This window comes from Arthrobacter sp. CMU6, assembly GCF_059090205.1.
This window is the reverse complement of the sequence record NZ_JBNHFL010000008.1, coordinates 1-57,671: the sequence shown is the minus strand read 5'-3', so window position 1 is coordinate 57,671 and position 57,671 is coordinate 1. Positions and strand designations below refer to the sequence as shown.

Here is a 57,671-nt window from a genome sequence, read left to right as displayed (position 1 = left end):
AAACGCGCGCCCCCATCGAAGTTATCCCCACCGGCTCCATCGCACTGGACGTCGCACTGGGAATCGGAGGTCTTCCGCGGGGCCGCGTCGTCGAAATCTACGGCCCGGAATCGTCAGGTAAGACCACCGTTGCCCTGCACGCTGTGGCCAACGCCCAGCGCGCCGGCGGCATCGCCGCGTTCATCGACGCCGAACACGCCCTCGACCCCGAGTACGCCGCCAAGCTCGGCGTGGACACGGACGCCCTGCTGGTTTCCCAGCCGGACACCGGTGAGCAGGCCCTGGAGATCATGGACATGCTGGTGGGCTCCGGCTCGCTGGACATCGTGGTCATCGACTCCGTGGCGGCCCTGGTGCCGCGCGCGGAAATCGAAGGCGACATGGGCGACAGCCACGTCGGCCTGCAGGCACGCCTCATGAGCCAGGCCCTGCGAAAGATCACCGGCCGGCTGAGCCAGACCAAGACCACCGCCATCTTCATCAACCAGCTGCGTGAAAAGATCGGCGTGTTCTTCGGCTCTCCGGAAACCACCACCGGTGGTAAGGCGCTGAAGTTCTACGCGTCCGTGCGCATCGACGTCCGCCGCATCCAGACCCTGAAGGAAGGTGCCGATTCTGTCGGCAACCGGACCAAGGCCAAGATCGTCAAGAACAAGATGGCCCCGCCCTTCAAAATCGCCGAATTCGACATCATCTACGGCCAGGGCATCTCCCGTGAGGGCGGCATCATCGACATGGGCGTGGAGCACGGCATCATCAAGAAGTCCGGCTCCTGGTTCACGTACGACGGTGACCAGCTGGGCCAGGGCATGGAGAACTCGCGCCGCTTCCTGCGCGACAACCCGGAACTCGCCGCGGAACTGGAACGGCTCATCAAGGAAAAGCTCGGCGTAGGAGTGAAGCCTGCGGCCGACGCCCCAGCCTCACCGAAGCTGAAGGCCGTTGACGGCCTCTAGCAAGCGCCGGTCCCCTTCGGCCTTCGCCAAGGCCGGAGGGGACCGCACAGCAGGACCCGGCCAGGAACCCGGCGAGGACCGCGACGCAGATCCGGTGTCGGTGGCGCGCGCCATCGTATTGCGCCAGCTGACCGCATCGCCTAAAAGCAGGCTGCAGCTGGAACGCAAGCTGGCAGAGCGCAACGTGCCCGAGGACGTCGCCGCGGCCGTGCTGGACCGTTTCGAAGAGGTCCGGCTCGTTGACGACGCCGAATTTGCGGACATGTGGGTGCGGAGCCGGTCCCAGTCGCGCAGGCTGGCAAAGGGAGCCCTCCGCCGGGAGCTCGCGGACAAGGGCATTGACGCTGACACGGCGGCGGCCGCCCTGGAGCAGCTGAGCGATGAGGACGAAGAAGCCGCCGCACGCCATCTGGTGGAACGCAAGCTGCGGCCTGGGACTGACCTGTCAGACCGGGCGGAGCGTGACAAGACCACAAGGCGGCTCGCGTCCATGCTGGCCCGCAAGGGGTACCAGCCCTCGCAGGCCTTTCGGATCGTGGGGGAGGTCCTGGACGCTGCAGCCGGGGGCGCTCCGGCCGGCGGGGACTCCGTCGGGGCCACCGCCCACTGGGACTGAGCGCACCCGGTACCCGTAGCAGCCGGTACCCTTAATGGGTGAGTCTGACCTATCCTTCCCCCGCATCCGGCACCGAAAATGAACCAACCGGCCGCGCCGCTGTGCCCCGCACCTATCAGGTGCGCACTTTCGGCTGCCAGATGAACGTTCACGACTCCGAGCGCATGGCCGGGATGCTGGAGGCTGCCGGCTATGTGCCGGCGGACGGTGCCCAGGCGGATGTCGTGGTCTTTAACACCTGCGCGGTGCGGGAGAACGCCGACAACAAGCTCTACGGCAACCTCGGCCAGCTGGCGCCGGTCAAGGCAGCCAACCCGGGGATGCAGATCGCGGTCGGTGGCTGCCTCGCCCAGAAGGACCGCGAAACCATTCTGAAGAAGGCGCCCTGGGTCGACGCCGTCTTCGGCACCCACAATGTCGGCGCCCTGCCCGCCCTCCTGGACCGGGCGCGCCACAACAACGAGGCGCAGCTGGAGATCCTCGAGTCGCTGGACGTCTTCCCGTCCACGCTGCCCACCAAGCGCGACTCGGTCTATTCCGGCTGGGTGTCCATATCGGTCGGCTGCAACAACACCTGCACCTTCTGCATCGTCCCTGCCCTGCGCGGCAAGGAAAAGGACCGCCGGCCCGGCGAGATCCTCGCCGAGGTCCAGGCACTGGTGGACGACGGCGCCATCGAAGTGACGCTGCTCGGCCAGAACGTGAACTCGTACGGGGTGGAGTTCGGTGACCGCCAGGCCTTCTCCAAACTGCTCCGCGCCTGCGGCGAGATCCCGGGCCTGGAACGGGTACGGTTCACCAGCCCCCATCCGGCCGCGTTCACCGATGACGTCATCGACGCCATGGCCGAGACGCCCAACGTTATGCCGCAGCTCCACATGCCGCTCCAGTCGGGCTCGGACAAGGTCCTTCGTGACATGAAGCGTTCCTACCGGTCAGCGAAGTTCCTCGGCATCCTGGACAAGGTCCGCGCCAAAATGCCGCATGCCGCGATCTCCACCGACATCATCGTCGGTTTCCCCGGGGAGACGGAGGAGGATTTCCAGGCAACCCTGGACGTCGTCGAAAAGTCACGCTTCGCCACCGCCTTCACCTTTCAGTACTCCAAGCGGCCCGGCACGCCCGCCGCGGACCTCCCAGACCAGCTGCCCAAGGCTGTGGTGCAGGAACGCTTTGAGCGACTCACCGCGCTCCAAGACCGGATCGCTGCGGAAGAGAACGCCAAACAGCTGGGGCGCCGCGTCGAGGTCATGGTGACTGCCCAGTCCGGCCGCAAATCCGAGGAAACCCACCGCCTCTCGGGCCGCTCCCAGGACCAGCGCCTGGTCCACTTCACGGTGCCCGAAGGCGCCCCTGCCCCGCGGCCCGGAGACCTGGTGACCGTCACCATCACCGAAGCCGCCGCCTTCCACCTGATCGCCGATCCGGCAACAACGGACGACTACTCCCTGCGCCGGTCCCGCGCCGGTGATGCCTGGGACAGGTCGCAGGCCGACTCCTGCGGTGCGCCGGCGCCTGGTGCGACGGCGGCAGGCAAGACCGGCGTGTCGCTCGGCATGCCCTCGCTCCCGGTGCGGAGCCGCTGACCCGGTGGCGGGCCAACCCCCCGTCATAGCGGTCGTCGGACCCACCGGATCGGGAAAGTCCGACCTCGCCGTCGAACTGGCCCTGGCCCTGGATGGCGAGGTGATCAACGCCGACGCCATGCAGTTCTACCGCGGCATGGACATCGGCACCGCCAAGGTCACCGAAGCCGAACAGCGGGGCGTCCGGCACCACCTCCTGGACATCCTGGACGTGACGCAGGAGGCGTCGGTCTCGGACTTCCAGCAGCAGGCGCGCAACGCCATCGCCGACATCCACCGGCGCGGCAGGCGCGCCATCCTGGCCGGCGGGTCGGGCCTGTATGTCCGCGCCGCCCTCGACGTGTTGGACTTTCCGGGAACCGATCCGGAAATCCGCTCCCGGCTCGAACAGGAGAACGCCGAGGCAGGCACTGCGCTGCTGGTGGACCGCCTCCGCGCCGTGGATCCCGTCTCCGCCGGACGCCTCGGCGACGCCCGCCGCATCATCCGCGCGCTGGAGGTGTTCGAACTGACGGGACGCCCGTTCAGTTCCTTCATGCCGACACGCGAGTACCACCAGCCGGCCGTCCAGGTCGGCCTGGAGGTGGACCGTGAGCAGCTGCGCGACCGGCTCGCCGTCCGCGTGCACCGGATGGTAAAGCGGGGCCTGCTGGCGGAAGTCGAACGGCTGGACGCCCAGGGCCTGCGCCGCGGAAAGACCGCCCCGCGCGCACTGGGCTATGCCCAGTTCCTCAAAGTGCTCGACGGCGAAGCGGACGTAGCGCAGGCAGCGGAGGAAACCATCGTGGCCACCAGGCAGTTCGCGCGCCGGCAGCTGACGTGGTTCCGGGCCGACCCCCGCATCAGCTGGCTGGACTGGCAGGACCCTGAGCTGGCGGCCAAGGCAGCCGACCTCTGCCGCTGAGCCGGCCACCAACTCACTGGTAGAAAAGACCTTGATGAGCTTCGCCGCTGCCACCAAACCAAAGCACGCCTCGGGGCGGACCCTGACCGTTGCGGTCGCTTCGCTGCTGGGAGCGACGCTGTTCTGGGCCGGCAACTACATTGTTGGGGCCGGGGCGGTTGAAGAGATCGACCCTCTCAGCCTGGTCCTGCTGCGCTGGTCGCTCGCTCTGGTCCCGCTGCTCGCTATCGCACAGATTGCAGAGCGGCCGCAATGGCGTCAGGTGCTGGCCGCCTGGCCCTGGCTGATTGCCCTGAGCGTGTTCGGACTGCTGGGTTACAACCTGCTTCTTTACACAGCACTGCAGCACACAGATGCATTCAGCGCTTCCCTCATCAATGCGTTCAACCCGGCCCTCATCACGTTGGCCGCTGCCGTATTCCTGCGCGAACGCCTGACGCGCAGGGCAGTTGGCGGCGTACTGGTCGCGCTTGCCGGGGTGCTGCTTGTCCTGAGCAACGGCGATCCGGGCAGGCTGTTGCAGGCCGGCTTCGGGACGGGTGAGCTGTTCATGATCGGTGCCATTGCCGCGTGGTCCGCCTATACGATCACCGGGCGCCTGGCTCCGCCGCTGCCTCCGATTACCGCCACGGCCATCCAGGCCGCAATCACCATGGTGGTGCTCACGCCACTCAGCCTCGCCGCCGGCGGTCCCGCCCTGCCATCCTCACCTGGCGCGACTGCTTCCCTGGCCTTCATTGCACTCTTCCCGTCGGTGCTGTCCTACCTGCTCTGGAACCGTGCGCTGTCAGTCATCCCTGCCGGCAAGGCCGGAGTGTTCCTCAACCTCATCACCGTCTTCACAGCCCTGTTCACAATCCTCGCCGGGCATCCCTACACCTTTGCCCAGATAGCAGGCGGCGTGATTGTCGTCTCCGGCATCCTCCTAACCAGCACCGGCCCGCTGCGGGGAAGATCCAAGCCGCTTCTCTGGCTCCGCCGGCGGGCGGGTAACCTTGAATCATGAATGAAGCCCTTGCAGAAACTGTCCTGCCCGCCGCCACCACACTGAGCGGACTGCGGTTCTCAAAGGGCCATGGAACTGGCAACGACTTCGTCCTGGTTGCTGACCCCGAGGGCGTGCACGCCATCTCTGCGGAGCAGGTCGCCCAGCTGTGCGACCGCCATCGTGGCATCGGCGGTGACGGCCTCATCCGGGCCGTCCCGTCCCGGCTCCTTGACGAGGGCCGGCAGCTTCTTACCGAGAACCCCGACGCCGAGTGGTTCATGGATTACCGCAACGGTGACGGTTCCCTGTCGGAGATGTGCGGCAACGGTGTGCGCGTGTTCGTCCACTTCCTTCTCGCCGAAGGCCTGGCGGAGCTCCCTGCCGGCGGCTCACTGACCATCGGCACCCGCGGCGGCGTCAAGACCATTGTCCGCACTGGTGACGGCTACGCCGTCGATATGGGCCCCTGGGAGTTCATCTTCCCGGACGAGGCAGCGGCCCGGGCCATGGATTCGCTGGTCAGTGCCGACGGACTCGAGGTGCCGCGGCCGGCGCTGTCCGTCAGCATGGGCAACCCCCACACAGTCGTTGCCCTGGCAGAGCTGTCCGAACTCCGGGACACCCGGCTTTTCACCGCCCCGCATGTTGACCCGACACCGGCCAACGGCACCAACGTCGAGTTTGTTGTCCCGGCGGAGCCGCTGGTGCACGACGGCGTGGGCACCGTCACCATGCGGGTCCATGAACGCGGCGTCGGCGAAACCCAGTCCTGCGGCACCGGCGCCTGCGCCGCAGCCGTGGCCATCCGCCACTGGGCCGGGCAGGGAGCCCCGGACACCTGGCAGGTAAAGGTGCCCGGCGGCGTGGTGGGCGTGAAATTCTTCACCGTCGCCGGCGGCCGCGAGCACGTTGAACTCAGCGGACCGGCAACGATCGTTGCTACCGGGACGCTTTCCTGACCCGCAGGATCCTGAACGCCTTGGACGTGCTTTCGCGCGTCACGGTGAAGGAGTCGTCCAGAGCCTCCGCCAGCCAGCGCTGAAGCGAATCGGAGCCCAGGTTTTTCTGCACCACCAGCCACGCCGAGCCGCCCGGCGCCAGCCTCGGCAGCCAGAGCAGCAGGAGTGAGTGCAGTTCATCCTTGCCGATCCGGATCGGCGGGTTGGACCAGATGGTGTCGAAGCGGATTTCGGGGTCCACGGCTTCCGGCGTGCTGGCCGTGACGTTGTTCAGCCCCAGCAGTCCGGCGTTTTCGTTGGTGAGCGCGATGCAGCGTTCGTTGACGTCCACTGCGTACACCTGTGCGTGCGGTGCCCGCAGCGCCATGGTCAGGGCGATGGGTCCCCAGCCGCAGCCGATGTCGAGCAGGTTTCCCTGCGGCGCGGGGGCAGGCACATCGGCCAGCAGGATGGCCGTCCCCTTGTCGATTCCGTCCGGGCTGAAGATGCCTGACGAGGTCTGCAGCTTCCGCGTTTCACCAGCCAGTTCCACTGTGAGGGGCTTGCGGGTGAAGGGCCCCGCAGGTGAGGCGCTGAAATAGTGGGCAGACTCCATAACTGGCCAGATTAGTGGTCCGCCCGGCTGATGGGAAACCGGCCAGGTGCGAAAGCAAGTGGACGTGTTCTGCTATCCTTGGACGCATGTTCCTGATTTTTGAGTAGCCGGCTTTCTTTGCCCGCGGCCTTCAGCCGCCGGTACCGGCCCGGGGCTCCCCTCCGATGCGATGCAGGTTTACCGCCTTCCGCCGGAGCGCAGCCTAAAACGCGGCGCAGCTTCAAACGCAGCAGCCTAAAAGCAGCGCAGCCCAACCAGCACTCGATCAGTCCACTTCCCGCCGCCCAGCGTGTCCGCTGCCGGCATGTCAGGAGTACCTCCATGACCCCTCGCAGTCAGCCCAGCGCGAATACCGCTGCCAAGGGCGGCAATCAGCACTATTCTGAAGATGCAGAACCTTCAAAGGAGACCATGACCAATCAGCAAAATTCCGGATCCGAGCCAGCCGCCCAGGACATGAGTCCCGAGGAGATCCAGGCTGTCATCGACCGGATTCTCGCCAAGGATGTACCGGCCAGGAACGCAGCGGCAGCCGACGGCGGCCGCGCCGACAGCAAGGGTGTCCTGGGCAAGGCGCAGGCCATCTCGCAGCTCGCCGAAGAGCACAGCACGTTCGACGGCGACCAGCAGGACCTCGAGGAACGCCGTGCACTGCGGCGCACGGCCGGGCTGTCCACCGAACTCGAAGACGTCACTGAAGTTGAATACCGGCAGCTGCGCCTGGAGCGCGTTGTTCTCGCCGGCCTCTGGAGCGAAGGCACCCTCGCCGACGCCGAAAACTCGCTGCGCGAACTCGCCGCGCTGGCGGAAACAGCCGGCTCGGAAGTCCTCGACGGGCTGGTCCAGCGGCGGGCCAAGCCGGACCCAGGCACGTTCCTTGGGGCGGGCAAGGCTCTCGAGCTCAAGGACGTCGTGATGTCCACCGGCGCGGACACCGTTGTAGTGGATGCCGAACTCGCCCCGTCCCAGCGGCGTGGCCTTGAAGACATCGTCAAGGTGAAGGTCATCGACCGCACGGCCCTGATCCTCGATATCTTTGCCCAGCACGCCAAGAGCCGTGAAGGCAAGGCCCAGGTGGAGCTGGCGCAGCTCGAATACCTCCTCCCGCGCCTCCGCGGCTGGGGTGAATCCATGTCCCGCCAGGCCGGTGGCCAGGTGGGCGGCGCAGGCGCCGGCATGGGCTCGCGTGGTCCCGGTGAAACCAAGATCGAACTGGACCGGCGGAGGATCCGCACGCGGATGGCCAAGCTGCGGCGCGAAATCGCCGCGATGAAGCCGGCACGGGAAACCAAACGGGCCAACCGCCGTCGTAATGAAGTTCCGTCAGTAGCCATCGCCGGATACACCAACGCCGGCAAATCCTCGCTGCTGAACCGCCTGACCGACGCGGGCGTGCTGGTGGAGAACGCGCTGTTCGCCACCCTGGACCCCACCGTCCGCAAGGCCGAGACCGCCGACGGCGTTGGCTACACGCTGGCCGACACCGTGGGCTTCGTCCGGTCCCTTCCCACCCAGCTCGTGGAGGCCTTCCGCTCCACGCTGGAGGAAGTGGCGGATGCAGACCTGATCCTGCACGTCGTGGACGTGTCCCACCCCGATCCGGAAGGCCAGATCGCCGCCGTGCGCTCGGTGTTCGCTGAGGTGGACGCCCGCAAGGTGCCCGAGATCATCGTCCTGAACAAGGCGGACGCCGCCGACCCGTTTGTGGTGGAGCGGCTCAAGCAGCGCGAACCGCGGCATGTCGTTGTTTCGGCGCGTACGGGCGAGGGCATTGCCGAACTGCTCAACGCCATCAGTGAGGCTATCCCGCGGCCGAACGTCAAGATGCAGCTGCTCGTCCCGTACCACCGGGGCGATCTGATCAGCAAGCTCCACGACTCCGACGCGGAGATCCTGAGCCTGGATCACGAAGAGGGCGGCACCCGCGCCGTGGTCATGGTCCGGGAAGGCCTCGCGGCTGAACTGGAATCCTTCAGCACCGATGACTGACGAGGCGGCACCCGCCGGGGCCGCGGCCACGGCCGGCGAGCAGCATGTGCTTGACCTGCTCGACCGCGCCGTGGCGGGCATGGGCGGCCAAAGCCGCAGCGGCCAGCACGAGATGGCCCGGCAGGTGGCGCGCGCCATAGAAACGGGTGATCACCTGCTGGTCCAGGCCGGCACGGGAACGGGCAAGTCGCTGGCCTACCTGGTGCCGCTCATCGCGCACTCGCTCGAGAGCAACAAGCCGGCCCTGGTGTCCACCGCCACCCTGGCCTTGCAGACCCAGATCGTGGGTCGGGACCTTCCCCGGCTCCTGGAAAGCCTCAAGCCCGCACTCGAGCGGCCTGTGAAGGTCGCGCTGGTCAAGGGCCGCGCCAACTACGTGTGCCGGCACAAGCTCGAGGGCGGCTTTCCCTCCGAGGAACCCTCGGAGGGCCAGCTCTTCTCGCTGGGTGAGGACACCAGCGTCCCGCACTTCGCCGCGGCGGTGGGCGGCCCCTCGTCGCAGCTCGGCAAGGAGGTGGTACGGCTCCGCGAATGGGCAGAGCAGACCACCACGGGCGACCGTGACGAACTGCTTCCCGGCGTCACGGACCGGGCCTGGCGGCAGGTGTCCGTCACGTCCATGGAATGCCTCGGCTCGCAGAAATGCCCCCTCGCCGAAGAGTGCTTCAGCGAGCTTGCCCGCCATAACGCCACAGAAGCCGACGTCGTGGTGACAAACCACGCCATGCTGGCCGTCAGTGCCTTCGAAGGCCTGGCGGTGCTGCCGGAGTACGACGTCGTGGTGGTGGACGAGGCCCACGAACTCCAGGACCGGGTGACCGGCGCGGTTTCGGGGCAGCTGTCGGTGGCCATGGTCCACGCCGCAGCGTCCGGCGCCCGCAAGCACACCGGGATCACCGTCGACGCGCTCAACACCGCCGCCGCCAACCTCGAGGTGGCCCTCGCCGGCGTTCCCAGCGGCCTGCTGCCCAACGGCTTGAACGACGAGCAGCTTGACTGCGTGGACCAGCTTCGCGAGGCCTGCCGGGCGGCGCTGTCGGATTCCAAAGGGGACAGCAATACAACGGCCGACGGCGGGCGGCAGCTCGCGCGCTCCCGCCTGCTGGTGATTCTGGAGCTTTGCGAACGGCTCATCGCCGCCCGGGAAAACCGCGAGGTGGTCTGGTTCTCCCGGAACAGCACGTTTGATCCCCAGCAGGGCTACTCTGCGCCCGACGAGACTGCCCCTGCCCTGGTCAACGTCGCCCCGCTGAGCGTTGCCGGCCGGCTCCGGGAAGGCCTGTTCGCCGGGCATACCGTGGTGCTGACGTCGGCCACGCTTGCCATCGGCTCAGCCTTCGAGCCTGCGGCGGGGGGATTGGGCCTGGTCGGGGACGGCGCGCCGAGCTGGACCGGCGTCGACGTGGGTTCGCCCTTCGACTACCCCCGGCAGGGCATCCTCTATGTAGCCGGCCACCTGCCGAAACCTGGCCGCGGCACTTCGCCTGAGGCCCTGGACGAACTCGAGTCACTCATCCGCGCCTCCGGCGGGGGAGCGCTGTGCCTGTTCTCCTCACGCAGGGCGGCCGAGGAAGCCGCGGACGCCCTGCGTGCGCGGCTGGATGTCAGCATCCTGTGCCAGGGCGAATCCACCATGACGGCCCTCGTGAAGCAGTTCGCCGACGAGCCCGACACGTGCCTGTTCGGCACGATGTCACTGTGGCAGGGGGTCGACGTGCCGGGCGGGTCCTGCCGCCTGGTGGTCATTGACAGGATCCCCTTCCCGCGGCCGGACGATCCGCTGATGACCGCCCGGTCCCGGGCCGTTGCCCAGGCCGGCGGCAACGGCTTCATGTCCGTATCCGCCACGCACGCTGCCATCAGGCTCGCCCAGGGGGCGGGACGGCTCATTCGGTCCACGAATGACAAGGGCGTTGTGGCCGTGCTGGATTCCCGGTTGTCCACCGAACGCTACGGCGGGTTCCTGCGGGCCGCCCTGCCGCCCTTCTGGCCGACGACCGACAGGAAGACCGCCATTGCGGCACTCGAAAGGCTCGCCGGAGCACAGGCATAGGAAAGCCCCGGGCTAAAGCTGCCCGGGGCCCAAGGCTCCTTTGCCAGGCTCCCGGCCCAAGGCTCCCATGGGACGTTTTCCGGAAGGGAAGCCCGCGGGGCTACAGCGAGCGGAGTACGGAAACCACTTTGCCCATGACAACCGCGTGGTCGCCGAGGATGGGCTCGTACTGGGTGTTCTGCGGAAGCAGCCACGTGTGGCCGTCCCGCTGCCGGAAGGTCTTGACCGTTGCTTCGTCGTCGAGAAGGGCCGCCACAATGTCGCCGTTGACCGCGTCGCTCTGCCGCCGGACCACCACCCAGTCTCCGTCGCAGATGGCGGCATCCACCATGGAGTCGCCTGCGACCCTGAGCATGAACAGCTCGCCGTGGCCCACCAGCTGGCGGGGCAGCGGCATCAGGTCCTCCACCAGCTGGTCCGCGAGGATGGGACCGCCTGCGGCGATCCGGCCGACCAGCGGCACCATTGCGGTGTCCATCGCGCTGGGCAGTTCGGATACGGAAGCTCCTGCAGGACTCAGGGCCGGGGCCTTGTCCGCGCCGCCGGATTTCCCCGATCCCGCATCCAGGGTGAGCGGCATCAGGACCTCCATGGCGCGGGGACGCTTGGGGTCACGCCGAAGGTAGCCAAGCTTTTCCAGCTGTGAGAGCTGATGGGTCACGCTGGACAGGCTGGCCAGGCCGACGGTGTCGCCGATTTCCCGCATCGACGGGGGATAGCCGTTCTCGTTGACCGAGCGCTGGATGGTTTCCAGGATTTTCTTCTGGCGGGGTGTAAGTCCCTTGGGGGTCCGCTGAGACCGCGGGCTGCGCTGGGGAGCCTTGCCGTCAGAGGCCTGTGCTGCCATGTTCGCCAACGCCTTTCCGTTCCTCCCGGCCGCGGTCGCTGCAGTGGCCGGGAACTTCCGGCCTGAAAAATGTCAGACCCTGCTGATCAACTGCAGATGTGGTTGTTCTGTGATTTCCAACGTAGGCCAGCCATACGGCTTTTTCAAACATTTGTTCTAGCGAGTCTCGACTTAATTCGTTGATAGGTGCTAAAACTAGGAAAAGCAAAGTTCGAACATGTGTTCTAGTGAGGGTTGCTTGTTAGCCCGGTGTTCGAACTGTTTGTTCGAACGCGAGGCAGTACAACTTGGTCCAGGAGGGCTCACGCCATGTCAGCTTCAACACACGCCATCTCAGCTTCAACAGCAGTCCAGTTCGCAGACCCACAGCGCGGCGCGGTGTCGCCGTCCCGTGGAGCGTCCCGCCCGGGCAAGCCGCCGCGCCTTCGCCTTACCCGTCGGGGCCGTATTGTCCTGATCGGACTGCCGCTCGTTCTGCTTGCCGCCGTGATCCTGTCCCTGGCGGGGCTCCTGAACTCGCCGGCCAAGGCTGCGGACAACGCCAGCGGCCTGACTGTCACGCCCGCTGTTTCGGTCACGGTGCAGCCCGGTGAATCGCTCTGGGCGATCGCCGGAAACGTCGATCCGGACCGCGATCCCCGGGACGTGATCGCGGACATCGTCCAGCTCAACGATCTTCAGGCCGGCAAGGTCATGCCCGGCCAGCAGCTGTTTGTGCCGAACAAGTAGGCCTGCTTCCCACCCCTGGCATGAGTCCACCGGCCCCCGAAGCGCGGGCAGCAGTGGACCGTTGCCGGGCGCCGGAACCGTCACAGTTTCCGGCCAGCGCTCCGGGTTCCTTAAACTGTCTAGGTGACTGACCAGCTTGAGCGACTGAACCGACTGCCCCTGCGTACCAACCTGAGGGGGCTGTCCCCTTATGGCGCCCCGCAGCTCGACGTTCCCATCCTGCTCAACGTCAACGAGAACACGCATGGCGTGCCCGCCGACGTGCGGGCAGCCATCACTGCGGCCGTAACGGAGGCCGCCGCCGGTCTCAACCGGTACCCCGACCGCGAATTCACGGAGCTCCGGGAAGCCTTGGCTGAATATCTCGGCCACGGGCTCAGTGCGGACAACCTCTGGGCAGCCAACGGCTCCAACGAAGTTCTCCAGCAGATCCTCCAGGCCTTCGGCGGACCTGGCCGCTCGCTCCTGAGCTTCCCGCCGACGTACTCCATGTACCCGCTCCTGGCCAGCGGCACGGACACGGCGTACATCGCCGGCAAGCGAGCCGATGACTACGGCCTCAGCGCCGAGTCGGCCGCAGGCCAGGTGCGTGAACTCCAGCCCAACATTGTTTTCCTGTGCTCGCCCAACAACCCCACCGGCACGGGCCTGGGCCTTGACGTGGTGGAAGCCGTCTACGAGGCGGGCGAGGCCAGCCAGGCGGTCGTCGTCGTGGACGAGGCCTACCACGAGTTTGCGCACGACGGCACCCCCAGTGCACTGACCCTGCTGCCCGGTCGGGAGCGGCTTATCGTCTCCCGGACCATGAGCAAGGCGTTCGCCCTCGCCGGCGCCCGCCTCGGTTACATGGCAGCGGCCCCGGAGGTGACCGACGCCCTGCGCCTGGTGCGCCTGCCGTACCACCTGTCGGCCGTCACGCAGGCAACCGCCCTCGCGGCGCTGCAGCACCGCGAGGCGCTCATGGCTGACGTCCAGGACATCAAGCGGCAGCGCGACCGGATTGTCGCGGAACTGACGCGGATGGGGCTGCGGCCCGCGGCGTCCGACTCCAACTACGTCTTCTTCGGCGGGCTGGAGAACCCCCACGGGGTCTGGCAGGAACTGCTGGACGCAGGCGTGCTCGTCCGGGATGTCGGCATCGCCGGGCACCTGCGGGTCACTGCCGGTACTGAGACGGAAACCACAGCCTTCCTGGAAGCGCTGGAAAGCATCCTGGCCCGGCAGGCCGCACTTCCGGCCTAAACTGGTACATGGACCAGGTCAGGTCCGCCCCTTCCTTCGTCAAAGGACATCTATCACCATGAGCGACACCGGAACCAAGGCTGCCGAGGCACGGACTGCACGCATGGAGCGCGCCACCAGCGAATCTTCCGTGCTGGTGGAGATCAACCTCGACGGCACCGGAGTGTCGGACATCAGCACGTCGGTCCCTTTCTACGACCACATGCTTACGGCGCTGTGCAAGCACTCACTCATCGACATGACCGTCAAGGCCACCGGCGACACCCACATTGATGTCCACCACACGGTCGAGGATGTTGCCATCACGTTCGGCGAGGTGCTGCGCACCGCCCTGGGCAACAAGGCCGGGATCCGCCGCTTCGGTGAGGCCACCGTGCCGCTGGACGAGGCGCTGGCGCACGCCGTCGTCGACGTCTCCGGCCGGCCCTACCTGGTGCACGGCGGCGAGCCCGCCGGGCAGGAGTACCACCTGATCGGCGGCCACTTCACGGGATCGCTGACCCGGCACGTCTTCGAGGCAATCACGCTGCACGCCGGCATCTGCCTGCACATGAACGTCATCGCCGGCCGCGACCCCCACCACATCGTGGAAGCCCAGTTCAAGGCCTTCGCACGGGCTCTCCGTGCAGCCGTAGAGCCGGATCCCCGCGTCGAAGGCATTCCGTCCACCAAGGGAGCACTGTGACCGGCAAAGTACTGCGCGAAGGCGCGATTATCGATCCGTCCGCAGCGCTGAAGCCGGCCTCCCCGGAGGGCAAGCCCACCGTCACCGTTCTGGACTACGGCTCCGGCAACGTCCGTTCCGCCGTGCGTGCCCTGGAACGGGCCGGTGCCGAGGTCATTTTGAGCTCCAAACCCGAGGACGTGCTGAACGCTGACGGGCTGGTGGTTCCCGGCGTCGGCGCCTTCGAAACGGTCATGCGCGAGCTCAAGGCCGTCGATGGAATCCGCATGATCGGCCGCCGCGTTGCCGGCGGACGTCCGGTCCTCGGCATCTGCGTCGGCCTGCAGGTGCTCTTCGAGGCCGGCGTCGAACACGGAACCGAAGCCGAAGGCATGGGGGAGTGGCCCGGCAAGGTGGAGCTTCTCCCGGCCGAAGTGGTGCCGCACATGGGGTGGAACACCGTCAAGGTCCCGGAAGGCTCACGTCTGTTCGACGGCGTCGAGGGTGAACGCTTCTACTTTGTGCACTCCTACGGCGTCCAGAACTGGGACTTCGACGTGATCCAGCCCCGGATGGCGCCACCCCTGGTCACCTGGTCCGAGCACGGCGGCCCCTTCATCGCCGCCGTGGAAAACGGCCCCCTCTGCGCCACCCAGTTCCACCCGGAGAAATCCGGTGACGCCGGCGCACGGCTGCTCAAAAACTGGGTCGACGGCCTCCGTGGGGCGCATTCCCGGCAGGCGGCGGACGCCTAAATGTGGTCCATCCTCCTAATGGGACTGGCTGGCCTCCTGGTGGGCGGCGGCCTGTCCTTCAGGCAGCAGCGCAAGCCGCTCTGGATCCAGATCGGCTTCTACGTGCTGGCCGCCATGTCGCTGCTGGCCGCATACCTGCTGACCCTTCCCGGCAAGTAACCAACTAACCCGCCGTGTGCGCCGCAGAAGACGGCGCGCACGGGAACCAGCGCCTACAAGAATGAGGAAACCGCCGATGACCAGCCAAAACGAGCTGCCGGTACTTGAACTGCTTCCCGCCGTCGACGTCGTGAACGGCCAGGCCGTCCGCCTGGTCCAGGGCGAGGCCGGCAGCGAGACAAGCTACGGAACGCCGCTGGAGGCGGCGCTCAACTGGCAGCAGCAGGGCGCGGAATGGGTCCACCTGGTGGATCTGGACGCTGCCTTCGGACGCGGCTCAAACGCTGACCTGCTGCGCGAAGTGGTGGGCCGGCTGGACATCAAGGTGGAGCTCTCCGGCGGGCTCCGGGACGATGAATCCCTGGAAAAGGCGCTGGACCTGGGCGTCGCCCGGGTGAACCTCGGCACCGCCGCCCTGGAGAACCCGGACTGGACCGCACGGGCCATCGACCGCTTCGGCGACCGGATCGCCGTCGGCCTGGACGTCCGCGGAACCACTCTCGCCGGCCGCGGCTGGACCAAGGAAGGCGGGGACCTGTGGGACGTGCTGGGCCGCCTCGAAGAGGCCGGCTGTGCACGCTACGTTGTTACCGACGTGACCAAGGACGGCACGCTGCAGGGGCCGAACGTTGAACTCCTGCGGCAGATGGTGGAGAAGACCGGCAAGCCCGTGGTGGCCTCCGGCGGCATTTCCAGCCTCGATGACCTGAAGGTCCTGCGCTCCCTGGTCCCGCTCGGCGTCGAAGGCGCCATTGTTGGCAAAGCCCTGTACGCTGGCGCCTTCACCCTGCCCGAGGCCCTCGACGTCGCCGGACGCCGCTAAGGCATCCCCGTGACCGAGCACCAGCGCCATTCCGCGGACGGCCGTGTACCGGGAGCGGACCTGCCGCCGGCACGACGGCTGCCCGGTCACATCGAGGCCGCCCTCGCCGGGGCAGGTGGCGCAACCGATTCGGCGGGTCAACCCTGGGCCGGGCGCAGCCTCGCCGGTGACGACGCCAAAATCCACAACTTCGAGGACGACGACGGCACCGCCGACGCCGGGTATCTCACCGCACTCTCTGCCCTGGTTGCCGGCGACGGCGACGAGGCCGCGGTGGTTGCCTCGCTGGCCACCGCCCGCGTCTTCGTCCCGGTGGTGGCACGCCTGGCGGAGGAAGCCGAGGGCGCGCATGGGGTGCATGCCGACAAGCAGGCCGACATGGCGCTGGTGACGCTCAAGGCCCCCGACGGCCGCCTCGCCATGCCTGTTTTCACTTCAGCGGCAGCCCTGGCGGCCTGGCACCCGGAGGCGCGGCCCGTGGCGGTCTACGCCGCAAGGGCAGCCCTGTCCGCCGTCGCCGAAGGCGCGGAGCTGCTGGTCGTTGACCCCGGCTCCGAAGTGACCTTCGTGGTCAGGCGCCCCGGCGTCTGGGCCCTCGCGCAGCAGCGTCAATGGGTGCCGGCCTACCTGGACACCGAGCTGGCCGCGGTGCTGCGCGCCGGAGCAGACGGCAAACACGCGGTCCGCGGCCTCGAGGTCCTTCCCGGCGGGGGAGTGGCCACCACCACGGCCTCAGGCAGCCGGATCGGTGGCGGCGGCGCCGGACCGGAACTGCGGGTGGTGCTCTACCTGGCGGACGGGCTTGATGCGGCCGCGGTCCAGGCCCTCGTCGGCGCCCTCCAGAGTGAGTGGAGCCGGAATGTATTGTTTGGTGAGCGCGTTGATTCGATCGAAGTCAAGCTAAGGCGCGCCGCGCAGTAGCCGCCGGCCCAGTGGGTCCGTTCCGGTGCTGCCCGGCGGCGGAACTGAGGAACCCCTGTGAATTTCAGCCTGTACCGGGAGCTGCTGGCCGTTCGGCCCATCCGCCGGCTCCTGGCGGTTGGCATGATTGCCCGCATTCCCCATTCCGCGGCGGGTGTCCTGCTGACCCTGCACATCGTCCTGACCCTCGGCGAGGGTTATGCGGCCGCGGGAACGGCAGCGGCGGTGATGACCATCGGGATCGCGCTCGGCGCACCCTGGCGCGGCCGCCGCGTGGATACGGCGGGCCTGCGGATGGCCCTGATACCTTCCGTGATTTCCGAAACCGTCATCTGGTCCGTCGTGCCGCACGTCTCCTATCAGTGGCTGCTTCCCCTTGTGTTTGTCGGCGGCCTGCTCACGCTTCCCATTTTCAGCGTGGTGCGGCAGTCCCTGGGGGTCCTGGCCGACGGGGACCAGCGCAGGACAGCGTTCGCGCTGGACGCGGTCAGCACCGAATTGGTTTTCATGATCGGCCCGGCCGCGGGTGCTGTTGTAGCCACGAGTGGCCATTCCGTCCTGGGGCTGACCGCCGTCGGTGTCTCGACCTCGCTGGCCGGACTCTTCCTGATGTGGTTCAACCCGCCCACCCGCAGTGCTGTCCGCAGCGAATCCTGTGAGGCTGACGAGCAGGAAGCCGCAGAGGTAGCCGTCGTGGCCGCCGCCCCCGCGCATCTGCAGGAAGCTGCTGCCGAGCTCGGTCCCGCGGCTGCGGGCAGCAGGCGGCGGGCAGTCCTTCGGCGCCGGGTGGCCCGCAGCTTCGGCTGGTTCACGGCGGCGGTAGCCGCGGTGTTCGCCGTTGCCGCCGGCGCCGGCATGGTGCTCAGCGGCACCGATGTGGGGATCGTGGCTGCCCTGGAGACCGGCGGCCGCCAGGGCGAGATCGGCGTGGTGTTCCTGTTCTGGTGCGCCGCATCGGTGGTTGGCGGCCTTGTCTACGGGGCCATGCACCGGCCGGTTTCACCGATCCTCCTGCTGCTGGGCATGGCTGCACTGACCATTCCCATGGGCTTTGCCACCGACACGCTGACCCTCAGCCTGCTGTCGCTGCTGCCGGGGCTCCTGTGTGCGCCGGTCCTTTCGGCAGCCTCCGAGAAGGTGGCCGAACTGGTCGACGAGGCCAGGCGGGGTGAGGCCATGGGCTGGTACGGGTCCGCCCTGACCGCGGGTGTGGCACTGGGGGCTCCGCTGGCCGGACTTTTCATCGACACCGTTGGTGCTGCCGGAGGTTTCGTGTCCGTCGGCGTGGCGGGGGTGCTGCTCTGCATCGTGGGGCTGGTCCTGCAGCGGCGGCGCCGCCGCGCTGCCGCGTCCTGAAGAGCTTGGGTTTCGTTGGGGTGGGCTTTCGCGTGAAGTTCCCCCTGGGCGAAAAAATGGCGGCGGGCCGGCCCCGAAGAGCCGGCCCGCCGCCGTCTTAATTCAATCCTTAGTTCACTGCACCGGTGAATTTCTCACCGGGACCCTTGCCCGGGGGATCCGGGATGATGGACTCCTCGCGGAAGGCGAGCTGCAGGGACCGCAGGCCGTCGCGCAACGGGCCGGCATGCTGCGAACCGATCTCCGGGGCGGCTGCGGTCACCAGGCCGGCGAGGGCGGTGATGAGCTTGCGGGCCTCATCCAGGTCCTTCAGCTCCGCGGCGTTCTCCTCAGCGGCCAGGCCGAGCTTCACGGCGGAGGCGCTCATGAGGTGCACGGCGGCCGTGGTGATGACCTCGATCGCGGGAACTTCGGAGATGTCGCGGATTTGCTGCGTGACGTCGTTCCCGGCGCCGGGCGCCTGGTAGACGTGTGAATTGCTGTCTGGAGTGCTCATACTGGTAAGCTTGTCACAGACCGACTGGATGTCGTTATTTTGCCGTGTATGAGACCCACTGCCGCGAACGTGCGGTAAGCGGGTATCTTTCTGTAGAATTGATACTCAGTTTGCAAGCGGAGTTCTCTCCCACCCGCGTCAGCCGTTTTCCCTGGAAGGTTCAGGGCAGCAAGGTTGCCGGGTAACGGTCGGACGGTTCACCGGGCACGAGTCCGGTGAAGTGCGTGCAGTCCCTGCGGGGATGTGCACATCCGATCTTCGAGGCCTTCGATTGCTCCGGCAATTGGGGGCCTTCTCTATTTTGCCGGTGGAACACACATTACAAACACAGGAGCTTTAACATTAGCGAGCCAAGAATCAATGAGCGTATCCGCGTCCCAGAGGTGCGGCTGGTCGGCCCTGCCGGCGAACAGGTAGGGATCGTCCGTATCGAGGATGCCCTGCGTCTGGCTGCCGAGTCCGACCTGGATCTCGTTGAAGTTGCACCGCAGGCCAAGCCTCCGGTGTGCAAGCTGATGGACTTCGGCAAGTACAAGTACGAAGCCGCAGTTAAGGCACGTGAGGCCCGGAAGAACCAGACCAACACGGTTCTGAAGGAAATCCGGTTCCGCCTGAAGATCGACACCCACGACTACGAGACCAAGCGCGGCCACGCCCTGCGGTTCCTCGGAGCCGGTGACAAGGTCAAGGCCATGATCCAGTTCCGCGGCCGTGAGCAGCAGCGTCCCGAAATGGGCCTGCGCCTCCTTCAGCGTTTCGCTGAGGATGTGGCTGAAGTGGGTGTCGTGGAGTCAAGCCCCCGCATCGACGGCCGCAACATGGTCATGGTCATCGGTCCGCTGAAGAACAAGGCCGAGGCGAAAGCTGAAGCCCGCCGTGCAACGCAGCGCGCTGAAGCCAAGGCCCAGAACGAGGCCAAGGCGGCCGGCCGCGTCGACACCTCAGGTGACGATCAGGCACCGCTGACGCAGTCGCTGGGTGACCTCCTCCCGGAGGGCTTCACGGTTTCTGCTGACACCGCCGCCGACGAGGCACCGGCAACGCAGGAAGCTCCGGCGCAGGCCGCTGAGGTCGAAGCCGCTCCGGCTGCCGAGGCCCAGACCGCCCAGGTCGAGGCCGCTCCGGCTGCCGAGGCCCAGACCGCCCAGGTCGAGGCCGCTCCGGCTGCCGAAGCCCCCGCAGCTGCGGCTCCCGCCGAGGCTCCGGCTGCGGCACCGGCTGAAGCTCCCGCCGAGCCGAAGGCTGCTGCTCCGAAGGCTGCTGCGCCTGCCGCTGCTGCCCCGAAGGCTGCTGCGCCTGCCGCTGCGCCGAAGGCCGCCGCCAAGGCGCCTGCACCCAAGGCGGCCCAAGCCGAAACGCCTGCCCCGGCAGCGCCGAAGCCTGCGGCTGTTCCTGCCCCCAAGCCGGTGGCCAGGCCTGCTGCGCCGAAGCCGGTGGCACGTCCTGCGGCACCCCGGCCCACGCCGAAGCCGGCGGGCAAGAAGACCAACTAGTTCGAAACTGCGGAAGGCATTCCCTTCAGGCAGCCAGCAACCAGCACGCCGTCCCAGGGGCGGCTGCGCGAAAGACTGCAGACATGGTCTGCGGAAACGTTAGGAGATCGGTTCCCATGCCGAAGATGAAAACCCACAGTGGTGCTAAGAAGCGCTTCAAGCTGACCGGCAGTGGCAAGCTGCGCCGCCAGCAGGCCAACCGCCGCCACTACCTTGAGCACAAGTCCAGCCGCCTGACCCGCCGCCTTGCCGGCGACAAGATCGTCTTCAAGGGCGACGCCAAGGTCATCCGGAAGATGCTGGGCATCTAGTTCCAAGCTCTTTGGCTGCCGCGATTGAGCAGCAGCCGCCAACCAATAAAGCCTTCTCAGGCCTGCCGGATCACCGGTGAAAGATGCTTGGGACAAGAATTTTGAAGGAGTACGCACGTGGCACGTGTGAAGCGGGCGGTTAACGCCCACAAGAAGCGCCGGGTTGTCCTCGAACGCGCCAAAGGTTACCGCGGTCAGCGCTCTCGCCTGTACCGCAAGGCAAAAGAACAGCTGCTGCACTCGTTTGTGTACAGCTACGGCGACCGTAAGAAGAAGAAGGGCGACTTCCGCCGCCTGTGGATTCAGCGCATCAACGCTGCATCCCGCGCCAACGGCCTGACCTACAACCGCCTGATCCAGGGCCTGAAGGCCGCTGAGGTCGAGGTTGACCGCCGCATGCTGGCCGAGCTGGCCGTTTCCGACGCCAACGCTTTCGCTGCGCTGGTCCAGGTTGCCAAGGACTCGCTGCCTGCAGACACCTCCGCTCCGGCCGCCAAGGCTGAGGCTGCCCCGAAGGCCAAGGCTGCCCGCGCACGCGCGGCGAAGAAGCCGGCTGCTGCAGCTGCTGAGTAAGCAGGCAACTTCCAGTTCAAGGACCGGTGGCAACAGCCACTAAGGTTTCTTATATGAACGAAACCGGGCGCCCGCAAGACTTTCCACTCTCCAATCCCCGAGCAGATCGGGTCAGGGACGTGGCAAAGCTTGCAGGGCGCCCGGCCCGTTTAAAGCGCCGCCAGTTCCTGGCCGAAGGCCCGCAGGCGGTACGTGAGGCCCTGGTGCTGCACGGAAAGCGGATCGCTGCGGGCCAGCCGGGCATCGTCCGCGAGGTGTATGCCAGCGAGGCCTGCCTGGACCGTTACCCCGAGTTTGAGGACCTGGCCGTGGGAACCAGTGCCCGGCTCGCCACGGATGACGTCCTGTCCGCCATGGCGGACACTGTCACCCCGCAGGGGATTGTTGCGGTGTGTGATTTCGTTGACGTCGCCCTGGCGGACGTGCTCGACGCCGGTCCGCGGCTGATTGCCGTGCTCTGCCAGGTCCGCGATCCCGGCAATGCCGGGACGGTGCTCCGGGCCGCAGACGCCGCCGGTGCCGACGCCGTGGTTTTGACGGGTTCCAGCGTGGACATCTACAACCCCAAGGCGGTCCGCTCGACCGCCGGCTCCCTCTTTCACTTGCCTGTGGTCCTGGGTGCCGACGTCAATGAGCTGGTGGCGCTCTGCAAGGAGCGGGGGATCGGGGTGCTTGCCGCGGACGGTTACGGGCAGCTGAGCCTTGACCGCCTGCAGGACGAGAACGCCGCGCGCCGGCTTGGGGCGTCGACCGCCAGCTCGGACTATGCACTGGAGAACCCCACGGCCTGGCTTTTCGGCAACGAGGCCCAGGGGCTCTCGGAAGACGAGCTTGCCCTTGCCGACCACCGGGTGGCGGTGCCCGTGTATGGCGCCGCAGAGAGCCTCAACCTTGGCACTGCCGCGACGGTCTGCCTCTATGCGAGCGCGAGGTCCCAGCAGCCCGCATAGGGGGTCGGCAGCAGCAATGCGCCGGGTGCAACAGCGCCTGCAGACATACGGCGCCGGCCTGCAACAGCGAAGGAGCGGGGGCCCACCGTCCGGTGGACTCCCGCTCCTGTCTGTTTTGTCGGTTGTGGGCCTGGGCCTTCTGGGGACCAGAGCCTTTGGTCCGGGCCTGTTATGGTGCCCGGGTGCTGTGGCTGCGGCCGGTGATTGCGCCGTAGATACCTGCGACTACGAGGCCGCCGATGATGGCGAGGATCCAGGTGCCAAGGTCGAAGAACGCAAGGTCACCCTTGCCGAAGAGAAGGCTGCCGATCCAGCCGCCAACGATGGCGCCAACGACGCCCAGAACCAAGCTGGTGACCCAGCCGCCACCGACCCGGCCGGGCATGACGGCTTTAACAATTGCGCCTACGATCAGGCCGAGAATAATCCAAGCAAGAAAACCCATTGTCTGCTCCTTCATATTCGTCGGGATCGATTCTTATCAGTCCCGATATGGCTTCAAGCTAACACAGCGTGCGTTTCTTTGTCAGCAGGCTTAGTTTCGGCTTTTTCGTGGTTCCCGAAGGCGGTGCGCGGCGTCTGTTCCGGGCCAGGCGGGTACGGTATTTACTAGACGGCGGTTACGTTCCGCCCTGTCCCATCCCTAGAAATACCCACTGTGAAGAGGTGAGCCTCCCTTGGCTGCAAATGGCGGTACCAAGGCGATTGTTGCGGCGTTAGCTGCAAACCTGACCATCGCCGTCCTGAAGTTCGTCGCGTTCATCCTGACCTTGTCGTCCTCCATGCTGGCCGAAGCCATCCACTCGCTGGCCGACTCCGGAAACCAGATCCTCCTGCTGGTTGGTGGAAAACGCGCCCAGAAGGCCGCTAGTGAGGAGCACCCCTTTGGCTACGGCCGTGAACGCTACATCTACGCGTTCATCGTCTCCATCGTGCTGTTCAGTGTCGGCGGCCTGTTTGCCCTGTATGAGGCGTGGGAGAAGATCCAGCATCCGCACGCCATTGAGGGTGACTTCTGGTGGGTTCCGCTCGCCGTTCTCGTCGGCGCGATCGTAGCCGAGTCTTTCTCGTTCCGGACTGCCATCATCGAATCCAACCACGTCCGCGGTTCGCAGACGTGGGTCAAGTTCGTGCGGAACGCCAAGCAGCCCGAGTTGCCGGTCATCCTGCTCGAAGACCTCGGCGCCCTGCTCGGCCTTGTGTTTGCACTGTTCGGCGTAGGCCTGACGCTCATCACGGGAGACGGCATCTGGGACGCCCTCGGCACGGCCATGATCGGCCTGCTGCTCGTGACGATTGCCGTGGTCCTGGCCCTGGAGACAAAATCACTGCTGCTCGGTGAATCCGCGACGCGGGACGACGTTGCCAAGATCAGGACGGCAATCGAGTCCGACGGCACAGGCATCATTCACCTCAAGACACTCCACCTGGGACCGGAGGAGCTTCTCGTGGCCGCCAAGATCAGTATGGCTGCGGGTGATTCCGGACTGGATATTGCCAAGGCCATTGACGACGCCGAAACCCGGATCCGCTCGGCAGTTCCCATTGCGCGGGTCATCTACCTGGAACCCGACATCCGCCGCGCGCAGGTGGCCAGCGGGCCCGCCCTCGCGGGCGACCCCGGCGCCTAGCCGCCGGGTTGCAAGCAGAGCCGCTGGCTCCGTAACTCCTGTTACGGGGCCAGCGGCTTTTTGCGTTCCAGCAGGCCGCTGAGCAGGGCCACCATCAGGCCGAGAATGGCCAGCACGGCGCCCACCAGGGCGGGTGCTACGTAGCCCCAGCCCCAGGCGATCACAACGCCGCCGAGGAACGCGCCCAGGGCGTTGGCGACGTTCAGTGCGGCGTGGTTGAGCGAGGACGCCAGCGACGGCGCATCAGGAGACGCGTCCAGCAGCCGGGTCTGCAGGGCAGGAACGAGCATGGACCCGGCGCCGCCCACCACGAACACCATGACAAAGGCCGACCAGGGCCAGTGTACGGCCACGGCGTACACCACCAGTGCGACGGCGATGCCCGGCAGTACGCGGTAGATGGTCCCCATCACGGACTTGTCCGCGATCCGGCCACCGAGGATATTGCCGGCCACCATTCCCAGGCCGTACAGCGCCACCACGAACGGCAGCAGGGCGGCGGGGATCCCTGCCACGGAGGTCATGGTGTGGGAAATGTAGGTGTATGTGGCGAAGAAGCCGCCAAAGCCGACGATGCCAATGAGGATTGCCAGCCAGACCTGCGCCCTTTTGAGCGCGCCCAGCTCCCTGCGGATGCTGGCGTCCGCGTGCGCCTGCTGGAACGGCACGAATCTCCAGATAAGCGCCAGGGTCACCAGTCCCAGCACGCCCACCAGGACAAAGAGCAGCCGCCAGCCAAAGGCCTGGCCCAGCCAGGTGGCGAAGGGAACACCCACCACATTGGCAACGGTGAGCCCTGCCATCACCATGGAGATGGCCCAGCCCCGCTTAGTCGGTGCCACCAGCGAAGCGGCAATCACGGCTGCCACACCAAAGAACGCGCCGTGCGGCAATCCGGCGGCGAAGCGGGAGACCAGCATGCTCGCGTAATCGGGGGCGACGAACGAGGACAGGTTGGCAACGCTGAAGAACAGCATGAGGCCCAGCGCAAGGAACTTGCGCGGCAGTTTCGCCCCAACGGCGGCAAGTACCGGCGCGCCTACAACGACGCCCAGGGCATATGCCGAGATGAGATGGCCGGCCTCGGGGGTACTGATCCGGAGTCCGACTTCGACCTCCTTGAGCAGCCCCATCATGGCGAATTCGGTGACACCGATGCCGAAGCCGCCCGTGGCCAGGGCAAGGATTGCGGGACCGACGCGCGTGGCGGCCTTGGGCGTGCGGGGAGCCTGGACAGTGGAAGTCATGTGCCTGCTTTTCGAACGGAGTTACGGAGTAGGCCTCGTTGCCACTGATATGTCTGATTTTAACAAGCTTCGCGACGGCATTGATATTCCCGTCCGCGAAGGGGAGGCTCAGAGGCACGTGACCCCCTGAACCAGGGCCCTCATAGACTGGACCGGTGACTGAACTGATCAACGTCGTCGGTGGCGCCGTGCTCGACTCGCTGTCCGCTCCCGCCAGGCTTCTCGTGGCGCGCCGGACCGCGCCTCCGCAGTTTGCCGGCATGTGGGAATTTCCGGGCGGCAAGGTGGAACCGGGGGAGGCGCCCGAAAGCGCACTGCACCGGGAGCTCCGCGAGGAACTGGGCATCGGCGTCGTCCTTGGGGCGGAACTGGAGGCGCCGGGTCCATCCGGCTGGCCCCTGAACGAGAAAGCCGCGATGCGCGTCTGGTTTGCGGAAGTGGCCGACGGCGACCCCCGGCCCCTTGAGGATCACGATGAACTCCGCTGGGTCGGCATCCGTGAAGGTGATGAAGCTCTCAGCCTGCCTTGGATTCCGGCCGACCTCCCGATTGTCCGGGCGCTGCTCGCCCGCGTCGCCGCGGCGAGCCGTGCGGACTCCCTCCCCGGAAATTAAGACCACGAAAGGACGTGACGGCGAACCCCAAGAACCTGAAGTTCACGGAGATCGAGAACGCCAGCCTCCCGCAGGCACTGAATGACAAGGACGCCGCCATTGTCACTCTGGCGTTCGCCCTGCCGGCAGGCCTGAGCACCGACAAGCAGATCCTGGTCCAGGGCAAGGACAGCGCCTACTACAACGTGCTGGCCGTGAATGCTGACAAGAAGGACGATGCCCGTGTGCAGAAGCTCTACACGATCCTGACGTCGCAGGAGATGAAGGACTTCATCCAGGCGGAGTTCAAGGGCCTGGTGATTCCGGCCGGCTGGAACTGACCGGCGGTTTACTGCGGAAAGCGCCGGAGTGAAACCCGCACAGCAGTGGAAACCCGCGGAGGGCAGGACGTTCACCGTCCTGCCCTCCGCTTTTGGTTGGCTGCGCTTCGCTTGGCTGTGCCTTTGTGCCTTTGGGGGCCGCTGCTTTTGGTCGCGGCAGTCCAGCAGACGCTCAGAACAGCGTGGGCTGGGACGTCCGGCCTGAGCTGCGCTGGCTGTTCTGCCCTGTCCCGGATTGTCCCGTCGCGTGTTTCCCTGCCCTGTGTTGCGCTGAGGAATCCTGCGGAATGCTTCCCTCGGGGTAGGCAGCTTCCTCGCCGCGGGGATCGTCGGCCTGGTGATCGTCGACGTCGCGGTGGCTGAACCCGTGCGAGCCGGAAAAGCCGTGCCGGGCTTTGAAGAAGCGGACCCTGCCGGCCAGCCAGGTGCGGTATTCCTTGGAGGCATACGAGCCCGTGCCGTACAGCCGGCGGTAGCGGCCCACGAGTTCCGGATGCCGGGCCGCGATCCACTGCATGAACCATTCCCTGGTGCCGGGCTTCAAATACAGTGCTCCGGCCGTGACGCCGGTTGCACCCGCGGCCGCGAGGGATGCGAACAGGGAGTCCAGTGCGTCGTCGCTGTCCGAGAGCCACGGCAGGATGGGCATTGCCATCACTCCGCAGGGCAGCCCGGCTTCGCGAAGCCTGGAAACGAGCTTGAGCCGCGCCCGCGGTCCGGGAGTTCCGGGTTCGATGGCCTCGGAGAGATGCTCGTCCGTCATGGCGAGCGAGATCCCGATGCCCACCGGCACCTGTGCCGCGGCATGTTTCAGGAGGGGAATGTCGCGCGCCAGCAAAGTCCCCTTGGTCAGGATGGACAGCGGAGTCCCCGAATCGGCCAGCGCACCGATGATGCCGGGCATCAGCCGGTACCGGCCCTCCGCCCGCTGGTAGGGGTCCGTGTTGGTGCCCAGTGCCACCTGCTGACGGTTCCAGGAGGGTTTGGCCAGCTCCTTGCGGAGCACCTCGGCAGCGTTGATCTTCACCACCACCTGGCTGTCGAAATCCAGCCCGGCATCGAAGTCCAGATAAGTATGGCTCTTGCGGGCGAAGCAGTAGACGCAGGCGTGGCTGCAGCCCCGGTAGGGGTTCACAGTCCACTCGAACGGCATCCGGGAACCGGCCGGCACCTTGTTGAGCACCGATTTGGCGGTGACCTCATGAAAGGTGATGCCGGCGAATTCGGGCGTGGACACAGACCGCACCAGGCCGGCCAGAGGCAGCAGCGGTGCAGCCCCGGGCATCTCTTCCTGTGCCGGTTTAAGTGCTTGTGCGTCCCATCTCATAGCCTCCATTCGAAGGTATGTTCGAACTTAAGTCAAGGATCGCCGTCGGCGTTTCCCGGCCATCCGGCGTCGCGCTCGCGCTGGCAGCATCCACTAGGCCGCAGGCCCTTTCAAGCTCCCACTCAACAGCTCCCATTCAACCGTGACACTGGTGCTGACACTGGACTCGCCGGATTCCACCACCAGGGTATCGGCGGCGAAGGCCCGCTGCATTCCGCCCACCGGAACGGGGACCGACGGCACGGGGTGCTGGCGCACGCAGACCACCTCACCCAGCTCAGCCCCGGCAAGTCCGGCAAGCTGCCCGGCTGCCGCCCGCGCGTCAGCCCAGGCGGCCTCACGGGCCAGTGCCATTACGGCTGCAGCATCGGCAAAGCCGAGCTGGACGCCGTCCAGACGCACGTCGTTGCCACCTGCCTCCACGGCGGCCGCGATGACCCCCGAGCCGGCAGCGGGATCCCGGAGCCGAACGCTGAGCATGCTGGATGCCACGTAGCCCGTGACCTGCTGGCCACGGCCTTCCTGCCAGACGACGTCGGCCCGGACGTTAAGCGCGGACGTCCTGATATCCCGGTCCTGCGTTCCCCGGCTGCGCAGCGCGCCGGTGACGGCGGCGGACGCCTCTCCGGCAGCGGCATAGGCATCCCCGGCGCTGTCGCGCCGGCATTCCACCCCGATGGAGAGCGTCAGCAAATCCGGTGCGGCCACGGCGGTTCCGAATCCCGTGACGGTGACAGTCCGGGCTGCCGCACGGCTCGCCGGTTCAGTCATGCCTGCGCCTCCGGTCCACGTAGCCGCCAGCCTCGAGCCCGGCATGCCGCTCGAACGGATTTCCCGACGCCGGGTCCCCGTACCGCACTGCCGACCACGCAGCGGCCGCTAAATAGAACAGCAGGAAAGGCAGCCCCAGGCACCACGCGTACTGGGTGCTGTGCCGCTCCTCGTGGTCCAGGAGCGCGCGGCTTGCCAAGGCGGCGTCGGCACCCGAGCGGAAGATGACCACGTTGCCTACAGTGAAGGCGCCGGCCACCGGCAGCCGCCAGCGGTAACCGGTGGCGACAATCAGGCCGCGGGGGCCCCGGAACGGCCTGGTGCCGGCCAGCCCGGCAAGCACCAGCCCCAGTGGCGTGGAGGCATTCAGCACGTTTGCGAGTTGCCGGAGGCGCTGCCTGTGCGTCAGGCGGCTTTCCGTTAGTGGGTCCCCCGTTCGGGGGCCTCTCATTCGCCGGCCTTGCGTCATGAGGCCATGCTAGCCGCGGGCGGTCGCGCAGCACAGGTAACGGTGCTAGCCGCGGGCGACAGCCAGACCGGGCAGATGACGGTCCGATGACCCCGGCCCGCCGGCCCGCTGTCAATTAGCCCGGCGCCGTCAATTAGACTGGGAACAGTGCCTGCCGGCCACCCGCCGGCGAGCCTGCCCTTGTCTTTGGATGGCGTCTTTGGATGACGTCCTTGGATGACTTCACGCAATGACGTGCCAGCGACGGACGCGCTGCCTGGGAAACCTGCGCGGCTGTACCGGCGGCTGGCACCACCCGACTCGTAGCTAAGAACAGTAGATGACTGAAACTTTGCCGGGCGCCGCCGTCCCGAACCCTCTGGACGAAACCGCCATTAATGCCGCTGTGGACCAGGCCGTCGCCGCCATTGCCGGTGCGTCCACCCTCGATGAACTCAAGGCAGTCCGCCTGGCCCACACCGGTGAGAAGTCGCCGCTCAGCCTGGCCAACCGCGGGATCGGAAGCCTGCCCAAGGATCAGAAGGCCGCTGCCGGCAAGCTGATGGGCTCATCGCGCGGGCGTGTGAACAAGGCGCTCGCGGACCGCACCGCCGAACTTGAAGCTGAGAACGACGCCCGCATCCTTGTTGAGGAGACCGTTGATGTAACGGCAGCCCCCCGCCGCCGCCGGGCCGGAGCCCGCCACCCGCTGTCCACGCTGCAGGACCGCGTCGCGGACATCTTCGTGGGCATGGGCTGGGAAATCGCCGAAGGCCCCGAAGTGGAATCCGAATGGTTCAACTTCGACGCACTGAACTTCAAGCCGGACCACCCGGCCCGTGAAATGCAGGACACGTTCTTCGTGGAGCCGCCCGAGGCCCACCTGCTGATGCGCACACACACCTCGCCGGTGCAGGTCCGGTCCATGCTGGAGCGGGAGCTGCCCATCTACGTGCTGTGCCCGGGCAAGGTGTTCCGCACCGATGAGCTCGATGCCACCCACACCCCGGTTTTCCACCAGTTCGAGGGCTTGGCCATCGACAAGAAGCTCAGCATGGCTGATCTCCGCGGAACCCTGGAGCACTTCGCCCGCCAGATGTTCGGCGACGAAGCCCAGATCCGGTTGCGTCCCAACTACTTCCCGTTCACTGAGCCGTCCGCCGAGCTGGACATCTTCCACCCCGGTGCCAAGGGCGGGCCACGCTGGATCGAATGGGGCGGCTGCGGCATGGTCAACCCCAATGTCCTGCGGGCCGCCGGCATCGATCCGGACGTCTATTCAGGCTTTGCCTTCGGCATGGGCATCGAGCGGACGCTGATGTTCCGCAACGAGGTCGGCGACATGCGCGACATGATCGAGGGCGATGTACGTTTCAGCGAGCACTTCGGGATGGAGATCTAACAGTGCGTATCCCACTTTCCTGGCTGCGTGAATTCGCGCAGGTACCGGCCGGTGCCACGGCCGAAGACGTCATGGCGGACCTCGTCAAGGTCGGCTTTGAAGAGGAAGCGGTCCACCGCCCCACGGACGCGCTGCGCGGACCCGTCGTGGTGGGCCAGGTCCTGAGCCTGGTCAAGGAACCGCAGTCCAACGGCAAGACCATCAACTGGTGCCAGGTCCGCGTTGTCCCCGAGGGGCAGGAGCAGACCCTCACGGGCAAGGGCATTGATCCGTCCGGCGTGCAGGGCATCGTCTGCGGCGCCCACAACTTCGTTGAGGGCGACAAAGTGGTGGTCACCCTGCCCGGCGCCGTCCTGCCCGGCGACTTCCACATCTCGGCACGGAAGACCTACGGCCACATGTCTGCGGGCATGATCGCCTCCGTCCGCGAACTGGGCATCGGCGAGGACCACGACGGCATCCTGGTGCTTTCCCGGATTGGGCTGGACCCCGAGATCGGGACGGACGCCATGGAGCTGCTGGGCCTCTACGACCAGGCCGCCGAAATCAACGTGACCCCGGACCGCGGCTACGCCTTCTCGATCCGTGGCGTGGCACGCGAATACGCCCACGCCACCGGCACGGAATTTACCGATCCCGCGTCCAAGGTCAACGCGCCGGCCGTCCTCTCCGGCGGCTACGGCGTCAAGGTCAACGACGACGCGCCGATCTACGGTAAGCCCGGCTGCGACCGTTTCGTGGCCCGCACCGTCCGCGGCGTGGACGCCACCAGGCCCACGCCACCGTGGATGTCGTCCAGGCTCAGGTTGGCCGGGATCCGCTCCATCTCGCTGCCGGTGGACATCTCAAACTACGTGATGCTCGAACTCGGCCAGCCGCTGCACTTCTATGACCAGGACAAGCTGTCCGGAGACATCGTGGTGCGACGGGCCGTGGCGGGGGAGAAGCTGACCACCCTCGACGGCAAGGAGCGCTCGCTCGACGCCGAGGACCTGCTGATCACCGACGCCTCCGGCCCCATCGGCGTCGCCGGCGTCATGGGCGGCGCGTCCACTGAGGTCTCCGACGCCACCACGGCTGTTCTGATTGAAGCGGCCCACTTCGAGGAAGTTTCCATTGCCCGCTCGCGCCGGCGCCACAAGCTCCCGTCCGAAGCCTCCAAGCGCTTCGAACGCGGCGTGGACTGGCAGGTTGCCAACATCGCGGCCCAGCGCGCCGTGGATCTGCTCGTGGAACTCGCCGGAGGGACCGCCGATGAGGCGGGCACCGACGTCGGCACCTCGCCGGATCCAGTGACGATCGCGCTGCCGGCGGAATTCCCCGCCGCCCGGATCGGTATCGACTTCACCGAAGAGCAGATCGTCACGTCCCTGGAGGACCTCGGTGCCGTTTTGGAAAAGACCGGTGCCGGCTGGACCGTCACTGCGCCAAGCTGGCGCCACGACCTGGAAACCAAAGAGGACCTCTCCGAGGAGGTAGCCCGCCTGGTGGGCTACGACCAGATCCCCGCGACCCTGCCGGTGGCACCTCCCGGCCGCGGCCTGACCCGCGTGCAGCAGCAGCGCCGCCGCCTGGTCCAGGCCCTGGCGGATGCCGGCCTGACCGAGGTCCTGGCCTACCCCTTCGTGTCGAAGGCCGCCAACGACACGTTCGGCGTGGCCGAGGCGGGTGCATCCCGGACCGCGGTCAAGCTTGCCAACCCGATCAGCGAAGAGCACGGATACCTGCGCACTTCGGTGCTCCCGGGCCTGCTGGAGGTCGCCAAACGCAACCACTCCCGCGGCTTCCGCGACCTCGCCGTCTTCGAAGCCGGCATGGTTTTCCTGCCCGGTGACACCCTCGGCACGCCCACTATTCCTCCGCTGGGCGTCAAGCCTAGCGATGAGGTGCTGGATGCGCTGTACGACGGCGTTCCGGACCAGCCGCTGCACGTCGCCGCTGTCCTGACCGGCCATGACTCGCCGGCGGCCGCCGGCCACAGCCCGCGGTTGTGGGACTGGGCAGACGCCCTGGACATCGCCCGCCTGGCCGGTGACGTCCTTGGGGTGGAGCTTGTGGTCACCCAGGGCCGGCACCAGGCCTTCCACCCGGGCCGCGCCGCGCAGCTTTCCCTGCGCTCCGGCGAGGTCGTGGGGTACGCCGGCGAGCTGCACCCCAAGCTCCTGGCTGCGCACGACGTGCCGGCACGGTCCGTCGCGCTCGAACTCAACGCTGACGCCCTCTTCGAGGCGGCGGCCGACGTCGTGGTGGCCCGGCACATCTCGACCTTCCCGGTGGCCACGCAGGACGTGGCACTCGTGGTGCCGCAGGACGTCCCCGCCGACGACGTGCTGGCAGCGCTGCGAGAAGGCGCCGGTGAGCTGCTCGAGGACGTTGCGCTGTTCGACGTCTACGCGGGGAAGGGGATCGAGGACGGCAAGAAGTCCCTCGCCTTCGGCCTGCGGTTCCGCGCCAACGACCGCACACTGACGGCGGACGAGGCGTCGGAGGCGCGGGAGCGCGCCGTCGCCACCGCAGCTGAACGGTTTGGTGCCGTCCAGCGCTAACTGACCAAAAAGCGCCAGCTGACCATGAAGAAAGACCACGCCAATTGGCGTGGTCTTTCTTCATGCCGCAACAACCCGATGCCGGAAACAAGTCACGGCAGCGGCGGCAGGGCTTCCTCATAGAGCCAGGGGTGCAGCAGCGATTCCGTGTCCAGTCCCGTGACGCGGTCGGCCGTGAGGATAAACTCGGGCGTCGACACGGAACTGTGGGCATGGGTGCGGGTCCATTCCTGCAGCAGCGCGAAGAAGGCGAGGTCGCCGCAACGGCGGCGCAGGGCGTGCAGGGCAAGCGCTCCGCGTTTGTAGACCCGGTCGTCGAACATGAGCTCGGGTCCGGGATCACCCACCAGAAGGTCCTGGGCGCCGGTATCGAGCCGCCGCCAGGCGGCCAGGGCGCGCGCGTGGGTGGGCATCAGGCCGGCTTCCTCGGACCAGATCCACTCGGCGTAGCAGGCGAATCCCTCGTGCAGCCAGATGTCGCTCCACGTGCCAAGCGTCAGTGAGTTCCCGAACCACTGGTGGGCCAGTTCGTGCGCGATCAGGCGCTGTGACTCCCACCCGGTATCGAGGTGGTTACGGCCCAGGATGGACAGCGACTGGGCCTCGAGCGGAATTTCCAGCGCATCGTCGGTGACCACCACCGTGTACTCCGGGAAAGGATATGGCCCGAAGCGGCTCACGAAGGTGCTCATCATGGCTTCCTGCCGGGCCAGTGCTGCCTCCGCCCGGGCCACCAGCTGGGCTGGGGCCGCGACGAACTGGGGCACGCCGGCCGAGTCCGGCAGGCTCACCAGCCCGTACCGGCCGATCTGGATGGTAGCCAGATACGTCGCCATCGGTTCGCGCTGCTCGTAGACCCACGTCTGGCGGCTTGACCGCACGGCCTGCCCCACGAGGAGCCCGTTGCAAACAGCGCGGTAGCCGGCGTCAGTGGTGACGGCGATGCGATAGCTTGCCTTGTTCCGCGGGTGGTCGTTGCAGGGGAACCAGGACGGCGCTCCGTTGGGCTGGCCGGCCACCAGAACGCCGTCGGTGAGCTCCTCCCAGCCCACTTCGCCCCACAGCCCCCGCCGCGGCTGTGGATTGCCGTCATAGCGGATTTCGAGGCTGAATTCGGAGCCGGCCTCGAGGGGCCGTTCGCAGTGAACCACGAGCTGTTCCGCCCGCTGCGTGAACTTCCGCACCCGGACCCCGTTCAGCTGCACCTTCAGGGCGCGGAGGCCGGTCATATCGAGTACGACGGCGGACGTGCGGCGCGCGGCCACAGCGGACAGAACGGCACGGCCGGCTAGCCGGTTGCTAGCGAGCCTGTAGTCCAGCTCCAGTTCATAGTGCAGGACGCGGTAGGCGTCCGTTCCATGGCCCGGGACGTAGGGGTCGCCGGTGGCCTTTGCGCCGGCGGAGAGGACGGCGGCCGGGCCGGGCGATTCTCCGGAGCTCATTCTGCGTGTGACTTCCTTAGCTGTGGTGGGGCCGCCGCCGGCGGTGTTGTTCATTGCCAGGCGGCCCTCATTTTAGTCGGGGCGCGGGCACGGCGGGCCCGGTCCACGGGCTGACCGGATTGCCCATCCAGTACGTCCCGGCCGGAACGGTCTCGCCGCGCATCACCAGGGACGCCGGACCAACGGTCCCGCCCCTGCCAATCCTCGCCTGCGGCAGAATCACGCCGTGCGGGCCCATCGTCGCCCCGTCTTCGAGACTAACAGTGTCGATGCTCATGATGCGGTCGTGGAAGAGGTGGGTCTGGACAACGCAGCCGCGGTTGACCGTGGAGCTGGCGCCGAGGGTCACGAGGTCCGCCTCGGGAAGCCAGTAACTTTCACACCATGTACCCCGGCCGATTTTGGCACCGAGGGCACGCAGCCACCAGACGAGGGCCGGGGTACCGCTGGCGGACCGGGCGAACCACGGGGCGCTCACCATTTCGATGAAGGTGTCCACCACCTCGTTGCGCCAGATGAAGGAGCTCCACAATGGGTGTTCGCCGGATTTGATCCTGCCCACGAGCAACCACTTGGCCGCAACGGAGCAGGCCGCCGCCACGCCGCCCGCGAGCAGGAGGACCACGCCTCCGAGTGCTGCTGCCGCACCGTAGCCGAGGGCGGTGGCGAGCCAGTCGAAGACGAGCAGCACGCCAAGGGCCAGGCCCACCGTCAGGGCCACCGGCACGAACCGGCACAGTTCCCAGAGGCTCCTGGCCACCTTGAGCCTGGCCGGGGGCTGGAAGGTGCGGGTGCTGTCCGATGCCACCGCCGTGCGCCGCAGCCTGACCGGAGGGCTGCCCAGCCAGGACGTGCCTGACTTGGCCTTGCCCGGCGTCGCTGAGAGGACCGCGACCAGGGAGTTCTTTGGCACGCTGCGCCCGGCCGCGGTCATCCCGGAGTTGCCAAGGAACGAGCGCTTTCCGATTTTCGCGGGCGCAATCCGCATCCATCCTCCGCCGAGCTCGTACGAAGCCACCATGGTGTCGTCGGCGAGGAAAGCACCTTCGCCGACAGTGGTCATGCGCGGCAGCAGCAGGACGGTGGAGGCCTCGACGTTCTTGCCGACCTTCGCCCCCAGCAGCCTCAGCCAGACCGGCGTGAAGAGGCTCGCGTATATCGGGAACAGGAGGTCCCGCGCCATGTCCAGCACCCGCTCAGTGGCCCAGACCTGCCAGCCGACGCGGCTGCGGACCCGGTAGTAGCCCTCCTTCAGGCCGAGGCCCAGCAGCCTGGTGGTGACGAGGATCAGCAGCAGATTGGTGAGGAACCAAGTCAAAGCGGCGAGCGGAATCGATGCCAGCACCTGCGGCCAGGCACTGAGCAGCGAGTCGTTGCCCCGGATGAACAGGAAGACCACCAGGGCCGCGGCCACGGCCGAAGCGTAGGGAATCAGGGCGAGGACAGCGGACGCGGCAGCAAAGGCCGTGAACCAGAGGCGCCCCAGCAGGGAACCGACCGGCTGGCCGGCGGGCCAGTCCTGCTTCGCCTTGCCCCGCCGTTCCGCCGGTGAGCCTGCCACCACCTGGCCGGCCTTGACCTTGCCCAGCACGGCCGAGCCCGGTTCCACCCTGCCGCGGGCGCCAATGCTGGCCCCGGGCATCAGGGTGCTCCGGGCTCCCACGGTGGCTTCCGCCCCGACGTGGACGTGGCCGATGCGGACGATGTCACCGTCGATCCACCAGCCGGACAGATCCACCTCGGGTTCGATGTTGCAGCCGCGGCCCAAGGTGAGGAAGCCGGTCACCGGGGGAAGGGAGTGCAGATGGATGTTGCTTCCGATCTTGGCGCCCAGAGCCCTGGCGTAATAAGGCACCCAAGGTGCGCTGGCGAGGCTGACGGCACCGGCAAGGTCCTGGATCTGTTCGGCCAGCCAAAGCCGCAGGTGCACCCTACCGGCGCGCGGGTAGGTCCCCGGCTGCACGTTGCGAAGCAGGAGGCGGGCGGCGGCCACGGAGATGACCATCCGTCCGGGCGGGCTGACGAAGACCAGCCAGGACGCGGCCACCCACCACCACGATACGGTGGGTGCCGCTGTAAACCCGGCAAACATGAACAGGACGTTGTTGGCGGCCATCAGATAGGTCAGCCAGCGCATGCCCGCCAGAATGTGCAGCGGTATGCCCATGAGCGTCTGGAACACCTGCGACTTCAGCGCCGTGGGGCGAACCGGCCGTTCCGGGGCCGGGACGGCGGAGACACCGCCCGGCAGGGACTGGCGGGCTGTCTCAATCAGCGCGCCGATGCGCGGGGTGGCGTAGATGTCGGCCACGGTGATGGTGGGGTAGCGGACCCGGAGCGCGGAGACGAGTTGGGCCGCGGCCAGCGAGCCGCCGCCGTGGGCAAAGAAGTCCGCATCGAGGCCGGCGACAGTGCTGCCCAGGACAGCCTGCCACTGGTCAACGATCCACTGGGCATCCTCGGGCAGGTTCAGCGGCGCGGCGTCCGCGGTGGCCGCGCCGGCACCCTGCAGGGGCCATGGCAGCGCATGCCGGTCGACTTTCCCGCTGGTCTTGGTGGGCAGTGTGTCGACGACGGTCAGCATCGGGATGAGCGGAGCGGGCAGCGTGGCGGACAGCAGTTCACGGTACGCGGCCAGGTCGAGGGAAGGGCGGTCGAGTGGGGCATGGTCCGGTGCGGAGTCCGACCCGCCGGCGGGAGCCAGGTAGCCCACGAGCACCTGGTTGCCGGCCGCCGTCGTGCGAACTGCAGCGGCCGCCCCCGCAACGCCCGGGAGCGACTGCAGGGCAGCGTCGATCTCGCCGAGTTCGATCCGGCGGCCGCCAAGCTTGACCTGTTCGTCGGCGCGTCCCATGAAGATCAGTCCGGCGCGCTCGAAACGGACCAGGTCGCCGGAGCGGTAGGCGCGCCCCCACCCCAGCGAGGGCATGGGGGCATATTTCTCTGCATCCTTCAGCGGATCGAGGTAGCGGGCCAGCCCGACGCCGCCGATGATGAGCTCGCCGACCTCGCCCTCGGCCACCGGGACGCCGTCGGAGTCGACCACGGCCAGGTCCCAGCCGTCCAGCGGAAGCCCAATCCTGACCGGGCCGGTACCGCCCAGGGGAGCAGCGCAGGCCACGACCGTTGCCTCCGTGGGTCCGTAGGTGTTCCACACCTCGCGGCCGTCCACGGCCAGGCGCTCGGCCAGCTCCGGCGGGCAGGCCTCGCCGCCGAAGATCAGCAGCCGGACGTTCTCCAAGGCCTCTGCCGGCCACAGCGCCGCAAGGGTGGGAACGGTGGAGACCACCGTGATGCCGTGATTGATCAGCCACGGCCCCAGGTCCATGCCGGTGCGGACCAGTGCCCGCGGGGCGGGCACGAGGCAGGCGCCATGGCGCCAGGCCAGCCACATCTCTTCGCAGGACGCGTCGAAGGCGACCGAAAGTCCTGCGAGGACACGGTCATGCGGCCCCACCGGATCATCCTGCAGGAAGATGCGGGCTTCCGCGTCCACGAATGCGGCCGACGAGCGGTGCTGCACCGCCACGCCCTTGGGTGTCCCGGTAGAACCGGACGTGAAGATGACCCAGGCATCGTCGTCGGGGGCGGCCGGGCGGGGATCCGGGAAGGGGACGGGCCGCCTGCGGTCCGTGACGATCTCGCCGTTGGCCCGCAGGATTCCGGCCACCCGTGCCTCACCGAACACCAGTTTGGCCCGTTCGTCCGGATCATCAGCGTCCACGGGCACGTAGGCGGCGCCGATCAGCAGGATGGCAAGAATGGTGATGTAGAGCTCGTTCGTGCCCGAGGGAATCCGCACCCCGATTTTGTCTCCCGCTCCCAGGCCCGCCTGGTGGAGCCGCCGGCCCTCGGCCTTGACCTCTGCCAGGAGCTGGGCGTAGCTCAGGGAGCGGCGGCCGTCGTCGAGCGCCGATGCATCCGGGAAACGTGCGGCGGTCTCGGTGAGGATGTCCACCAGGCTCCGCTCCGGCGGGGCGGCCGCAGCGCCCGGCAGCTGCGCGGGATACACCTCTGCCGCCGCCGGTCCACCGGCGGCGGAGGGTGCAGTCGTGTCCAGGGTCTTCGGGAGCGGCTCAATCACGGCTGGATTCTCCCTCAGCAAGATGAACGGAAGATGACATCGTTTCCCCTGAGTTAATCTGCCACCGCATTGTCACAGGACCGCACCGCTGCAGGCCAGGCTACGGGACCAGCAGGACCTTGCCCGTGGTGCGCCGGCCTTCGAGGTCTTCGTGAGCCCGGCGTGCCTCGGCCAGCGGGTAGGTGGCGCCGATGCGGACGTTGAGGCTGCCATCGGCCGCGGCCCCAAAGATTTCCGTGGAGCGCCAGAGCCGTTCCTGCGGGTTGCCGAGGAAGTGGGCGAGCGACGGGCGCGTGAGGGTCAGTGAGCCGCCGGCATTGAGCCGCTGCGGGTCAACCGGCGGAACGGGACCGGACGCTGCACCGAACAGCACCAGCGAACCCCTGGTGCGCAGGCTGGCAAGCGAGCCGTCGAACGTGTCCTTCCCGACGCCGTCGTACACCACATTCACGCCGGCACCGTGAGTCAGCTCCCGGACGGCGTCGGTGAAGCCGTCGTAGCGCAGCACCTCGTCGGCGCCTGCACCGCGGGCCAGGGATTCCTTCTCGTCCGTGGACACGGTGGTGATGACGCGGGCGCCGCGGGCCTTCAGGAGCTGGATCAGCAGCAGGCCCACCCCGCCGGAGCCTGCGTGCAGCAGCACGTTGTGCCCGGGCTCAACGCGGAACGAGGAGTTGATGAGGTAATGGGCCGTCATGCCCTGGAGGGGGAGTGCCGCGGCTGTTTGGTCGTCCACGCCGTCCGGCACGGGCAGGGCCTTCGCGGCGTCCAGCACGATGTACCCGGCGTAGCAGCCGGCACCTTCAGCCGTTGCCACGCGGCTTCCGACGGCGTAGTCCTCCACGCCTTCACCGACTTCCTCGACGACGCCGGCAGCCTCCGATCCCGGCGTGAAGGGATACTGCACCTTATAGGTACCGCTGCGCTGGTAGGTTTCAATGAAATTGACGCCCGTTGCCGCTACTTTCACCAGCAGCTGGCCTGGTCCGGGGACCGGGCGGTCGATCTGCGTGAATTCCAGAACGTCCGGTCCACCCGGCTGCCGGGCGACGATGGCGTGCGTCATGGAAACTCTCCTTATCCGGGCCGGGACCTCCGGCACCCTTCCTCACCCCATCCTAGGGACAACCCGTCCCAGGGAAGGTGCCCGGGCGAGCCAAGCCGGGGCGGCAGGCTAGTAGCGCCGGGTGACCGTGGCCATGGGGCACTCGAAGTGGCGTCCCGCAGCGAGCCCCACATCATTGAGGTACCGGACGATGATCCCGAACGACGCCACCAGGGTGGTCTCCGTCAAAGGGATCCCCTGTGAGTCGCAGTGCTGGCGCACAATCGCAGTCGCCTTGTGGAGGTGGGGCCGGGCCATGTTGGGGAAGAGGTGGTGCTCCACCTGGCGGTTCAGGCCGCCGAGCAGGATATCCATAAACCGGCCGCCGGAAATGTTGCGTGATGTCAGAACCTGGCGGCTGAGGAAGTCAACGCGGCTGTCTGCCGGAAGGACCGGCATGCCTTTGTGGTTGGGCGCAAAGGACGCACCCATGTAGAAGCCAAAGACAGCGAGCTGCACGCCGATGAAGGCGGCAGCCATGCCCAGCGGCAGGAATGAAAACGCCAGCACAGGAAGGATGCTGAGGCGGGTCAGCAGGATCGGAAGTTCCACCCAGCGGTGCGTGACCTTGGCGCGCCCGAAGATGAAGCGCACCGAATCTATCTGCAGGCCGAGGCCCACAAGGAACAGCAGCGGGAAGAACAGCCAGCCCTGCTTTCGCGTCAGCCGGGCCAGCCGGCCCTGCCGTTTGGCGGCGTCTTCGGTGTGGAACACGATGGCGCCGGGTGCGATGTCGGGGTCCTTGGATATGACGTTCGGGTGGTTGTGGTGTGCCCCGTGTTTCTGCTCCCACCACGAGTAGCTGACGCCGGCGACGGATGTGGCCAGTAGCCGTGCGGACCAGTCGTTGGCCCGCCGGGAGGCGAATATCTGCCGGTGGCCCGCCTCATGGGCCAGAAAGCTCAGCTGCGTGCACAGGATGCCGAGCGCCGCGGCGATGAGGAGCTGGAACCAGCTCTGGCCGATCAGCGCAAAACCAAACCACGCCGCTGCCATGAGTACAGCCAGCGTGGCGAAGACGGTGATGTAAAAGCCCTGGCGCCGCTCCAGGAGTCCGGCTGCACGCACGGACTTGAGCAGATCGGAATAACTCTGCGTTACAGGGTTCGCCTTCTGGACTCTGCTTGCTTGGCGAATACGCGGTTGGGGGCGCTCGGAAGTGATAGTGGGGGCCATGTACTGCGTGCCTCGTAACAATAACGGGCGACGCTGCGGCCGACATTCGGCGCGCGCGGTCAGGATCACCCTCTACCAAGCATACTCCCCGCCGCGTCACGCGATCTCCGGGCGGGCGCGGGGGAGTCATGCATAAATATCGGGACCTATGCATACTCTTGCTGTATAGTCGGTTACATGACTATTTCTGTTGCCGTTTCCGGCGCCAGCGGCTATGCCGGCGGCGAAGTACTCCGCCTCTTGGCCGGCCATCCGGACGTCACTATCGGAGCCATCACGGCACACAGCAACGCCGGTTCCAGACTAGGCGAACTGCAGCCGCATCTCCATGGCCTGGCGAGCAGGATTCTCGAGGACACCAGCGTGGAAAACCTGTCCGGGCACGACGTCGTGTTCCTCGCACTCCCGCACGGGGCGTCCGCCGAGATCGCGGCAAAGCTCCCCGAGGGCACCGTGGTGATCGACGCCGGCGCGGACCACCGCCTTGAGGACGCCACCGCGTGGGAAAAGTTCTATGGCTCGGACCACGCCGGGACGTGGCCTTACGGCCTGCCTGAGCTGCCGGGCCAGCGCGAGAAACTCAAGGGCGCCAACCGGATCGCCGTCCCGGGCTGCTATCCGACGTCGGCGCTGCTCGCCCTCACGCCCGGTTTTGCGGGCGGCCTGCTCGAGGGGAACGACGTCGTCATCGTCTCCGCCTCCGGGACCTCCGGTGCCGGAAAAGCAGCAAAAGTGAACCTCATCGGCGCGGAGGTCATGGGGTCCATGAGCCCCTATGGCGTGGGCGGCGGCCACCGGCACACGCCGGAAATCGAGCAGGGCCTGTCCAACGCCTCCGGCGAGCCGGTGACGGTTTCCTTCACGCCCACCCTGGCGCCCATGAGCCGCGGCATCCTCACCACCGCCACTGCACGGGTCAAGCCCGGCGTCGGCGCCGAGGAGCTTCGCCATGCCTGGGCCGAGGCGTATGACGACGAGCCGTTCGTCCACCTGCTGCCCGAAGGCCAGTGGCCCACCACCAAGTCCGTGCTGGGCTCCAACCATGCCGCCATGCAGCTGGCGTTCGACCAGCACGTCGGGCGCGTCATTGTCACCTGCGCCATCGACAACCTGACGAAAGGCACCGCCGGTGGAGCGGTGCAGTCCATGAACATTGCCCTTGGCCTGCCGGAAACCGCCGGCCTTAACTTGCAGGGAGTTGCCCCGTGACAGTTACCGCTCCCAAGGGATTCCGTGCCTCCGGTGTCACCGCCGGACTCAAGGCCTCAGGAAACCCGGACCTCGCCCTCGTGGTCAACGACGGACCTTCCAAGGCGGCAGCCGCGGTCTTCACCTCCAACCGGGTGGCGGCAGCCCCCGTCCACTGGTCGCGGCAGGTGGTCTCGGACGGCCGCGTCGACGCCGTGATCCTCAACTCCGGCGGCGCCAACGCCTGCACCGGACCGCAGGGCTTCCAGAACACGCACACCACGGCGGAGAAGACGGCCGAGGCGCTGGGCCTGTCCGCCACCGACGTCTTTGTCTGTTCCACCGGCCTCATCGGTGAGCAGCTGCCCATGGACAAGATCGTTCCCGGCATCGACGCCGCGGCCGCCGCCCTGAGCGCCGACGGCGGTCCCGAAGCGGCCGCTGCCATCATGACCACCGACACGGTGCCCAAGCAGGCGGTCTTCACCGGCACCGACGCCGAGGGCAATGAATTCACCATCGGCGGCATCGCCAAGGGCGCCGGCATGCTGGCGCCAGGGCTGGCCACCATGCTGGTGGTAATCACCACCGATGCCGACGTCCAGCCCGAACTGCTGGACCTCGCTCTCCGCGACGCCACGCGCGTCACCTTTGACCGCGCGGACTCTGACGGCTGCATGTCCACCAACGACACCGTGGTGCTGCTTGCCTCGGGCGCTTCCAAAGCCGTCCCCTCCGACGGGATCTTCGGCCAGGGCCTCACCCAGGTCTGCGCCGAACTGGCCCGCAAGCTGATCGGCGACGCCGAGGGCGCAAGCCACGACATCGCCGTCCGCACCTTCAACGCCGCGAGTGAGCGCGACGCGGAAACCGTCAGCCGCGCCGTGGCCCGCTCCAACCTCTTCAAGGCCGCCATCTTCGGCAAGGACCCCAACTGGGGCCGGGTGCTCTCCGCCGTGGGAACCACCGACGCCGTGTTCGAACCGGACCAGCTCAACGTGTCCATGAACGGGATCCAGATCTGCCAGAACGGCGGCATCGGCCAGGACCGCAAGCTCGTGGACCTGGAACCCCGCGAGGTGCTCGTGGAGATCGACCTGCAGGCCGGCGGTGCGGAAGCCACCATCTGGACCAACGACCTCACGCACGACTACGTCCACGAGAACAGCGCCTACTCAAGCTAGATCCGCCAGCAACCCTGGAGAACCAGCCGCATGAACACCCAGACCCGCGAGTCAACGTCCATGAGTGATGCCCAAGACAAGGCCGGCACCCTCATCGAAGCCCTGCCGTGGATCCAGCGCTTTGCCGGAACCACCATGGTGATCAAATACGGCGGCAACGCCATGGTCAACGACGATCTGCGCCGCGCCTTCGCCGAGGACGTCGTGTTCCTCCACCACGTGGGCATCCACCCCGTGGTGGTGCACGGCGGCGGCCCGCAGATCAACTCGATGCTCGGAAGGCTCGGCATCGAGTCGGAATTCAAGGGAGGCCTGCGCGTCACCACGCCCGAGGCGATGGACGTGGTACGCATGGTCCTCACCGGACAGGTGGGCCGTGAACTGGTGGGCCTGATCAACTCGCACGGGCCCTACGCCGTCGGCATGTCCGGCGAAGATGGCGGGCTCTTGCGCGCCGTCCGCACCGGCACAGTAGTTGACGGCGAGGAGGTGGACCTCGGTCTTGTGGGCGAGGTGGTCGGAGTGGACCCGGCGGGCATCGTGGACATTCTCGACGCCGGCCGGATCCCGGTGATCTCCACGGTCGCCCCGGAGATTACCGACGCCGGTGAAGGGGTGGCGGGTACCGCTCGCTTCCAGCCCACCGGCCAGGTCCTGAACGTCAATGCGGACACCGCGGCGGCGGCCGTGGCCTCCGCGCTGGGCGCCTCGAAGCTGGTCATCCTGACCGACGTGGAGGGCCTCTACGCGAACTGGCCGGACAAATCGTCGCTCATTTCTTCCCTGACGGCCTCCGAACTGCGGGACATGCTGCCCCGGCTCGAATCAGGCATGATTCCCAAGATGGCCGCCTGCCTCAAGGCCATCGACGAGGGTGTGGAACGGGCGCACATTGTGGACGGCCGGCTGCCGCACTCGATGCTTCTTGAAACTTTCACCACGGCCGGCATTGGCACGCAGGTTGTCCCAGACGAGGAAGTGAACGCATAGTGAGCAGCACTGAACTGAGCCATTCCGCAGAAGGCGCCGCCGCCGCGGAGGTCGCCCCAACCACCATCGTCCCCAGCAGCAGCGGCGCCGACTGGCTGGCGCGCTACTCGTCGTCGCTGATGGGTGTCTTCGGCACCCCCCAGCGGGTGCTGGTCCGCGGCGCGGGCTGCCTCGTCTGGGACGCGGACGGCAAGGAGTACCTGGACCTTCTGGGCGGCATCGCCGTTAACGCGCTGGGCCACGCCCACCCGTTCGTGACCTCGGTGATCTCCAGCCAGCTGGCCACGCTGGGGCACGTCTCCAACTTCTTCACCAGCCCCACGCAGATCGCCCTGGCCGAGAAGCTCCTGGAGCTCAGTGCAGCGCCGGCCGGCTCCAAGGTGTTCTTCACCAACTCCGGCACCGAGGCCAACGAGGCCGCCTTCAAGCTGGCCCGCCGGAACTCCGGCACCGAAGGCGGCAAGCCCCGCACCCGGATCATCGCGCTCGAAGGCGCATTCCACGGCCGGACCATGGGCGCACTCGCGCTCACGGCCAAGGAGGCCTACCGCACTCCGTTCGAGCCGGTGCCCGGCGGCGTGGAACACATTCCGTTCGGGGACATCGAGGCCCTGCGCAACGCGGTGGACGACACCGTGGCGGCCGTCTTCCTGGAACCGATCCAGGGCGAGGCGGGTGTCCGGCCCCTGCCGGCGGGCTACCTGAAGGCGGCCCGCGAGGTCACCGCCGAGGCCGGTGCCCTGCTGATCCTCGATGAGGTGCAGACCGGCATCGCCCGCACGGGCAAGTGGCTGGCCAGCGAGGACGCCGGGATCGTGCCCGACGCCGTCACCCTCGCCAAGGGCCTTGGCGGCGGTTTCCCGATCGGCGCGCTCGTCACGTTTGGGGAGAAGACGTCGTCGCTGCTCTCCGCGGGGCAGCACGGCAGCACCTTCGGCGGGAACCCGGTGGCCACCGCTGCGGCTCTGGCCACGCTGCACGCCATCGAAAGCCAGCACGTGCTGGACAACGTCCGCGTGGTGGGTGAGCATGTCCGGCAGGCGCTGGCCGCCGTCGACGGCGTTACCGAAGTGCGCGGCGAGGGACTGCTGATCGGCTTCGACCTGGATGCCGACGTCGCCCCTGCCGCCGTGACCGCTGCCCTGGACGCCGGCTTCATCATCAACAGCCCTGGCCCCCGCACCATCCGTCTGGCCCCGCCGCTGATCCTGACCACCGAGCAGGCGGACCGTTTCCTGGCCGCCCTTCCGGCCATCCTGAAGACTGCAAAGGACGCACAGTGACTTCCACCGGCACCATCCGCCACTTCCTCAAGGACACGGACCTCAGCCCTGCCGAGCAGGCTGAAGTCCTGGAACTCGCGGGACGCATGAAGGCGGCGCCGTACAGCGTCCAGCCGTTCGCCGCCGAAGGCAGCGGCCGCAAGACCGTTGCGGTGATCTTCGACAAGACCTCCACCCGGACCCGGGTCTCCTTTGCCACCGGCGTTGCGGACATGGGTGGCAATGCCCTGATCATCAACCCGGGCGAGGCGCAGATCGGCCACAAGGAATCCGTCGAGGACACCGCCAAGGTCCTCGAGCGCATGGTTTCCACCATCGTGTGGCGGACCGGCGCGCACTCCGGCCTCGTCGCCATGGCTGAGAACTCCAAGGTTCCGGTCATCAACGCCCTGTGCGACGACTACCACCCGTGCCAGCTGCTGGCCGACCTGCTTACCGTCAAGGAGCACAAGGGCGAACTCAAGGGCCTCACCATGGCCTACCTCGGCGATGCCGCCAACAACATGGCCAACTCCTACCTGCTGGCCGGCGTCACGGCCGGCATGCACGTCCGCATCGCCGGTCCCGAGGGCTACCTGCCCGCGGCCGGCATCGTGGCGGCCGCCCAGGAACGTGCGGCCGAGACCGGCGGGTCCGTGCTCATCACGACCGACGCGGCGGAGGCACTGAAGGGGGCCGACGTCGTCGCCACCGACACCTGGGTCTCGATGGGCCAGGAAGCCGAAAAGGAAGCACGGCTGCAGCTGTTCCGTGAATACTCCGTGGACGAGGCCGCCCTGGCGCAGGCCGCCGCGGACGCCGTCGTGCTGCATTGCCTTCCCGCCTACCGCGGTTACGAAATCTCGGCCGGCGTCATTGACGGCCCGCAGTCGATCGTGTGGGACGAGGCCGAAAACCGGCTGCACGCGCAGAAGGGGCTCATGGCCTGGCTCATGCACCGGTCCGGGCTGGCATTCGTCGACGGGCTTTCTCCCGTTGAGGGCACCGGGGAGAGCACGTTCTAGTGTCCACCAACCCGGCGGCCCCCGGCGCGAGCCCGGCCACCAAGACCGCCCGCCAGGCGCGGATCACCGCGATCCTGACCGGCGAATCGGTGCGTTCCCAGGCCGAGCTGGCGGCATTGCTCGCGGACGACGGCGTGCAGGTCACCCAGGCCACGCTGTCGCGTGACCTTGTGGAGCTTGGTGCCGTCCGCGTCCGGGGCAAGGAAGGCGTGCTGGTATACGCCGTTCCCGGTGAAGGCGGGGAGCGGGCAGCCAAGAGCGGGGTCAGCCAGGAAATCCTGGATGCCAGGCTGGCGCGGCTGTGCGGGGAACTCCTGGTCACGGCCGAGGCATCGGCCAACCTCGTGGTGCTCCGGACCCCGCCGGGCGCAGCGAACTTCCTCGCCCTCGCTATCGACCATTCCGTGATGCCCTCGGTCCTGGGCACCATCGCCGGGGACGATACCGTGCTGCTCGTCGCCCGGGATCCGCTGGGCGGGCCGGAACTGGCCGCCCGGTTCCTGCAGCTCGCCGAGGAAGCCGGCCAGTAGAGCGCGGCCGCCACCTTCAAGACAAAACAAACAACAGAAACAACAACTAAGGAGCAAATTCCGTGACTGAGCGTATTGTTCTGGCCTACTCAGGTGGCCTGGATACTTCCGTAGCCATCGGCTGGATCGGTGAAGCCACCGGCGCCGAGGTCATCGCCGTGGCGGTCGACGTCGGACAGGGCGGCGAATCGCTGGAGACCATCCGCCAGCGGGCCCTGGGCTGCGGCGCCGTCGAGGCCTACGTGGCGGACGCGAGCGACGAGTTCGCCAACGAATACTGCGTGCCCACGCTGAAGGCCAACGCCCTCTACCAGGGCCACTACCCCCTGGTCTCCGCCATCTCCCGCCCGGTCATCGTCAAGCACCTGGTCAAGGCGGCCCGCGAATTCGGCGCCACCACCGTGGCCCACGGCTGCACCGGCAAGGGCAACGACCAGGTCCGCTTCGAAGTCGGCATCCAGACCCTCGGACCGGACCTGAAGTGCATCGCGCCCGTCCGCGACCTCGCGCTGACCCGCGACAAGGCCATCGCCTTCGCCGAGGAAAAGGGCCTGCCCATCGAGACCACCAAGAAGAACCCGTACTCGATCGACCAGAACGTCTGGGGACGCGCCGTCGAAACCGGCTACCTCGAGGACATCTGGAACGCCCCCACCAAGGACATCTACGACTACACCGCCACGCCGGAATTCCCGCCGGCACCGGACGAGGTCACCATCTCGTTCGAAGCAGGCGTTCCGGTAGCGATCGACGGCGTGAAGATCACCCCGCTGCAGGCCATCAAGGAACTGAACCGCCGTGCCGGTGCCCAGGGCGTGGGCCGCATCGACGTCGTCGAGGACCGCCTCGTGGGTATCAAGTCCCGCGAAATCTACGAAGCACCGGGCGCCATGGCGCTCATCACCGCCCACAAGCACCTCGAGGACATCACCATCGAGCGCGAGCAGGCCCGCTTCAAGGCCACCGTTGGCCAGCGCTGGGCCGAACTGGTGTACGACGGCCAGTGGTTCTCCCCGCTGAAGCGTTCCCTGGACGCCTTCATCGAGGACACCCAGAAGTACGTCTCCGGCGACATCCGCATGGTGCTGCACGGCGGCCAGGCGATCGTTAACGGACGCCGCTCCGAGACCTCGCTTTATGACTTCGAGCTCGCCACCTACGACACAGGCGACACGTTCGACCAGTCCATGGCCCGCGGCTTCATCGAGCTGTGGGGCATGTCCGCCAAGGTTGCCTCCGGCCGCGACATCCGCGTCGCAGGAAAGTAAGAATCGGTGGTTGAGCCTGTCGAAACCTCGAAGACCGAAGCGACAAATACGGGTGCGCTGTGGGGCGGCCGGTTCGCCGGCGGCCCCGCGGACGCCCTTGCGGCGCTGAGCAAGTCCACGCACTTTGACTGGCGGCTGGCCCGCTACGACATCGCCGGTTCCAAGGCGCACGCCCGCGTGCTGCACAAGGCCGGGCTGCTTGATGCCGCCGAGCTCGAAGGCATGCTCGGAGCCCTGGACCAGTTGGATGTGGACGTCGCCTCGGGCGCCTACCTGCCGGCGGAATCTGACGAGGACGTGCACGGCTCGCTGGAGCGCGGCCTGATCGAGCGGGCCGGCACCCAGCTCGGCGGCAAGCTCCGCGCCGGCCGGTCCCGCAACGACCAGGTGGCTACCCTGGGCCGCATGTTCTTGCGCGACCACGCCCGGATCATCGCCCGCGGCGTGCTCGCCACGATCGACGCGCTGGTGGAGCAGGCCAAGGTCCACCCCGGCGTGGCCATGCCGGGGCGTACGCACCTGCAGCACGCGCAGCCTGTCCTGCTCAGCCACCACCTCCTGGCCCACGCCTGGGCGCTGCTGCGCGACGTGCAGCGGCTGCAGGACTGGGACAAGCGCGCGGGCGTTTCGCCGTACGGTTCAGGTGCCCTCGCCGGCTCATCACTGGGCCTTGACCCGGAAGCAGTAGCCGCGGACCTGGGCTTCTTCTCCGCCGTCCACAACTCGATCGACGGCACCGCGGCCCGCGATGTCTTTGCCGAGTTCGGCTGGGTGGCCGCCATGATCGGCGTCGACCTGTCCCGGATCTCGGAGGAAGTCATCTTCTGGGCCACCAAGGAGTTCTCCTTCGTCACGCTGCACGATTCCTACTCCACGGGATCGTCCATCATGCCGCAGAAGAAGAACCCGGACGTGGCCGAACTGGCCCGAGGCAAGGCCGGCCGGCTGATTGGCAACCTTACCGGCCTGCTGGCCACGCTCAAGGGACTGCCGCTCGCGTACAACCGCGACCTGCAGGAGGACAAGGAACCGGTGTTCGACGCCGCCGACACGCTGGAGCTGCTGCTCCCGGCCGTGTCCGGCATGATCGCCACCCTGAAGTTCAACACCGAACGGATGGAATCGCTCGCCCCGCAGGGCTTCGCACTGGCCACGGACATCGCCGAATGGTTGGTCCGACAGGGCGTGCCCTTCCGCGAGGCGCACGAACTGTCCGGCGCGGCCGTGAAGCAGGCCGAAAGCCGCGGCGTGGAGCTGTGGGACCTGACGGACGCGGAGTATGCAGCCATTTCGGAGCATCTCACCCCCGAGGTCCGCAGCGTCCTCAGCACGGAAGGCTCGCTCAACAGCCGGAACTCGCAGGGCGGCACGGCACCGGCCGCCGTCGAACGCCAGCTTGCCGCGCTCGAAGGCGAGCTCAACGGCGTCCGCGAGTACGCGGGGTAGCAGTCGCTAACCACCCGAGTTGGCGTTTCGCGGCAGTGTTTTTCGCAAACACTGCCGTGAAGTGCCAACTCGCGGCGCTTAAGCTGTCCGATAGCATGGCGGCATGACCGCGATCACACCTGACACTTTGCTCGCCGAACTCCACAAAGCAGCCGACGCCGTTTCCTCCATGGCGGCCAAACTCACCGAGGCTGACGTCCCGGCTCCCTCGTCCCTCCCGGGCTGGACCCGCGGGCATGTCCTCGCGCACATCACAGGCATTTCCAACGGGATGGCCCGGCAGCTCGAATATGCCGCGCGCGGGGAGACGGTGGAACTGTACGACGGCGGCTATGACGGCCGCACGAAGGCTATCGAAATGAGCGCCGGGCATGCCCTGGAACAGCACCGCGCCGATCTGGACGCAGCGCTGGAGCGGGCTCTGCGCGCCTTCGATTCGCTGGAGCCTGATGCTGGTTCCGATACGGGTTCCGGCGCCGGCAGCTGGCGTGCACCGATCTCCTATCGCGGGGGAGCGGTGCTGGACGGCGGCCTGGCGCTCTGGCGCGAGCTGGTGATCCATGCCGCCGACCTCAACACCGGCCGCGGCCCGGAAACCTGGAGCAGGCTGTTCTGCGAGCACCTGTTCACCTTCCTGGCCGAGCGCGTGCCCGGCGACCAGAAGCTGGTGCTGCAGCCGCTTGGCCTGCCGCCGGTGACGATCGGCGCCGGCGGCCGTTCCACGGTGGTCAGCGGGATGGTAACCGACATCGCCGCCTGGCTCGCCGGACGGGAACCGTCGCTTGGCAGCCTGCGCGCCTCGGCGGCCGCTGACGGCGTGGACCTGCCGGAACTGCTGCCCTGGCCTTCCGGGGTTCCGGCGAAATAGCGCCCCAACCCAGGGCAGCTCTCTTTAACCCAGGGCAGCGCCCTAACCCAGGGCACAGCGGCTTAGCCCGCTGCGAGCCCCTGCCTTTCCCGGGCCAGCAGGCTTTCCTTGATCCGCAGGCCCCAGCGGAAGCCGCCCATGGTGCCGTCCGTACGGACCACGCGGTGGCACGGAACGAACAGCGCCGCCGCGTTGAAGGCACAGGCGCTGGCGGCGGCCCGGACTGCCTTGGCGTTGCCGGACAGCTCCGCGTATTCGGTGTAAGTGACCGGCGCCCCCGGCCTGACGGTGCGGAGCACGTCCCAGGCGTGGACGCGGAACGGGCCTGATTTCTGCAGGACCGGCACGCTCATCGCGGGGGCCGGGTCGCCGGTGTAGAAGGACTCGACGGCGGCTGATATCGGGCCGAGGTGCTCCACTGCTTCGTAGGAGTCCGGCAGCAGCTCGGGATGGATCTGGCCCGTAAGGTCCTTGGGGTCCGCCGTCCAGCCTGAGGCGAGCACCACGCCGTCGCGGGCGATGATCGTGAACGGCCCGTCCGGCGTCGTCATGGTGAGCAGTTGGGCTTTCATTGCACAGTCACTTTCATTGCGCTGTCGCTTTCGTTGTCGGCGCCCTGAGGGCGGTGGAAGTTTTGGACCCGGACGTCCTGGAGGCGGCCGCGGCCGCCCGCCAGAGATGCATGGTGGCGTACGAACGCCACGGGCTGACTTCGCGGAAGTCCGGGGACGGGAAATGCGACGGCGGCAAGTCCGGCGCCGGCAAGTCCGACGGCGGTGCGGTGCCACTTCCGGCATTTCCGGCAGTTCCGCCGGGCAGCGCCCGGATTCCGTTGCGCACCGCGGCGTCGTTGGCGAGGAAGACATCAGGCGCGCCGATGACCCGCATGGCAACATATCCCACGGTCCACGGCCCCACGCCGGGCAGCGGCAGCAGCTTGGCGGAAAGGCTGGCCAGGTCGTCCCCGTAGCCAAGGTCCAGCTTGTTTTCAGCCAGTGCCATGGCTACCGCCAGCAGCGACTCTATCCTGCGCCTCGGGCCGCGCAGCAGTTCCCCGCCGGCTCCGGCGATCTCCGCCGGCGACGGGAACAGCCGGGAAAGCCCGTCGCCCGCGGCCGCACTGGGGCTGCCGGCCTCGGCCAGTTGCGTGAGGGCCGTGCGCGCGGCGGCCACCGTGATCTGCTGCCCGACCATGGCACGGACCAGCAGTTCCTGCGGATCCAGGGCACCCGGCAGGCGGATGCCCGGCGCCGCCGCTACGGACGCCGAAAGCCGGGGGTCGGCGCCAAGCGCACCATCGATGGCAACGGGATCGGCGTCGAGGTCGAAAAGCCGGCGGACCCTGCTTAACAGGGCTGGCAGGTCCCGGAGGTCCACGGCGCCGATGGTGAGCACCAGCGGCCGCCGGTGCGGCCCGCCGTCGTTCGCCGCCCTGCGAACCAATCCTGTGCCGCCCTCTTCGGTGCCGTTGCCTGCGCCAGTGTATTCCACGCTGAACCGCGCGTCTCCGTGCGGCAGCCTCAGTGTCCGGGCGTAGGACGTTGCGGTTCCGGCCTCGATCCCCGGAATGGCGCGGACGGCGAGGAAACTGAATACGCCGGGGTCGAACGGCTCCCTGTAGGGCAGGGCCAGCGTGAGCGAGGTGCTCGCAGGGGCCGATTGATGGTGCCGGACGGTGCTGCGCAAGGCCGTCGGCGTCATGTCGAACACCTCGGCCACGGTCTCATTGAACTGGCGGACGCTGCTGAACCCGGCAGCGAAGGCGACGTCCGCAAACTTCATCCCCGTGGACACCAGCAGTGTGCGCGCGGTCTGGGCCCTGCTGGCCCGGGCCAGGGACAGGGGACCGGCGCCGAGTTCATGGCTGAGGATGCGGTTCAGCTGACGGGACGAATAGCCCAGCCTCGAGGCGAGCCCCTCGACGCCGTCGCGGTTGATCACGCCGTCGTTGATCAGCCGCATGGCACGGCCGGCAATATCCGACCGGAGGTTCCAGGCCGGAGTGCCAGGCACGGCCTCGGGCAGGCAGCGCTTGCACGCGCGGTAGCCGGCCTCGTGGGCGGCGGCGGAGGTCTCATAGAAGGTGACATTCTCCGCCTTGGGCGTCCTCGCCGGGCATGAGGGCCGGCAGTAAATCCCCGTGGTCCGCACCGCCGTGTAGAACTGCCCGTCGAACCGGGTGTCCCGCGCGTCGATGGCGCGGTAGCGCTGCCAGAAGTCCATGCCTCCATCCTGCCAGCCGCCAGAAGCCTGTGCTAGCGGAAATCGGACATGGCCGTGGGGCGGCTTCGGCGTGCATCAGGCACGGGCAACAGGCGCTTCGGTAAAGTCGGGGGATGACCTCCAGCGGCCCGGTGCGGCAGTTCCTGTCCGGCGATGCCCGGGAAATAGCACCGCTGCTCCTGGGCGCCGTCCTGACCCATGACAGCGGGGAAGGTTCCGTTGCCGTCCGGATCACAGAGCTCGAGGCCTACATGGGTCCCGTTGATTCGCTGCACCCTGACCCCGGTTCCCACACCTACCGCGGCCCAACCCGCAGGAACGCCCCCATGTTCGGTCCGGCCGGCCACCTCTACGTCTACTTCACGTATGGCATGCACTACTGCGCCAACATCGTCTGCGGCCCGGCCGGCCACGCCTCGGCCGTTCTGCTGCGCGCCGGCGAAATCGTCGAGGGCCAGGAACTGGCCCTGACTCGGCGGCCGACGTCGAAAGCCACCAAGGACCTGGCCAGCGGACCCGCCCGGCTGGCCACTGCGCTGGGACTGACCACCGAGGACAGCGGGCGGGACGCCCTGGGCCCTCCGTTTGGCCTGGTTTTGCCGCCGTCGCCCGCCGCCCATGTCAGCTCGGGGCCGCGGGTCGGCGTCGCCGGGCATGGCGGCACGCACGACTATCCATGGCGGTTCTGGCTCACGGGCGACCCCACCGTGTCCCGTTACAAGGCTGCGAAAGCGCGTCCGCCGCGGGCGTAGGCTGGACGGGTGAACCACAGCGAACAAGCCCCTGCCCGCAGGCCCGTCCCCGTGGACGAACTCATCACCAGCCTCTGCGCGACCGTGCCTGACTACCCCAAGCCCGGCATCACCTTCAAGGACCTAACCCCCGTCTTCGCCGACGGCCCAGCGTTCCGGGCAGTCGTTGACGCGCTCGTGGAACCGTTCAAGGGGCAGTTCGACGCCGTGGCAGGAGTCGAGGCGCGGGGCTTCCTGCTCGCCGCCGCGGCAGCCTACGCCACCGGCACCGGTGTGGTGACAGTGCGCAAGGCCGGGAAGCTGCCGCGGGAGGTTTACGCCGAGGATTACGCCCTGGAATACGGCAACGCCACCCTGGAACTCCACACCACCGACCTGGCCCGCGGCAGCCGGGTGCTGATCCTCGACGACGTCCTCGCCACCGGCGGCACCCTCGGGGCAGCCGCCCGCCTGTTTGAACGCTGCGGTGTTCACGTCTCGGGCGTGGGCGTGGTGATGGAACTCGGCGAGCTGCGCGGCCGCTCGGCGCTTGCCGGGCACCGGGTGCGGTCGCTGCTGCGCCTCTGATATCCCGGTCCTTGGGCGTGTGGCGCTCCGGCCCACCCCGCCCTGACCAGCGGGCTTGTCGGTGAGCGGCGGAGTCCCACTGTCAGATAACCTGCTTTAAGCAGCTCAACAGCCGCCACGTAAGCCGAAAAGGTTATAGAATGGACGGTCTGTCTTTTGCGATAGGGGAACGATGCTCGACGCCGATTTGGCCCACGAACGGGACTATGTAGCCGGTCTGTACACCCGGCTTGATGAATTGCGCGAGGAAAAGCGCGCCCAGCTGGCCCAGGTGCGCCGTGCGGGAGCAGTCGGCACCATGCAGAACGTCTCTGAACGCGACGCGTTCGCGGCCCTGTACGAGGACCGCCTCGCCCAGCTCGACGCCGTCGACGACCGCCTGGTGTTCGGCCGGCTGGACCTGGATTCCGGTGAGGCGCAGTACATCGGCCGCATCGGGCTCACCACCGAGGACCTCGTCCGGCTCATGGTCGACTGGCGCGCGCCGGAGGCCGGCCACTTCTACCAGGCCACAGCCTTTGACCGGCAGGGCGTGCGCCGGCGCCGGCACCTGATCCTGCAGGGCCGCGAGGTCAAGGCCATCGAGGACGACGTCCTGGATGCCGACATGCTCTCCGACGCCGACTCGCTGCAGGGGGAGGGAGCTCTCCTTGCCGCGCTGAACTCCAAGCGCACGGGCCGGATGTCGGACATCGTGGGCACCATCCAGTCCGAGCAGGACCGCATTATCCGGTCTTCCATCTCCGGCGCCCTTGTGGTCCAGGGCGGGCCGGGCACCGGCAAGACCGCCGTCGCACTGCACCGCGCCGCCTATCTGCTGTATACCCACCGCGACCGGCTCAAGTCCGCCGGTGTGCTGCTGGTGGGCCCGTCGTCGTCGTTCATGAAATACATCGAACGAGTCCTGCCGTCGCTGGGTGAGACCGGCGTGGTCATGGCGAGCCTCGGCAGGCTCATGCCGGGCATCAATGCCGTGCCGGAGCAGGAGGCGGACGTCGCCGCCATCAAGGGCCGGCTGGACATGGCCGAGGTCATCGCCAATGCCGTGGCCAACCGGCAGCGCATTCCGGCCGAAAACCGGATCCTGGAAGTAGACGGCCGCAAACTGACCCTCACGCCCCGCCAGGTCCGGCGCGCACGCGAACGCGCACGCTCCACCGGCAAGCCGCACAACGAGGCCCGTGTTACGTTCGTCAAGATCCTGCTCCGCGAGCTGACCGAGCAGCTGACCGAGCTGGTCGAAGCCGGGAACATCGGCAACAATGCCGACCGCTCGTACCTCGCCGAGGACGTGCGGTCTGCCCGCGATGTGCGCATCGCGCTCAACCTGTGCTGGATGCCCATGACGCCCGAGAAGCTGGTGGGCGAACTCCTCAGCAAGCCCGCGCTCCTCGAAGCCTGCACCCCCGGGTTCACCGCCAGGGAACGTGAGCTCCTTCTGCGGGCCCCCGATGCGCCGTGGACCGAGGCCGACGTACCGCTGCTCGACGAAGCCGCGGAGCTTCTCGGTGAACTGGATCCCGCGGCCGGCCGCGGACTCGCCCAGCAGGAGCAGGACCGCGCCCGCGCGCTGGCCAACGCCCGGCAGACCCTGGTCAACATGGAGTCGGCAGGCGTTGATGTCCTCATGTCTGCCGAGGAACTTGTTGAACAGAACGAGGAACGCGAGGCCCGCCTGACGGCCGCCGAGCGAGCCACCAGCGACCGCACCTGGGCGTTCGGCCACATCGTCGTCGACGAGGCACAGGAACTGTCGCCCATGCAGTGGCGGCTTCTGGTCCGCCGCTGCCCGCTGAAATCCTTCACGATCGTGGGGGATATCGCCCAGACCAGTTCCGTGGCCGGCGCGAAGTCCTGGCAGGGGGCCCTCGCCCCGATGTTCGGCGACCGCTGGCAGCTGGAGGAGCTTACGGTGAACTACCGCACGCCGTCGCAAATCGCCGAAGCGGCGGCGCGGATGGCCAACGCGGCCGGACTCGTAGTATCGGCCCCGAAGGCCGTCCGGGAAGGCCGCTGGTCGCCGATTATCGACCGCGTGGAGCCGTCGGGCATAGTGAGCCGGCTGGTGGAGGTTCTCCCGGATGAGCTCCAGGCGCTCGACGGCGGCCTGCTCGCCGTGATTGCCGACGGCGACCTGCTGCGGGAAGCCACTGCCGCGCTGCGCGCGGAGTACGGCTCCCGGCTGGGCACGGGTGCCGGCAGCTATGAACAGGACGTGGTGGTCATCAGCCCGCGGGAGGCCAAGGGGCTTGAGTTCGACGGCGTCGTGGTCCTGGAACCGAGCGCCATGCTGAACCACGAGCACGGCAGGGTGGGCGATCTGTACGTCGCCATGACCCGCCCCACCCAGCGGCTGCGGCTGATCGCGGCCGCGGACGTTCCGGCGGGCATTGAGCGTTAAGGTTTCCGGGCAGGCCCGGCCGTCCGTGGCCCGGCCTGCCTGCTGCCCTTCACGGGGGCCGGCGCGGCGCTGATCCTGCTAACTTAGAAGGCGTGTCACAACTAAACGACCTCGAATCCCAGCAGAACGACCCCAGCTTCGCCAACATCTGGCAGGAGCTGAAATGGCGCGGCCTTGTCCACGTATCCACCGACGAGGTGGAACTGGAAAAGCTGCTCGCCGGGGAACCGGTCACTTATTACTGCGGATTCGACCCCACGGCGCCGAGCCTCCACCTGGGAAACCTGGTCCAGCTCCTCCTCATGAGGCGGCTCCAGCTGGCCGGCCACAAGCCCCTGGGCCTCGTGGGCGGCTCCACCGGGCTGATCGGCGATCCGCGTCCGACGGCGGAACGCACCCTGAACACCAAGGACACCGTTTCGGAGTGGGTCGGCTACCTTCAGGCCCAGGTCCGCCGCTTCCTCAGCTTCGACGGCGCCAACGCGGCCCGGATGGTCAACAACCTTGACTGGACCGCACCGCTAAGCGCGATCGACTTCCTTCGCGAGGTCGGCAAGCACTTCCGCGTGGGCACGATGCTCCGCAAGGACGCCGTGGCCTCACGCCTCAACTCCGAGGAAGGCATCAGCTACACGGAGTTCAGCTACCAGATCCTGCAGGGCATGGACTACCTCCAGCTCTACCGCGACTACGGCTGTGTCCTGCAGACCGGCGGATCCGACCAGTGGGGCAACCTCACCAGCGGCACCGAGCTCATCCGCAAGGTGGAGGGCAAGACGGTCCACGCACTGGGCACTCCGCTCATCACCAACGCTGACGGCACCAAATTCGGCAAGAGCGAGGGCAACGCCATCTGGCTGGATTCCGCCATGGTCAGCCCCTACACCTTCTACCAGTTCTGGCTGAATACCGCCGACGCGGATGTGGTGGACCGGCTCAAGGTGTTCACCTTCCTCACCCGGGCCGAGATCGAGGACATTGCCGTGTCGGTCGCCGAGCGTCCCTTCGCCCGCGAGGGCCAGCGGAAGCTCGCCTACGAGGTGACGGCACTGGTCCACGGTGCCGAAGCCACCGAAAAAGTCATTGCCGCTTCCGCAGCTGTTTTCGGCAACGGCGACCTGTCAGTCCTCGACGAGCAGACGCTTGCCGCGGCAACTGCGGAATTGCCCTCCGCTTCCGTGGACGGCACGGGCCTCGGCATCATCGACCTGCTTGTTGCGTCGGGGCTGTCGGAGAGCAAGTCCGCCGCACGCCGTGTGGTCGGCGAGGGCGGCGCCTATGTCAACAACGCCAAAGTCACGGACCCGGATGCGGTGATCCCGGCGTCCCAGCTGCTGCACGGCAAGTACCTGCTGCTCCGCCGGGGCAAGAAGAACCTGGCCACCGTCCAGGTGTCAGGCGCCTAGCACCGGAACAGGCAAAATGCACGCTCCTCCGCAGCCGATTTGCACGGCCGCGGGGGAGCGTGTAATGTCTTCTGAGTCGCCGCCGCTGAGCGGTGACAAACCCCCTCCACTGAGAAGCAATTCTTCAACTCAAAGCATGAATGAAGAAAAGCTTCCGATTGTGCTGGGCGGATTCATTTCGCGAAGTGAATACCGGGTGATTAACCCGGATTTGCAAAGTGAAAATGAATGAAATAAGCTGGAAACATCGCAGCGAAGAAAGCGAAATAAGAATTCCGTTTATGAAACCGGAATTGTTTCGGAAGTATTCGAATGTGTCTGTTGTTTGAGAACTCAATAGTGTGCCAAGTTTGTTGATACCGGTTTTTTATTAAATTGGTTGAATTTGCCGGGCTGCCCACCCCCGTGGTGCGGCCTGGTGTTTTTAGCTGGTTTCAAATTTTGTGCAGCCTTCGTTCCTGTTATTTCCGGGGGTGTTGGTTG

53 protein-coding genes (1 of these 53 running past the window's edge) are annotated in these 57,671 nt (G+C 67.3%); 39 read left to right on the top strand and 14 right to left on the bottom strand.

The window, feature by feature from the left end; genetic code table 11:
* From recA to dapF, 6 genes are all read left to right on the top strand, one after another.
* A protein-coding gene (recA, locus tag AC5RWD_RS07380) for a recombinase RecA (protein ID WP_494019393.1) crosses the window boundary here: on the top strand, nt 1-956 show its 3' portion. It extends 97 nt beyond the left edge of the window; 956 of the gene's 1,053 nt are visible here — the last part of the coding sequence; its start codon lies off the left edge, out of view; its stop codon occupies nt 954-956.
* 94 nt (nt 957-1,050) lie between these two features.
* Nucleotides 1,051-1,572, top strand: coding sequence for a regulatory protein RecX (locus AC5RWD_RS07375; RefSeq protein WP_494019491.1), 522 nt, complete (start codon nt 1,051-1,053; stop codon nt 1,570-1,572).
* Between the two features lie 38 nt (nt 1,573-1,610).
* Nucleotides 1,611-3,158: a tRNA (N6-isopentenyl adenosine(37)-C2)-methylthiotransferase MiaB gene (miaB, locus tag AC5RWD_RS07370; protein WP_494019392.1), complete on the top strand. Its 1,548-nt coding sequence runs from the start codon at nt 1,611-1,613 to the stop codon at nt 3,156-3,158.
* Between the two features lie 4 nt (nt 3,159-3,162).
* The gene (gene miaA, locus AC5RWD_RS07365; protein WP_494019391.1) at nt 3,163-4,062 is read left to right on the top strand and encodes a tRNA (adenosine(37)-N6)-dimethylallyltransferase MiaA; all 900 of its coding nucleotides are present in this window, start codon (nt 3,163-3,165) and stop codon (nt 4,060-4,062) included.
* Nucleotides 4,063-4,096: 34 nt separating this feature from the next.
* Nucleotides 4,097-5,068, top strand: coding sequence for a DMT family transporter (locus tag AC5RWD_RS07360; protein ID WP_494019390.1), 972 nt, complete (start codon nt 4,097-4,099; stop codon nt 5,066-5,068).
* Nucleotides 5,065-6,009, top strand: a complete 945-nt coding sequence (dapF, locus tag AC5RWD_RS07355) for a diaminopimelate epimerase (protein ID WP_494019389.1) — start codon at nt 5,065-5,067, stop codon at nt 6,007-6,009. The genes AC5RWD_RS07360 and dapF overlap by 4 nt, the downstream gene beginning before the upstream one ends.
* On the opposite strand, the gene AC5RWD_RS07350 is transcribed toward dapF, so the two are convergent.
* Entirely contained in the window at nt 5,990-6,604 is a 615-nt protein-coding gene (locus AC5RWD_RS07350) for a class I SAM-dependent methyltransferase (RefSeq protein ID WP_494019388.1), read from the bottom strand. The two genes, dapF and AC5RWD_RS07350, sit on opposite strands and share 20 nt — an antisense overlap.
* 411 nt (nt 6,605-7,015) lie before the next feature.
* Between AC5RWD_RS07350 and hflX the strand changes: the two genes are divergently transcribed.
* Both hflX and AC5RWD_RS07340 read left to right on the top strand, forming a co-directional pair.
* Nucleotides 7,016-8,593, top strand: a complete 1,578-nt coding sequence (gene hflX, locus AC5RWD_RS07345; RefSeq protein ID WP_494019387.1) for a GTPase HflX — start codon at nt 7,016-7,018, stop codon at nt 8,591-8,593.
* Nucleotides 8,586-10,646, top strand: coding sequence for an ATP-dependent DNA helicase (locus AC5RWD_RS07340; RefSeq protein ID WP_494019386.1), 2,061 nt, complete (start codon nt 8,586-8,588; stop codon nt 10,644-10,646). The genes hflX and AC5RWD_RS07340 overlap by 8 nt, the downstream gene beginning before the upstream one ends.
* Before the next feature lie 100 nt (nt 10,647-10,746).
* On the opposite strand, the gene lexA is transcribed toward AC5RWD_RS07340, so the two are convergent.
* Nucleotides 10,747-11,493: a transcriptional repressor LexA gene (gene lexA, locus AC5RWD_RS07335; protein ID WP_494019385.1), complete on the bottom strand. Its 747-nt coding sequence runs from the start codon at nt 11,491-11,493 to the stop codon at nt 10,747-10,749.
* A gap of 309 nt (nt 11,494-11,802) precedes the next feature.
* Here lexA and AC5RWD_RS07330 point away from each other — a divergent pair, with 309 nt between their 5' ends.
* From AC5RWD_RS07330 to AC5RWD_RS07295, 8 genes are all read left to right on the top strand, one after another.
* The gene (locus AC5RWD_RS07330; RefSeq protein WP_494019384.1) at nt 11,803-12,222 is read left to right on the top strand and encodes a LysM peptidoglycan-binding domain-containing protein; all 420 of its coding nucleotides are present in this window, start codon (nt 11,803-11,805) and stop codon (nt 12,220-12,222) included.
* 123 nt (nt 12,223-12,345) lie between these two features.
* A complete protein-coding gene (locus tag AC5RWD_RS07325) occupies nt 12,346-13,464 on the top strand; it encodes a histidinol-phosphate transaminase (RefSeq protein ID WP_494019383.1) in 1,119 nt (372 codons plus the stop codon).
* Between the two features lie 58 nt (nt 13,465-13,522).
* Nucleotides 13,523-14,149: an imidazoleglycerol-phosphate dehydratase HisB gene (gene hisB, locus AC5RWD_RS07320; protein ID WP_387100396.1), complete on the top strand. Its 627-nt coding sequence runs from the start codon at nt 13,523-13,525 to the stop codon at nt 14,147-14,149.
* On the top strand, nt 14,146-14,883 hold the full coding sequence (gene hisH, locus AC5RWD_RS07315; RefSeq protein WP_494019382.1) for an imidazole glycerol phosphate synthase subunit HisH: 738 nt from the start codon (nt 14,146-14,148) through the stop codon (nt 14,881-14,883). Before hisB ends, hisH begins: the two co-directional genes overlap by 4 nt.
* Nucleotides 14,884-15,042, top strand: a complete 159-nt coding sequence (locus AC5RWD_RS07310) for a hypothetical protein (protein WP_306922126.1) — start codon at nt 14,884-14,886, stop codon at nt 15,040-15,042.
* 76 nt (nt 15,043-15,118) lie between these two features.
* Nucleotides 15,119-15,865, top strand: coding sequence for a bifunctional 1-(5-phosphoribosyl)-5-((5-phosphoribosylamino)methylideneamino)imidazole-4-carboxamide isomerase/phosphoribosylanthranilate isomerase PriA (priA, locus tag AC5RWD_RS07305; protein ID WP_102970896.1), 747 nt, complete (start codon nt 15,119-15,121; stop codon nt 15,863-15,865).
* A gap of 9 nt (nt 15,866-15,874) precedes the next feature.
* A complete protein-coding gene (locus AC5RWD_RS07300; protein WP_494019381.1) occupies nt 15,875-16,786 on the top strand; it encodes an SseB family protein in 912 nt (303 codons plus the stop codon).
* Between the two features lie 57 nt (nt 16,787-16,843).
* Nucleotides 16,844-18,142, top strand: coding sequence for an MFS transporter (locus AC5RWD_RS07295; protein WP_494019380.1), 1,299 nt, complete (start codon nt 16,844-16,846; stop codon nt 18,140-18,142).
* 109 nt (nt 18,143-18,251) lie between these two features.
* Here the strand turns inward: AC5RWD_RS07295 and AC5RWD_RS07290 are convergent, their stop codons facing one another.
* Entirely contained in the window at nt 18,252-18,638 is a 387-nt protein-coding gene (locus tag AC5RWD_RS07290) for a DUF1844 domain-containing protein (RefSeq protein WP_494019379.1), read from the bottom strand.
* Nucleotides 18,639-19,021: 383 nt separating this feature from the next.
* Between AC5RWD_RS07290 and infC the strand changes: the two genes are divergently transcribed.
* The 4 genes from infC to AC5RWD_RS07270 all read left to right on the top strand — a co-directional run bounded on the left by infC (nt 19,022) and on the right by AC5RWD_RS07270 (nt 21,965).
* Nucleotides 19,022-20,131: a translation initiation factor IF-3 gene (gene infC, locus AC5RWD_RS07285; protein ID WP_494019378.1), complete on the top strand. Its 1,110-nt coding sequence runs from the start codon at nt 19,022-19,024 to the stop codon at nt 20,129-20,131.
* A 116-nt stretch (nt 20,132-20,247) separates the two neighbouring features.
* Nucleotides 20,248-20,442, top strand: a complete 195-nt coding sequence (gene rpmI / locus AC5RWD_RS07280) for a 50S ribosomal protein L35 (RefSeq protein WP_009358635.1) — start codon at nt 20,248-20,250, stop codon at nt 20,440-20,442.
* A gap of 117 nt (nt 20,443-20,559) precedes the next feature.
* Nucleotides 20,560-21,015, top strand: a complete 456-nt coding sequence (rplT, locus tag AC5RWD_RS07275) for a 50S ribosomal protein L20 (RefSeq protein WP_494019377.1) — start codon at nt 20,560-20,562, stop codon at nt 21,013-21,015.
* A 53-nt stretch (nt 21,016-21,068) separates the two neighbouring features.
* The gene (locus tag AC5RWD_RS07270) at nt 21,069-21,965 is read left to right on the top strand and encodes a TrmH family RNA methyltransferase (protein WP_494019376.1); all 897 of its coding nucleotides are present in this window, start codon (nt 21,069-21,071) and stop codon (nt 21,963-21,965) included.
* 169 nt (nt 21,966-22,134) lie between these two features.
* Here AC5RWD_RS07270 and AC5RWD_RS07265 read toward each other — a convergent pair whose 3' ends face one another.
* Nucleotides 22,135-22,410: a GlsB/YeaQ/YmgE family stress response membrane protein gene (locus AC5RWD_RS07265; RefSeq protein WP_003798714.1), complete on the bottom strand. Its 276-nt coding sequence runs from the start codon at nt 22,408-22,410 to the stop codon at nt 22,135-22,137.
* Between the two features lie 232 nt (nt 22,411-22,642).
* On the opposite strand from AC5RWD_RS07265, the gene AC5RWD_RS07260 reads away from it, so the two are divergent.
* A complete protein-coding gene (locus AC5RWD_RS07260) occupies nt 22,643-23,596 on the top strand; it encodes a cation diffusion facilitator family transporter (protein WP_494019375.1) in 954 nt (317 codons plus the stop codon).
* 41 nt (nt 23,597-23,637) lie between these two features.
* Here the strand turns inward: AC5RWD_RS07260 and AC5RWD_RS07255 are convergent, their stop codons facing one another.
* Nucleotides 23,638-24,843: an MFS transporter gene (locus AC5RWD_RS07255; protein ID WP_494019374.1), complete on the bottom strand. Its 1,206-nt coding sequence runs from the start codon at nt 24,841-24,843 to the stop codon at nt 23,638-23,640.
* Between the two features lie 155 nt (nt 24,844-24,998).
* On the opposite strand from AC5RWD_RS07255, the gene AC5RWD_RS07250 reads away from it, so the two are divergent.
* Entirely contained in the window at nt 24,999-25,457 is a 459-nt protein-coding gene (locus AC5RWD_RS07250) for a (deoxy)nucleoside triphosphate pyrophosphohydrolase (RefSeq protein WP_494019373.1), read from the top strand.
* Between the two features lie 14 nt (nt 25,458-25,471).
* The gene (locus AC5RWD_RS07245) at nt 25,472-25,777 is read left to right on the top strand and encodes a MetQ/NlpA family ABC transporter substrate-binding protein (RefSeq protein ID WP_494019372.1); all 306 of its coding nucleotides are present in this window, start codon (nt 25,472-25,474) and stop codon (nt 25,775-25,777) included.
* A gap of 172 nt (nt 25,778-25,949) precedes the next feature.
* On the opposite strand, the gene AC5RWD_RS07240 is transcribed toward AC5RWD_RS07245, so the two are convergent.
* The 3 genes from AC5RWD_RS07240 to AC5RWD_RS07230 form a co-directional block, all read right to left on the bottom strand.
* Nucleotides 25,950-27,104, bottom strand: a complete 1,155-nt coding sequence (locus tag AC5RWD_RS07240; RefSeq protein WP_494019371.1) for an Rv2578c family radical SAM protein — start codon at nt 27,102-27,104, stop codon at nt 25,950-25,952.
* A gap of 93 nt (nt 27,105-27,197) precedes the next feature.
* On the bottom strand, nt 27,198-27,875 hold the full coding sequence (locus AC5RWD_RS07235; RefSeq protein ID WP_494019370.1) for an SIMPL domain-containing protein: 678 nt from the start codon (nt 27,873-27,875) through the stop codon (nt 27,198-27,200).
* A complete protein-coding gene (locus AC5RWD_RS07230; RefSeq protein WP_494019369.1) occupies nt 27,868-28,248 on the bottom strand; it encodes a hypothetical protein in 381 nt (126 codons plus the stop codon). Before AC5RWD_RS07230 ends, AC5RWD_RS07235 begins: the two co-directional genes overlap by 8 nt.
* Nucleotides 28,249-28,663: 415 nt before the next feature.
* On the opposite strand from AC5RWD_RS07230, the gene pheS reads away from it, so the two are divergent.
* Nucleotides 28,664-29,725, top strand: a complete 1,062-nt coding sequence (gene pheS / locus AC5RWD_RS07225) for a phenylalanine--tRNA ligase subunit alpha (RefSeq protein WP_190605497.1) — start codon at nt 28,664-28,666, stop codon at nt 29,723-29,725.
* A gap of 2 nt (nt 29,726-29,727) precedes the next feature.
* Nucleotides 29,728-32,271, top strand: coding sequence for a phenylalanine--tRNA ligase subunit beta (pheT, locus tag AC5RWD_RS07220; RefSeq protein ID WP_494019368.1), 2,544 nt, complete (start codon nt 29,728-29,730; stop codon nt 32,269-32,271).
* Nucleotides 32,272-32,363: 92 nt separating this feature from the next.
* Here the strand turns inward: pheT and AC5RWD_RS07215 are convergent, their stop codons facing one another.
* From AC5RWD_RS07215 to AC5RWD_RS07200, 4 genes are all read right to left on the bottom strand, one after another.
* Complete coding sequence (locus AC5RWD_RS07215) at nt 32,364-33,713, bottom strand: M1 family metallopeptidase (protein WP_494019367.1); 1,350 nt, start codon at nt 33,711-33,713, stop codon at nt 32,364-32,366.
* A gap of 67 nt (nt 33,714-33,780) precedes the next feature.
* The gene (locus tag AC5RWD_RS07210) at nt 33,781-37,773 is read right to left on the bottom strand and encodes a Pls/PosA family non-ribosomal peptide synthetase (RefSeq protein ID WP_494019490.1); all 3,993 of its coding nucleotides are present in this window, start codon (nt 37,771-37,773) and stop codon (nt 33,781-33,783) included.
* A gap of 124 nt (nt 37,774-37,897) precedes the next feature.
* A complete protein-coding gene (locus AC5RWD_RS07205; RefSeq protein WP_494019366.1) occupies nt 37,898-38,863 on the bottom strand; it encodes a quinone oxidoreductase family protein in 966 nt (321 codons plus the stop codon).
* Between the two features lie 108 nt (nt 38,864-38,971).
* Nucleotides 38,972-40,078 (bottom strand): fatty acid desaturase family protein, encoded by a 1,107-nt coding sequence (locus AC5RWD_RS07200; RefSeq protein ID WP_494019365.1) that lies wholly within the window; start codon nt 40,076-40,078, stop codon nt 38,972-38,974.
* 177 nt (nt 40,079-40,255) lie between these two features.
* Between AC5RWD_RS07200 and argC the strand changes: the two genes are divergently transcribed.
* The 9 genes from argC (at nt 40,256) to AC5RWD_RS07155 (ending at nt 49,839) form a co-directional block, all read left to right on the top strand.
* Nucleotides 40,256-41,287 carry an N-acetyl-gamma-glutamyl-phosphate reductase gene (gene argC, locus AC5RWD_RS07195; protein WP_494019364.1) on the top strand — a complete coding sequence of 344 codons (1,032 nt, stop codon included), beginning with the start codon at nt 40,256-40,258 and terminating at the stop codon, nt 41,285-41,287.
* Nucleotides 41,284-42,450, top strand: a complete 1,167-nt coding sequence (gene argJ / locus AC5RWD_RS07190) for a bifunctional glutamate N-acetyltransferase/amino-acid acetyltransferase ArgJ (protein ID WP_494019363.1) — start codon at nt 41,284-41,286, stop codon at nt 42,448-42,450. Before argC ends, argJ begins: the two co-directional genes overlap by 4 nt.
* A gap of 30 nt (nt 42,451-42,480) precedes the next feature.
* Nucleotides 42,481-43,440, top strand: a complete 960-nt coding sequence (gene argB / locus AC5RWD_RS07185; RefSeq protein WP_494019362.1) for an acetylglutamate kinase — start codon at nt 42,481-42,483, stop codon at nt 43,438-43,440.
* A 65-nt stretch (nt 43,441-43,505) separates the two neighbouring features.
* Nucleotides 43,506-44,723: an acetylornithine transaminase gene (locus AC5RWD_RS07180; protein ID WP_494019489.1), complete on the top strand. Its 1,218-nt coding sequence runs from the start codon at nt 43,506-43,508 to the stop codon at nt 44,721-44,723.
* Entirely contained in the window at nt 44,720-45,727 is a 1,008-nt protein-coding gene (gene argF / locus AC5RWD_RS07175; protein WP_494019361.1) for an ornithine carbamoyltransferase, read from the top strand. Before AC5RWD_RS07180 ends, argF begins: the two co-directional genes overlap by 4 nt.
* Nucleotides 45,727-46,257, top strand: a complete 531-nt coding sequence (locus AC5RWD_RS07170) for an arginine repressor (protein ID WP_494019360.1) — start codon at nt 45,727-45,729, stop codon at nt 46,255-46,257. Before argF ends, AC5RWD_RS07170 begins: the two co-directional genes overlap by 1 nt.
* Before the next feature lie 62 nt (nt 46,258-46,319).
* Nucleotides 46,320-47,525: an argininosuccinate synthase gene (locus AC5RWD_RS07165; protein ID WP_494019359.1), complete on the top strand. Its 1,206-nt coding sequence runs from the start codon at nt 46,320-46,322 to the stop codon at nt 47,523-47,525.
* A gap of 6 nt (nt 47,526-47,531) precedes the next feature.
* Nucleotides 47,532-48,971 (top strand): argininosuccinate lyase, encoded by a 1,440-nt coding sequence (gene argH / locus AC5RWD_RS07160; protein ID WP_494019358.1) that lies wholly within the window; start codon nt 47,532-47,534, stop codon nt 48,969-48,971.
* A gap of 103 nt (nt 48,972-49,074) precedes the next feature.
* Nucleotides 49,075-49,839, top strand: coding sequence for a maleylpyruvate isomerase family mycothiol-dependent enzyme (locus tag AC5RWD_RS07155; protein WP_494019357.1), 765 nt, complete (start codon nt 49,075-49,077; stop codon nt 49,837-49,839).
* A gap of 62 nt (nt 49,840-49,901) precedes the next feature.
* On the opposite strand, the gene AC5RWD_RS07150 is transcribed toward AC5RWD_RS07155, so the two are convergent.
* On the bottom strand, nt 49,902-50,411 hold the full coding sequence (locus tag AC5RWD_RS07150) for a methylated-DNA--[protein]-cysteine S-methyltransferase (RefSeq protein ID WP_494019356.1): 510 nt from the start codon (nt 50,409-50,411) through the stop codon (nt 49,902-49,904).
* A 13-nt stretch (nt 50,412-50,424) separates the two neighbouring features.
* Nucleotides 50,425-52,062, bottom strand: coding sequence for a DNA-3-methyladenine glycosylase 2 family protein (locus tag AC5RWD_RS07145; protein WP_494019355.1), 1,638 nt, complete (start codon nt 52,060-52,062; stop codon nt 50,425-50,427).
* A gap of 113 nt (nt 52,063-52,175) precedes the next feature.
* On the opposite strand from AC5RWD_RS07145, the gene AC5RWD_RS07140 reads away from it, so the two are divergent.
* The 5 genes from AC5RWD_RS07140 to AC5RWD_RS07120 all read left to right on the top strand — a co-directional run bounded on the left by AC5RWD_RS07140 (nt 52,176) and on the right by AC5RWD_RS07120 (nt 57,420).
* Nucleotides 52,176-52,814, top strand: a complete 639-nt coding sequence (locus AC5RWD_RS07140) for a DNA-3-methyladenine glycosylase (RefSeq protein ID WP_494019354.1) — start codon at nt 52,176-52,178, stop codon at nt 52,812-52,814.
* A 9-nt stretch (nt 52,815-52,823) separates the two neighbouring features.
* Nucleotides 52,824-53,381 carry an adenine phosphoribosyltransferase gene (locus AC5RWD_RS07135; RefSeq protein WP_190605529.1) on the top strand — a complete coding sequence of 186 codons (558 nt, stop codon included), beginning with the start codon at nt 52,824-52,826 and terminating at the stop codon, nt 53,379-53,381.
* Between the two features lie 172 nt (nt 53,382-53,553).
* Nucleotides 53,554-55,782, top strand: a complete 2,229-nt coding sequence (locus tag AC5RWD_RS07130; RefSeq protein ID WP_494019353.1) for a HelD family protein — start codon at nt 53,554-53,556, stop codon at nt 55,780-55,782.
* Between the two features lie 92 nt (nt 55,783-55,874).
* Entirely contained in the window at nt 55,875-57,188 is a 1,314-nt protein-coding gene (tyrS, locus tag AC5RWD_RS07125; RefSeq protein ID WP_494019352.1) for a tyrosine--tRNA ligase, read from the top strand.
* Between the two features lie 64 nt (nt 57,189-57,252).
* Nucleotides 57,253-57,420, top strand: coding sequence for a hypothetical protein (locus AC5RWD_RS07120; protein WP_494019351.1), 168 nt, complete (start codon nt 57,253-57,255; stop codon nt 57,418-57,420).
* Nucleotides 57,421-57,671: the final 251 nt, after the last annotated feature.

Coding starts and splice junctions, on each gene's coding strand:
- AC5RWD_RS07360 (WP_494019390.1), top strand. CDS start 4,097: ATGAGCTTCGCCGCTGCCACCAAACCAAAGCACGCCTCGGGGCGGACC.
- AC5RWD_RS07120 (WP_494019351.1), top strand. CDS start 57,253: ATGTCTTCTGAGTCGCCGCCGCTGAGCGGTGACAAACCCCCTCCACTG.
- AC5RWD_RS07235 (WP_494019370.1), bottom strand. CDS start 27,875: ATGACTGAACCGGCGAGCCGTGCGGCAGCCCGGACTGTCACCGTCACG.
- AC5RWD_RS07265 (WP_003798714.1), bottom strand. CDS start 22,410: ATGGGTTTTCTTGCTTGGATTATTCTCGGCCTGATCGTAGGCGCAATT.
- AC5RWD_RS07290 (WP_494019379.1), bottom strand. CDS start 18,638: ATGAGCACTCCAGACAGCAATTCACACGTCTACCAGGCGCCCGGCGCC.
- priA (WP_102970896.1), top strand. CDS start 15,119: ATGACCAGCCAAAACGAGCTGCCGGTACTTGAACTGCTTCCCGCCGTC.
- AC5RWD_RS07310 (WP_306922126.1), top strand. CDS start 14,884: ATGTGGTCCATCCTCCTAATGGGACTGGCTGGCCTCCTGGTGGGCGGC.
- hisB (WP_387100396.1), top strand. CDS start 13,523: ATGAGCGACACCGGAACCAAGGCTGCCGAGGCACGGACTGCACGCATG.
- AC5RWD_RS07270 (WP_494019376.1), top strand. CDS start 21,069: ATGAACGAAACCGGGCGCCCGCAAGACTTTCCACTCTCCAATCCCCGA.
- argC (WP_494019364.1), top strand. CDS start 40,256: ATGACTATTTCTGTTGCCGTTTCCGGCGCCAGCGGCTATGCCGGCGGC.
- AC5RWD_RS07150 (WP_494019356.1), bottom strand. CDS start 50,411: ATGAAAGCCCAACTGCTCACCATGACGACGCCGGACGGGCCGTTCACG.
- AC5RWD_RS07330 (WP_494019384.1), top strand. CDS start 11,803: ATGTCAGCTTCAACACACGCCATCTCAGCTTCAACAGCAGTCCAGTTC.
- AC5RWD_RS07140 (WP_494019354.1), top strand. CDS start 52,176: ATGACCTCCAGCGGCCCGGTGCGGCAGTTCCTGTCCGGCGATGCCCGG.
- AC5RWD_RS07350 (WP_494019388.1), bottom strand. CDS start 6,604: ATGGAGTCTGCCCACTATTTCAGCGCCTCACCTGCGGGGCCCTTCACC.
- AC5RWD_RS07155 (WP_494019357.1), top strand. CDS start 49,075: ATGACCGCGATCACACCTGACACTTTGCTCGCCGAACTCCACAAAGCA.
- pheS (WP_190605497.1), top strand. CDS start 28,664: ATGACTGAAACTTTGCCGGGCGCCGCCGTCCCGAACCCTCTGGACGAA.
- AC5RWD_RS07215 (WP_494019367.1), bottom strand. CDS start 33,713: ATGAGCTCCGGAGAATCGCCCGGCCCGGCCGCCGTCCTCTCCGCCGGC.
- AC5RWD_RS07340 (WP_494019386.1), top strand. CDS start 8,586: ATGACTGACGAGGCGGCACCCGCCGGGGCCGCGGCCACGGCCGGCGAG.
- AC5RWD_RS07130 (WP_494019353.1), top strand. CDS start 53,554: ATGCTCGACGCCGATTTGGCCCACGAACGGGACTATGTAGCCGGTCTG.
- AC5RWD_RS07145 (WP_494019355.1), bottom strand. CDS start 52,062: ATGGACTTCTGGCAGCGCTACCGCGCCATCGACGCGCGGGACACCCGG.
- lexA (WP_494019385.1), bottom strand. CDS start 11,493: ATGGCAGCACAGGCCTCTGACGGCAAGGCTCCCCAGCGCAGCCCGCGG.
- AC5RWD_RS07205 (WP_494019366.1), bottom strand. CDS start 38,863: ATGACGCACGCCATCGTCGCCCGGCAGCCGGGTGGACCGGACGTTCTG.
- AC5RWD_RS07255 (WP_494019374.1), bottom strand. CDS start 24,843: ATGACTTCCACTGTCCAGGCTCCCCGCACGCCCAAGGCCGCCACGCGC.
- argB (WP_494019362.1), top strand. CDS start 42,481: ATGAACACCCAGACCCGCGAGTCAACGTCCATGAGTGATGCCCAAGAC.
- AC5RWD_RS07200 (WP_494019365.1), bottom strand. CDS start 40,078: ATGGCCCCCACTATCACTTCCGAGCGCCCCCAACCGCGTATTCGCCAA.
- rpmI (WP_009358635.1), top strand. CDS start 20,248: ATGCCGAAGATGAAAACCCACAGTGGTGCTAAGAAGCGCTTCAAGCTG.
- hflX (WP_494019387.1), top strand. CDS start 7,016: ATGACCAATCAGCAAAATTCCGGATCCGAGCCAGCCGCCCAGGACATG.
- AC5RWD_RS07240 (WP_494019371.1), bottom strand. CDS start 27,104: ATGAGATGGGACGCACAAGCACTTAAACCGGCACAGGAAGAGATGCCC.
- dapF (WP_494019389.1), top strand. CDS start 5,065: ATGAATGAAGCCCTTGCAGAAACTGTCCTGCCCGCCGCCACCACACTG.